The following is a 57,671-nucleotide window of genomic DNA, read 5'->3' as shown; positions in this document are numbered from 1 at the left end:
AGCGCCCGTCATTTCCGAGCCCATGGCAGACAATGACAACCTGCCCGAAAAGAAATCGCTCAAGGTTTTCCTCCACGCCTATGTGGTCACGGCGCTCAATCCGAAGAGCATCGTGTTTTTCGTCGCATTCGTTCCGCAGTTCCTGAATCCGGCTCAACCGTTTTTCGGCCAGATGCTGATCATGGAAGCCACCTTCCTGGTTCTTGCAACCATCAACGCTTCCATCTATGCGCTCGCCGCAAACGCAGCGCGCGGCCTCATTCGCAAGGCAAGCGTCCAGCGCGCAGTCAACCGCACCGGCGGCACTTTGCTCATTGCTGCGGGCGCCGTCACAGCCGGCTATCGGCGCATCGCTGCGTAAACATTTCCGGCGGGTTGCAGCAAAGCAACGAATACGTTAATTGCGAAATCCGGGCTTAAGGCTTTTGGTAACTTCTAACGCTGCCGGGGCGGCGCATTCACGAAAGTGAGAGTATGGTAGCGATCGGTTTTTCCGGCCTGAAACGCAGTCTCATCGTTTCCACGATGCTCTGCGGCGTTGTCGCCGGATGCACGAGCGTCGAATACACGTCGCAGGCCGAATTGACCGCAATCCAGACCGTTGTTCCGACGCCGAAGCCGGGCGAAGACGCTACGCTTGCAGCCGTGCCCGCCGGCGAAGGAACGACAGAAACGGCGATGATCACCGCCGCTGACCAGACGGCAACCGCCCTCGCGGCGCCCGCCATGCCGGCAACCGATGCCCCTCAGTTAAACGGTCAAATCCAGACAGCGACGGCAACGGGTTATGCGCAGATCCCGCTGACGCCTGAGATGACGGCGATTCAGTCCGTCGTACCGACCCCGCGCCCGGGAACCCCCTCCCCGGCGACGCAGCTTGCTTTTGCGGCAACGCCTCAGAACGGCGGCGGTGCCATCGCCGCGCTTTCCGCGATCGACACCACACCGCATCCGATGATGGACTACGGCTTCGACACCTCGGGCCCTTCCGACCCGCCGGCTGCTCCACCCATGTTCAGCGACAGCGACGACGATGGCGCACCGACCGTCGAGAAAAGCGCGATCACCAAGATCATTGACAAGTACTCGAAGCTTTACCGGGTGCCCGCCTCGCTGCTTCACCGCGTCGTGCATCGCGAAAGCCGCTACAATGCCAAGGCCTATAACAAGCGCGGTTATTTTGGCCTGATGCAGATCAAATACAATACGGCCAAGTCGATGGGCTACGATGGTGAACCTGCCGGCCTGTTTGATGCCGAGACCAACATCAAATACGCCGCCAAGTATCTCCGCGGCGCCTGGCTTGTCTCCGACAGCAGTGAAGACGATGCTGTCCGCCTCTATGCCCGTGGCTACTATTACGACGCCAAGCGCAAGGGCATGGACGACGTCGCCCACGGCAACTACTGACTACTGCCGAGGAAGCGCCGCTAGAATCTCCTTCACGAGGATCTGCGGTCTATAGCCAAGCCAGCTTGGCGTCAGCCCGAGCCTGACGACGACAAGCTTCGCAGACGGCACGATCGCGACACTCTGTCCATCATGCCCTTCCATCCAGAACGTATCTTCAGGAAGACCGGCAGTGGCGCTGCTATCGCCGCCCGGCGCGGCGAGCCAGGCTTGCGCCTGCGTATATTTGCCGCCAGAGGCGGCAGTCGGCGTCCTCATTGCCGCCATGAACCGTTCCGGCAACAGCCTCTGTCCATTCCAGACGCCGTCCTGAAGAAGAAACTGGCCGAAACGAGCCCAATCCCGCGCTGTGGCGTAGAGATAAGAACTGCCGGCAAAGGTGCCGCGGGCATCGACCTCCAGAACGGCGCTCGACATGCCGAGCGGATCGAACAGCGCCTTCTTGGGATAGGCAAGCGCTGCCTGCATGTTGCCGATCCGATCCATCCATATCTTCGAGATCAAAACCGATGTGCCGCTCGAATAGTTGAACCGCTCGCCCGGGCTCGCCTCCAGGGGGAGGCTCGCCGGCAGTGCCGTCATATCCGCATCGAGATAGAGCATTCGTGTGACATCGGCGACCGTGCCATAACTCTCGTTGAAGGCCAGGCCGCTCTCCATGCCCAGAAGATCGCTGAGCTTGATTGCTGAATGATCGCCGCCCTGCCACTGCGGCAGGAGGGCTGCGTCACCAAACGCGATCCTGTTGTCGAGCATTAGCCGTCCGACGATCGCCGCATTGACGGTCTTCGTCATCGACCAGCCCGTCAGCGGCGTTGTTGGATTGAAGCCGCCACCGTAGCGCTCGGCGATGATACGGCCGTTGTGAACGACGACAACCCCGCGCGCTGCAGGACCGGTCAAATCGCTGTCTGAAAGCAGCGCGTCGACACGGCTGTCATCGACCTTTGCGACGGCATTGCCCTGTGGCCATATCTCATCATTTTGCGGCTCTGGAGCGACAGGACGATCGGGCACTGCGCTCGCGGCCGCTTTAAAATCCCCGTCCGGTACGCTGCTGCAGCCGAGTGCGCCGCGATAGATCGCATAGCCCGGTGCGAAGACCCCGAGGATGCGCGCTGTAACTCGCTTCTCCTGCCTGTCGACAGCCACACGCACCAGCCGCAGCAACGGATTTCCGGGCGCCTGAACGTCCTCGTAGAGCACCTGTTCAGGATCCCGCCCTGCGAGGAAGACGTTCGAGCAAACGATCTTGGCTGCATAGCCATCACCCACTCGCAGCAATTCCGGTGGGCTGACGTAAAGCCAAGTCGCGCCCATAGCGACGATCACGACCATCAGAAGGGCAAGTGACTTCACGAAACGCACCACAAATCCCATGTACGGTCCTCCATGCCTGCAAGAAAAGCAGGAAAGCCCGCGGCGCGAAAGACCCGAACGCCCGGATGCGTTTCTATTTGCAGCCGCCCAAAGCTCTGCCCACAGCCTGCGTCATCAAACTGTAGTGACGGCGCGCTAAACGCCCTGAACGCTAAAAGGGTGAAAGATTCATATGACGGAATTTGCACCGGATGCCGGCTTCCGCAAGAACCGGAAACTCAAGGCAGCCCTTCTCCGCCACAATGCCTTCTCCAAGGCAGGCTTTTCGGAACGGCTTTTCGGCCTATTGTTTTCCGGCTTGGTCTATCCGCAAATTTGGGAAGATCCCGACCTCGACATGCTGGCGATGGAGCTTCAGCCGCATCACCGCATCGTGACGATCGGCTCCGGCGGCTGCAACATGCTCGCCTATCTCTCCAGAAGCCCGGCGTCGATTGATGTGGTGGACCTTAATCCGCATCACATCGCCCTCAATCGGCTGAAACTCGCGGCGTTCCGTCACCTTCCCGGACACGCCGACCTCGTTCGCTTCCTTGCCACACCGCGCGAAGCGTCGAACAGCCACGCCTTCGACCAGTTCCTCGCAGCAAATCTCGACGAGACAACTCGGAACTACTGGAATGGCCGTAAGTTCGGCCGTCGGCGCGTGACGGTTTTCGACCGCAACATCTACGAAACGGGCCTCCTCGGTCGGTTCATCGGTGCAGCCCACCTGCTTGCCCGCCTGCACGGCGTCGAGCTGACGGAGATGACAAAGGCGCGCTCGCTGCGCGAGCAGCGCCAGTTCTTCGACGAGAGGATCGCACCGCTCTTCGACAAGCCGGTCGTACGCTGGATCACCGGCCGCAAGAGCTCGCTGTTCGGCCTCGGCATTCCGCCGCAGCAGTATGACGAACTGGCAAGCCTCGCAGCCGACCAGTCGATCGCTCCCGTTCTGCGCCACCGTCTTGAAAAGCTCGCCTGCCACTTCCCCATGCAGGAAAACTATTTTGCCTGGCAGGCTTTCGCTCGCCGCTACGCGCCGAAGGGTGAAGGCCCGCTTCCGACCTATCTCGAACCGGCGAACTACGAGGCGATCCGTGCCAATGTGGATCGCGTCAACGTTCATCATGCAAGCTTCACCGAGCTGCTCGCCGGCGAGGCGGCCGCCTCGCGTGATCGTTATATCCTTCTGGATGCACAGGATTGGATGACGGACCAGCAACTGAATGATCTATGGGCCGAGATCAGCCGCACCGCGCGTGAAGGCGCTCGGGTGATTTTCCGCACCGCGGCCGAAAAGAGCATCATCGAAGGACGCCTGTCGCCTGCGATCGGCGATCAGTGGACCTACATGGAGGAACGCTCGATCGAACTGACGGCGCTCGATCGCTCGGCGATCTATGGCGGCTTTCATATCTACAGGAAGACCGCGTGAGAGGCGTCGACACCAACCCGGTCGTCAAGGACGACCGCCATGCCGCCCTGATGGATGGCATGTATCGTTATCAACGCCACATCTATGACCTGACGCGTAAGTATTACCTGCTCGGTCGCGATCAGACGATCCGCAATCTGAATGTGCCGGCAGGCGGCACCCTGCTGGAGGTCGGTTGCGGAACCGGCCGCAACCTCGCGCTTGCCCATAGGTATTATCCGCAGGCTAAGCTCTACGGCCTCGATATTTCGGCGGAGATGCTGATCTCCGCGCGCAAGACATTCGAGACCAAAGCCACGCTCCCGGATTTGCGTGTCGCGGACGCGACGGCCTTCACGCCGCGCGAATTCGGTGTCGGCGGCTTCGACCGCATCCTCATTTCCTACGCGCTTTCCATGATCCCGGACTGGGAGTGCGCGATCGACTCGGCCTTGGCCGCCCTAGCCCACGGCGGCGAGTTGCACATCGTCGATTTTGGTCAGCAGGAACGCCTGCCGGGCTGGTTTGCGCGACTTCTCAAGGCATGGCTGGAAAAATTTCACGTGTCGCCGCGGGCCAATCTGCGGCAGGTTCTGGAGTCTCAAGCCTCTGAAAACCAAGCACGACTGACGTTCGAGACCATTGGCGGCGGCTATGCCTGGCGGGCCGTCATTGTGACCAAACCTTGACATTTCGCTTGAAACTAACCGAATTTTTACGTTGATATGGCAAATAGAGGGGACATTCCTCTGCTGGACGCGTTTATCACGAAGGTCGAGCTGTGGGGCAAAAATTCCATTCGTTTCGCGACGGAACATCTATGCGCCGGCTTCTGTTTTGCGTTTTGCCGTTGGCTGTCATGCTCGCTGGATGCACGTCATCGGGCTATGACTATCTCGAAACAGCGTCCGTAAAGCCAAAAACGCGCTTCAAGGACACCGATCCTCAGGACTTCGGAACAAAGCATCCGGAGAAGCAGCCGATCCACGGCATCGACGTGTCGAAGTGGCAGGGCGATATCGACTGGCAGACGGTCAGGAACTCCGGCGTCGCCTTCGCATTCATTAAAGCGACCGAAGGCAAAGACCGCATCGATTCGCGTTTCAATGAGTACTGGCAGCGTGCCCGCTCCGTTGGCATTCCCCACGCGCCCTATCATTTCTACTATTTCTGCTCGACGCCTGACGAACAGGCCGACTGGTTCATCAGCAATGTGCCGAAGGATTCGATGCGCCTGCCGCCCGTCCTCGACGTCGAATGGAACTCGGAATCGAAGACCTGCCGCTATCGCCCTGATCCGGCAACGGTCCGCGCCCAACTGCAACGCTTCATGGACCGTCTCGAGGCCTATTACGGCAAGCGTCCGATCATCTACACGTCGGTCGACTTCCATCGCGACAATCTCGTCGGATACTTCCAGAATTATCACTTCTGGGTCCGCTCCGTCGCCAAGCATCCCGAAGTTACCTATGCCGACCGCCGTTGGGCCTTCTGGCAGTACACGTCGACGGGCGTCATCCCTGGTATCAAGGGCCCGACGGACATCAATGTTTTCGCCGGATCGAGCCAGAACTGGCACAACTGGGTAGCCGCTGTCTCCAAGGACACAAATTCTTAGTAACGTCCCCTGGTCTTTCTTGCTTCCGTCACAATCATCTGGGAAATCGACGGAATTCCATTGACGACGAGGATCGAAACCATGCACCGCTCGCCCGCAAGCCGCACGGCACTTGCACTCCTTTTTGCTGCCGGCCTCGCCACCGGCGCTGCCGCGCAGACCCCGGCAGCGAGTGCACCGGCTTCGCAGGCGGCCGCCCCCGCGTGTGACGGCGATCTCTCTGAATTTCTGGCCGGCGTGAAGGCCGATGCGATTGCATCAGGCGCATCTGCTGAAGCCGCCGACAAGTCGCTGGAAGGCGCACAGATCGACCCGAAGGTTTTAAGCCGCGACCGCGCTCAGGGCGTGTTCAAGCAGACCTTCCTGGAGTTCTCGCAGCGCACCGTTAGCCAGGCCCGTCTCGACATCGGCCGCCAGAAGATGAAGCAATATGCAGATGTGTTCGCCCGTGCCGAACAGGAGTTTGGTGTGCCCGCTGGCGTCATCACCGCCTTCTGGGCCATGGAGACAGATTTCGGCGCCGTGCAGGGCGATTTCAACACCCGCAACGCCCTCGTGACGCTCGCTCATGATTGCCGGCGGCCCGAGTTGTTCCGGCCGCAGTTGATTGCCCTCATCGAAATGGTCCAGCACGGCGATCTCGACCCAGCGACCAACACCGGTGCCTGGGCCGGCGAGATCGGTCAGGTTCAGATGCTGCCTCGCGATATCATCGCCTACGGTATGGACGGCGACGGCGACGGCCATGTGCGCCTCAAGCAGAGCGCCCCCGATGCGATCCTGACGGCCGCCAAGTTCATCCAGCATCTCGGCTTCCAGAAGGGACAGCCGTGGATCCAGGAGGTTACTCTTCCAGACAACCTCCCTTGGGAAAAATCCGGCATCGGCGGTCCGCTGACGGCCGGCGAGTGGTTTGCCCTTGGCGTCAAGCCGCGGGATGGCAACACGAGCTTCGGCAATCTGCACGGCGACCTGATACTGCCGCAGGGTCGCCTTGGCCCGACCTTCATCGCTTACCCGAACTTCCAGATCTACCTCGAGTGGAACAAGTCGTTCATCTACACGACCTCGGCCGCTTATTTTGGGACCCGCCTTGCCAATGCCGAGCCCTATCTCAGGGGCACGCCTGAACAGGGCCTTTCCAATGATCAGATGAAGGAATTGCAGACGAAGCTCGGAACCCTCGGCCATGACGTCGGCAAGGTCGACGGCATCCTGGGTTCGGGCACGCGCGTAGCCATCCAGAAGGAGCAGCAGCGCCTCGGCATGCCGGCCGACGGCTGGGCAACACCGACGCTCCTTAACTCCCTTTGATCGCGCATCTTGAGCGCAGGCTTCGGGCCGGGTTTCAGACCCGGCCTTTTCATTTCCGGATTATTCCATCGTTTCAGACGCTTCAGGCAAAGCCTTCATCTTGCCGCAAGTCTGAAGGACCGATCGCTGACTTTAACGCCAGGTTAAAATCTGTGAATATTTTTCTCCGGCGATTTCTTTCGTAATTTCAGCGTGTTGATCGAAGGCTCGTGTCTGCGATGTGACATTTTCGCCGCAGTGCAGTATAAAATCCGCTTTCCAAGCGACACATTCACGACATATTATCGCACCGTTAACGCGAGGAGACAGACATGGGACTTACACAATCCTTGAATGTCCTTTTGGTCAGCGCGGCGTTTGCATTTGTATTGACAATGCTTTTCATCTGAACGTCGTGCCAATCGAACAGTGCCGAGACTCCTGAGTAGCGAAACAGTTCAATGAATCGGAAAAGCGCATCCCACGAGGAGATGCGCTTTTCTTTTTGTCTTTTGACGGGAGCAGCCTATGCGGCGGCACCGGCCTTCCTGGCGCCTTCCCGTGTGAAGCCGAGATTGCTCAGCACGGCCGAGACGAGCGGCGCACGGTTCATGGTGTACAGATGGAAGTCGGTGAGCCCGCGACGGGCCAGATCTTCGATCTGTTCGGCTGCAACGTCAGCCGCAACCTTGGCTCTCTCTTCCGGCTTGTCGTCGAAGCCCGCGAAGCGCTCATCCAGAAACGCCGGTATGATGGTGCCGCAGGCGCCGGCGAAGCGCTTCAGCTGCGTCAGGTTCTGGATCGGCATGATGCCCGGCACAACGGGAATATTGATACCGGCGGCCCGCACTTTCTCCAGGTAGCGCTCGAAACTGTCGTTGTCGAAGAAGAACTGCGTCAGCGCCCGCGTCGCGCCGTTGTCCGCCTTCTGCTTCAGCATGTCGATGTCGGCAGCGGTATCGCGGCTCTCCGGATGCTTTTCGGGATAGGCAGACACCGAGATCTCGAAATCGCCAATCTCGCGCAGTCCGGCAACCAATGCCGCCGCATTTGCATAGCCGCCGGGATGCGGCTGGTAGGGTGCGCCGACGCCGCCCGGAGCATCGCCGCGAAGCGCTACAAAATGTTTGACGCCAACCTTGCGGAAGGTCTCGATGACGCTGTGCGTCTCATCCTTCGTCGCCCCGACGCAGGTGAGATGCGACGCGGTGGCAAGGGGAGTCTCGGCGAGAAAGCGCGAGACGGTCGCCAGCGTCGGTGCCTTGGTGGTGCCACCGGCGCCATAGGTTACCGATACGAAGTCGGGATCCCAGTCCTGCAGCTCGCTGACCGCGTTCCACAGCTGACCTTCCATCTCTTCCGACTTCGGCGGAAAGAACTCGAAGGAAATACCGATCTTGCGGCGCGCGTCGCTGTTCAAAGCCATATCATTATCTCCCGGCAAATATGGGTTCGGCGCCTTCGCTCGCTAAGGAGGCCATGAGACGCCGGGGATCGCGCGCAAGCCAGACGGTGACGGTGAGCCCCTGCCCGCTTTGATGACCCGGATGAAGGTCGACGACCTGCTCGACATCCAGCCCCGCCTTGCGCAGCCAGTCCGATATCGACTGATGCGAGAAGCCGAGGCGAACATGCGCATGTTCGTCACGAAGGTATTCCAGCCCATGCGGCGCCAGATCGATGATGACCAACCGCCCGCCCGGCCTCAGCATACGCGCTGCCTCGCCGATCGCGATCTCGGGCTGATCGAAAAAATGCAGCACCTGATGGATGGTCACCACGTCGAAATCCTGCGCCTCGAACGGCAGGTTCAGGATATCGGCGTGGCGAACGGATGCCTTGGTGATCCCTGATTTGTCGAGATTGGCGCGCGCCACGCTCAGCATATCGCGGCTGGCGTCCACGCCAATCGCACGGCGATAGAGGCCGGACAGGAGTTCAAGGATGCGCCCCGTGCCGGTGCCGAGATCGAGAAGCGAGTCAATCGGCTGGCTGCCAAGCAGCCGAATGACCGCGGCATCGACTTCTTCGTCCGCGGCATGCAGCCGGCGAAGCTCATCCCATTCGGCAGCGTTACGACTGAAATAGGCCTGTGCGCGCTCGGCGCGCTGGCGCTTGACCGCAGCCAACCGTTCGCTGTCGCGAAGGACGACAGGATCATTCTCGGACGCATGCGCCAGCAGGCTGCGTGCGAAAATGGCTGCCCTGCCATCCTGTCGCAGCCGGAAATAGGCCCACGCGCCCTCCTGGTAGCGGTCGATGAGATCCGCCTCGCCGAGCAGCTTCAGGTGACGAGAGATGCGCGGTTGGGATTGGCCGAGGATTTCAGTAAGATCGGTGACCGTCAGATCCCCTGCCGCCAGCAGAGCCAGCAAGCGCAGACGCGTCGGCTCGCCGGCCGCCCTGAGGACGTCCACCAACGCATCCAATCCTAGTCTGATAGGCTCACTCATACCCGATCCAATCAACATATAAAGATATCTTTATGTGAATCGAGCGAGTGTGGCAAGCCGCAATTCCATCCGTTCACGAAATTAGCTGCTCGGATCGCGACATCAATGCGCGCAAAAAAGCCCCGGCGCGAACCGGGGCCTCCATATCCCTAAACCCGGCTTCTGGCGGTCAACGCGTCAGGCGCTTATAGGTCACGCGGCTCGGATTGATGGAATCGACGCCGAGACGACGCATCTTGTCCTGTTCGTATTCCTCGAAGTTGCCCTCGAACCACTCGACATGGCTGTCGCCCTCGAAAGCAAGGATGTGTGTCGCCAGACGGTCGAGGAACATGCGATCGTGGCTGATGATAACAGCGCAGCCTGCAAAGCTTTCAAGCGCATCTTCAAGTGCCGCCAGCGTTTCCGTATCGAGGTCGTTGGTCGGTTCGTCCAGCAGGATGACGTTGCCGCCGGCCTTCAGCATCTTGGCGAGATGCACGCGGTTGCGCTGACCGCCCGACAGCGTCCCGACCTTCTGCTGCTGATCGCCCCCCTTGAAGTTGAAGGCGCCGCAATAGGCGCGCGAATTCACTTCATGCTTGCCGAGTTTGATAATGTCGCTGCCACCGGAGATTTCCTCCCAGACGGTCTTGTTGCCGGCGAGCGCATCGCGGCTCTGATCGACATAACCGAGATCGACAGTCTCGCCGATGCGGATGGAGCCGCTGTCCGGCTTTTCCTGACCCGTGATCATACGAAACAGCGTCGTCTTGCCGGCGCCGTTCGGACCGATAACGCCGACGATGCCGCCAGGCGGCAGCTTGAAGGTGAGGTTCTCGATCAGAACAGTGTCGCCGTAGCCCTTGGTTAGGTTCTCCGCCTCGATGACCACCTGGCCGAGACGCTCGCCGACCGGGATGACGATCTGCGCATCGCCAGGACGACGGGCATCCGCTGCTGCGACCAGGTCGTCATAGGCACGGATACGCGCCTTGGACTTTGCCTGACGTGCCTTCGGGCTGGAGGCGATCCATTCCTGCTCGCGGCTGATCGCCTTCTGGCGGGAGGCCTCTTCGCGGCCCTCCTGTTGCATGCGCTTGGCCTTCGCCTGCAGATAAGCGGAGTAGTTGCCTTCGTATGGGATACCGCGACCGCGGTCGAGTTCGAGGATCCAGCCCGTGACGTTGTCGAGGAAGTAGCGGTCGTGGGTGATCATCAGCACGGCACCGGGATATTGGCGCAGGTGCTTTTCAAGCCAGGCGATCGTCTCCGCGTCGAGGTGGTTGGTCGGTTCGTCGAGCAGTAGCAGGTCCGGCTGCGCGAGCAGCAGGCGGCAGAGTGCCACGCGGCGCTTCTCACCACCAGAGAGGTTTTCGACCGTGGAGTCGCCCGGCGGGCACCGCAGCGCATCCATTGCCATTTCCACCTGACTCTCGAGGTCCCAGAGGTTCTGGCTGTCGATGACGTCCTGGAGCTTGGCGCCCTCTTCCGCCGTCTCGTCGGAATAGTTCATCATCAGCTCGTTGTAGCGATCGAGGATCGCCTTTTTCGGCGCAACGCCTTCCATGACGTTCTCGAGAACGGTCTTGGAAGCATCGAGCTGCGGCTCCTGTGCGAGGTAGCCGAGTGTTGCGCCTTCGGCAAGCCACGCCTCGCCGGTAAATTCCTTGTCAAGACCGGCCATGATGCGCAGCACCGTCGACTTACCAGCACCGTTCGGGCCGAGGATACCGATCTTGGCATCCGGATAGAAAGAAAGGTGGATGTTTTCCAGCACCTTCTTGTTGCCGTACGCCTTGTTGAGGCCGGCCATATGGTAGATGAACTGACGTGCCATTGATAATTCGCTCCGCGGGGGATTTTAAGTTTTGCCGCTATGTAGGCGAATTGGGACCAAGGAGCAACGCGCGACGGCCAAAAACCGGAGGCTTTTGTGAGCATCGCGGAGAATGGAACTCGGTGTGCTCGTCCATATCAGCTTCGTACGCTCTAGAGATCGGCGGGAACTCGTGCCGATCGAGGAGTGTCGACCGGCCGGCCTCAGTTCTCGGTGAGCGGCGGTTCAAAACCCTGCAGCATCCACGACCCCCTCATCGCAGCCGAACGACGTCCGCCCTGCCCCTTGAATGAGGTCGCGCAGGCTTGCTTCGTCATCCGATGTCGCGTTCTCCGACAGGCCGATCGTGAGCTCGCTGATGAGGCGGTCCCCTCCGCTGGCGCGCCGGCAACTCATCTTGACGCGATCGCCGGCGCCAGGGCCGAAGCTCTTGTCGAATGCAGCCTTGACCACCTCCACCGTCAGCGCCTTGCCGATACTGGCCGCGAACAAATCGCGGACCGCCGAGGCGTTCAGCTCATCGATCAGACGGACCGACGTGACAAAATAGTCGTCGGCACTCATCTTGGTGCAGGAGCCGTGCTTGATCCACTCGTGTCGCTCAAGGCCGGATTGCGTTCCAGGCATTATTTTCTCGAGCGCAGCCCTGGTCACAGGAGACAGCTCCACCTCGGGCAGCTTATGCCAATCGCCGTCCTTGTCCGCGGTCCGCAGATTGCCGGAGACGCCGCAATAGTCCTTGCGCATCGACCAGAGCCCGTGCAGCGAGAAATTGGTCGCATCGAATCTGTCCTTGGTCTGAGTGCGGCATTCCGGCTTGCGCTGGTTGGTTTCACAGAAGGCCGGCTGCCAGCTGGCCGCCAGAATCATGCGCGTCTTTGCGCCCGCATCCTGGGCCTGCGCAACACCGGCAGCCGCGATTGCAATCAAGAATACAGCCGTGCGCAGAAATGGATTGCTCATCCTCATCCCCACAGAACATTTCATGAACAAGAGATCATGGCGCGTTCATTTTCGCAACCCTCAATTCGCAGGGTGCGAAAATCCTGTGGCATAAATATTTGGATGTGTTGCATTTCACGGCCGATCTGGTCTCCTCCCGGCAATGGGAGACTAAGATGTTCGCACAAACCCAACGCCTAGAAACGGCGAATGCCTCGCTTGGCTTTCATCACGAGCCGGCACGATCGCAGGCACGCGGAATTGTCCTTGTGTGTCATGGACTGGCCGAGCATTCCAAGCGTTATTCCCGTTTCGCAGCAGCCATGGCGGCCCGTGGCTACCACGTCTTCGCGTTCGATCACCGAGGGCATGGCGAAACGACTGCACCCGATGCGCCAATCGGACGGTTCGCCCGTCGCGATGGCGTTCGGCAGGTAATCGACGACGTCACGTCGGTCCGCGAGCATGCTGTGAGGCAATATCCCGGCTTGCCGGTCATCCTTTTCGGACATTCGATGGGAGGCCTCATTGCGCTCAATGCGGCAGTCACGCATCCAGACAAATACGATGCCGTCGCAGTCTGGAACTCGAACTTCAACCCCGGTATCGCCGGGCGGGCTGCGCAGGCGATCCTGCTCGCCGAACGTGCGCTGAAGGGCTCCGATGTTCCAAGCGGCATCCTGCCGAAACTCACCTTCGCCACCTGGGGCAAGTCCGTCTCCGGCCGTCGAACAGACTTTGATTGGTTAAGCCGCGATCCTGCCGAAGTCGACAAGTATATCGCGGACCCGCTGTGCGGCTTCGATGCCTCGGTGTCACTCTGGCTCGATGTTTTCGAACTGACGTTTCGCGCCCCGCAAATGACGCATCTGAAACGGCTGCCGAAGCAGATACCGATCCACCTTGTCGGCGGCGGGCAGGACCCGGCGACAGATGGCGGAAAAGCGGTGATCTGGCTATCAAATCATTTGAAAGCCCGTGGCTTCTCCCTTATCACGACCCAGATATATCAGGACATGCGCCACGAAACGCTGAATGAAATTGGAGCGGACGCGGCCATCGCTGCATTCGCCGACTGGTGCGACGAAGCGGTCGCAAGATCCTGAACTGAAGGATTTCGCGATGAGTAACGGTATTTATTTTCGCCCCGCCGCCGCTTCGGAGGTGCCGACCGGTATTCTGCTGATGTTTCTGTCGGTGCTTGTCTCGCCGATCATCGACATCTTTTCCAAGCTCGCGATAGCCACGATTCCCGCGGCTGAAATCACGGCCGCGCGCTTTGTCGTGCAGGCCCTCTGCATGCTTCCGATCGTCATCTGGCGCGGAAGCTGGAAGACCTTCTCCTGGCGCGCCAACATCTTTCATGCCATCCGCGGCGCCATCATAACCATCTCCATGGTCTCCTTTGTCACGACGCTGAAGTACATGCCGGTTGCCGATGCCATCGCGATTTTCTTCGTCGAGCCCATCATTTTGACGATCCTGAGCAGCATCTTCCTCAAGGAGACAATCGGTTGGCGCCGCTACACCGCCTGCGGCGTCGGCTTTTTCGGCGCGATGCTGATCATCCAGCCGAGCTTCCAAGAGGTCGGCTACGTCGCGCTCCTGCCTGTCGTCAGCGCCCTCTGCATTGCCATCTTCGCCTTGATGACCCGCGTGCTATCGCACCGGGAAGACCCGTGGGCGATGCAGCTTCAGATGGGCATCTGGGGTCTGCTGTTCTGCGCCATTGTGCTTGCGTTCGGCAGCGGCACGGGTTCTGACGTCTTTGACGCGGTGATGCCGGATGGCCTTGGCTATCTCTACCTGCTCGGCGTCGGTGTCACGGCAGCCATTGCCGGCATCTTCGGCGTCTATGCCTACCGCGCAGCGCCCGCCTCGACATTGGCACCGCTGCAGTATTTCGAGATCGTGTCGGCAACCTTTTTCGCTTGGCTCGTGTTCGGCGACTTTCCAGATGCGGTCAAGTGGCTTGGTATCCTGGTCATCATCGCATCGGGCTTGTACATCATCTGGCGAGAGCGGCGCTTTGCATCGAAGCCGGTATCCGATACACCTCAATCGGCGCTGGCGCCCTGATCTGCTCGTGGGAGGAACATGACGGACCATCAGCCCAAGAAACCACCGCTGTCCGGCATACGCGTCATCGAGCTCGCACGCGTGCTCGCCGGCCCATGGGCGGGCCAGATGCTGGCCGATCTCGGCGCCGATGTGATCAAGATCGAAAACCCGGATGGAGGCGATGACACACGCCACTGGGGACCACCCTTCGTCGAGGACGCCGACGGTGAAAACCTGTCCGCCGCCTACTACCACGCTGCCAACCGAGGCAAGCGCTCGATCACCGCCGACCTGAAGCGCGAAGAAGATCAGGCGCTCGTCCGCCGTCTTGTCGCTACGGCCGACGTCGTCATCGAGAACTTCAAGCTCGGCGGGCTGGTGAAATACGGTCTCGATTACGAAAGCCTGAAGAAGATCAATCCGAAGCTCGTCTATTGCTCGATCACGGGTTTCGGTCAGAACGGCCCGTATGCCAGCCTCGCTGGCTACGACTATATCGTGCAAGGCATGTCCGGCTTCATGTCGATCACCGGCGAGCCGGACGGACAGCCGATGAAGGCAGGCGTCGCGATCGCCGACATTTTTACCGGAATCTATGCGGTCGCAGCCATCGAGGCGGCGCTCATTCACGCGCAGAAAACCGGCGAAGGGCAGCTGGTCGACATGGCGCTGCTCGACGTTCAATCGGCGGTGCTTGCGAACCAGAACATGAATTATCTTGTATCCGGCCGTGCCCCGACCCGGCTTGGAAACGCACATCCGAATATCTCACCCTATGAAGTTGTTCCGACCGTTGATGGCTATCTGATCCTGGCCGTGGGGAACGACGGCCAATTCCGCCGTTTGTGCACGATCCTCAGCCTCGAGGGTATTGCCGACGATCCACGCTTTTCGACGAACAAGGCGCGCGTTGCAAACCGCGACGAAGTTCGCAGGCTGGTTTCGACGGAAACGCTGCAATGGCAGAAGGCCGACCTGCTCAGGGCTTGCGAGGCGGACGCCGTTCCGGCCGGTGCGATCAACACGATCGAGGAAATGTTCGACGATCCACAAGTCCAGGCGCGCGGGCTGCGGGTCGATCTGGCCGACGCAAAGGGTACCGTCATTCCCGGCGTGAGGACGCCGGTCGTGCTGTCGCAAACCCCCTTGCGTTACGAGAGGCCGAGTCCGCGGCTGGGAGAGCATCAGGAGGAGGTTCTGGCGGAACTCGCCGAACTGGAGTGGAAGAGACCATCATGAAGAAAACCGGCGGGGAACTAATCGTCGAGGCCTTGAAAGCAAATGGGGTGAAACGCCTCTCCTGCGTTCCCGGCGAGAGTTTCCTTGCCGTTCTCGATGCGCTCTACGACAGCGATATCGACGTCGTGGTCTGCCGTCAGGAGGGTGGCGCGGCCATGATGGCCGATGCATGGGGCAGGCTCACCGGCGAGCCTGGCATCTGCATGGTTACCCGCGGCCCGGGCGCCACAAACGCCACGGCGGGGCTGCACATCGCCAGGCAGGATTCCATTCCGATGATCCTCTTCATTGGACAGGTGCAGCGCGACGCCCGCGAGCGGGAGGCCTTCCAGGAGGTCGAGTTCCGCCGCGCCTTGACCGAATTCAGCAAATGGGTTGGGGAGATCGACGATGCTGCTCGCATTCCGGAGTTCGTCACCCGCGCCTTTGCGATCGCCACATCCGGTCGTCCCGGTCCCGTAGTATTGTCACTGCCCGAAGACATGCTGCGTGATGAAGTGGAAGCGCCCCGCGCCAAGCGCTACTCGCGCGTCGAAGCGCATCCCGGTCGTCGCCAAATCGACGACTTTTACCTGCGATTGCTGAAGGCGGAGCGGCCGATCGTCATCGTCGGCGGCACGCGCTGGGATGGGGATGCAGTGGCCGACCTGAAAACCTTCTCGGAACGCTTCGCCCTGCCTGTCGGCTGCTCATTCCGTCGGCAGATGCTGTTCGACCATCTCCACCCGAACTATGCCGGGGATGTCGGCATCGGCATCAATCCTGCGCTCTCCAATGAGATCAAGGAGAGCGACCTGCTGATCCTACTAGGCGGCCGGATGTCGGAAATGCCCTCCTCCGGCTACACGCTGATCGACATCCCCTATCCGCAGCAGTCGCTCGTCCACATTCATCCCGATCCTTCGGAGCTCGGCCGTGTATACAGGCCCGACCTCGCAATCTGCGCGAGCCCGAGTGACTTCGTTGCAGATCTTATTGATCTCGAGGCACCAAGCGAACTCAGATGGGCAGAGCGCACCGAACGAATGCACCAGGCCTATATTGCGTGGTCGACGCCGCCGCAGAGCGGTCCCGGTCCAGTGCACATGGGGCCGATCATGGAGTGGATCGAGGCAAACACGCGCCCGGATGCGATATTTACCAACGGCGCGGGAAACTATGCCACCTGGCTGCATCGGTTCCATCGTTTCCGTCAATTCAACACCCAGGCCGCCCCGACATCAGGCTCCATGGGCTACGGCCTACCGGCTGCGGTTGCGGCCAAGCGGCTCTTTCCCGAACGCGAGGTCATCTGCTTTGCCGGAGACGGCTGTTTCCTGATGCACGGCCAGGAATTTGCGACTGCCGTTCGCTATAGCCTGCCGATCATCGCCATCGTCATCAACAACGGCATCTACGGCACCATCCGCATGCATCAGGAGCGGGAGTATCCGGGTCGCGTCAGCGGCACTGACCTCACCAACCCGGACTTTGCCTCGCTTGCGCGCGCCTACGGCGGCCACGGCGAAACGGTCGAGGCGACCGAGAGCTTCGCAGCCGCCTTCGAGCGCGCCCGCGCAAGCGGCAAGCCGTCGATCATCGAAGTAAAACTCGATCCGGAGGCGATTACGCCAACGCGCACGCTTTCGGAAATTGCCCAAACAAAAAGCCGGTGAGCGAAACCCACCGGCCTTGGAAATCGCGATGCTGTCGACCTTAGTCGATGGCGGCCGTAACCGTGAACTCGACCTTGTACTTCGGCGCAGCGAGCTTGGCTTCGCTCGTGGCGCGAGCCGGCGTGTTTGCCGGATCGACCCAGGCTTCCCAGGCAGCGTTCATTTCCCCGAAGTAGGACATGTCGGAGAGATAGATCAGCGTCTGCAGGATCTTGGACTTGTTCGAGCCGGCAGCGGCGAGCAGGCGATCAACTTCGGCCAGTGCCGACTTGCACTGTTCGGTGACGCTTTCGCCTTCGCCGACCTGGCCAGCGAGGTAGACGGTGTTGCCGTGGATGACTGCGCCGCTCATGCGGGCGCCGGCGTCGATGCGCTTGATGCTCATGGTGTTCTCCTGTTTGCGAAACGAAAGACGCCGCTGAGATCAAGCGGCGCCGGACTTGGTTCTGTGACCGACACTAGGCGCGAATATGATGCGTCTTTTGGTAGATCGCGGTGGAGCGGGCGCCGGAGCGGCAGTAGCCGAGCATCGGGCGCGGGAATTCATCGAGCGCGTCGACCATACCGGCAATTGCCTCTTCGGTGACCCCCATAGAGCCGACCGGCACATGCGCGATATCGAGGCCGAGTTCCTTGGCGCGCGCTTCGACCAGGGCATACGGCGTCTGATCCGGGCTCTCATCGTCCGGGCGATGGCAAACGATCGATTTGAAGCCCATGGCCTTGATCTGATCGAGATCCTCGACCGCAATCTGCCCGGAAACCGAATATTCGTCGTCGATCTGGCGAATGTCCATCGCTAATCCTCCTGAAATCGTGGGCTGAATGACTACGCCGCCCCATGCCCAGCGTCAACCACAGATCACTCAAACGAAGACGAAGCTGAGCGCATAATTTCGGCTCTCGCCGGGCTTCAGCATGATGAATTCGCCGGCGGTCTCCAACTCAAAACGCGATAGCCAACGATGCGACACCGGCTCGATGCCGAGCACGTCGGCAGGCGCCTTTTGATTGCGCCAGACCTGAAGGTGCGGCAACGTCTCGGCAAGGACACGCACTCGCAGGACCTTGCCGCCGATCGCGGCAATCGGACCAAGGCGCACCTCGGCAAAACCGCCTTCCGTTGCCGGTGCCTCAACGCAGAAGATACCGCCCGGTTCCTCGCCGAAATGCCAGGGAAAGCCGCCGCCATCGAGCATCTTGCCTTCAAGACGCGTGCCGGCATCGAACCATTTGCCGCCGATATTCATATGATACATGAGGAAGGCAGGCACGATCTCGTCGCTCGTATTGACGATCTTGTCCTTGAGGCTCACCTCGCCCGTGCCGCCGTCGATGAGCCAATGACGCTCGATGCGGGCCGGCAATCCCTCGACCGTCACGACGTCGATATCCGCCCGGCACTCCGCATTCCCATTCTCGAACTTCGCCCAGAGGATTTTGGCTGCGTGGCCGGGCGCGGACCCATGCAGAGGATAGACCTTGCCGTCAGCACGGCCCGGAATCGGTTCGCGGTGCCTGATATGGTCCGGCCCGCACGTAAAGAGGAAGCCTTGGACGGAATGCGAGATGCGTGCATCACCATCATCGGGAACCGCCTCCTTGGGAGCGATGTCGACGCCGTTGATGACACATCCGCCGATGTCCATCAGTGAGGTTTCGTCGAGCATCAATTTCGGCCCTGCGGCGGCTGCAAACTCGATCATCGTCCAATTTCCTCCCGGTTCTGACCACTCATGCAGCGTTATGTCTGGCGGCCAAATTCGTCAATCGCGACCACGTGCGCAGCGCGCCGGAACCGGTTCGCGGCCCCAAATGTTTACGACCAAAGGAAAAATCACGGAGTTTTTATCTTTTGTTCAGCACGATTTCATAAATTCCACACTAGCGTCAAAATTCGCAGGTGTGTGTCGGCCAGTCACTAAAGGGTATGAAGACGTGAATCGCTTTGTAATATCGGGATTATCCGCCGCCGCTGCCCTGGTCGCCATTGCTACCGCAGCGCCCTCGGCCGATGCGCAGCAGTTTTTCAACGGACGCCAGGGCGACGTCGTCTTCGTCGCGCCGAACGGCGATATCCTCGACTATGTCCCGTCGGGCGCTGCCTACGCGCGCGACCGAAGGGGCAATCGCGTGCTGGTCGATCCCTATGGCAATGTGATCGCGACTGAAATGCGTGCCCGGGGCTACTACCCACGCCCACCGGTACGCGATGCCTACAATAACGATGTCTATAGCGGCGATGATCCCTACGGCGATGCTCGCTATTCCGAGCGCGGCGCCGTGACTGGCTCCATCCCACGCAACGCGCCGATCGACCGCCAGCCGCTCGACGACCAACCCTACCCACAAAGCGACGACTATGCGTCTATCGAACCGGACCAGCAAACGCCTGATGTGATGCAGCCGAAGCCCTCCCAAGAGCCGGTCATCACGCTGAAGAACAAGTCGAAGTCCGAGATCGTCGCCCTGCAGGTGTTTCTCGACCGCGCTGGCGTGTCGCCGGGCGCGATCGACGGCCACATGGGCGCAAACGTCACCAAGGCGATCTACGCCTACCAGCAGATGACGGGCGAGACGCTCGATCCGAACAACACCGACGCCATTCTCGAGCAGTTGCGCATGTCCGGCGGTCTGCCGCTCGTCGGCTACACCATTACGCCTGCCGACGCTGCCGGCCCGTACGTTGCGGAAATCCCGGAGGACTACGCGCATAAGGCTGCCCTGTCATCGCTCGGCTACACCTCGACGACGGAAATGCTCGCGGAGCGTTTCCACATGGACGAAGGCTTCCTGAAGGAAATCAACCCGGGTGTGGATTTCACGGTCCCCGGCACGATCATAAAGGTCGTCAATCCCGGTGAAGTGAAGGCCGGTTCGGTCGCGCGCATCATTGCCGACAAGGGCCGCAAGCAGGTATTTGCCTATGACAATGCCGGCAATCTGATTGCCGCCTATCCCGCCTCGATCGGCTCCACCGATACGCCCTCGCCGACCGGCACGGTGACCGTCGAGCGCGTCGCGTTCAATCCGGGCTACACCTACAATCCGAAGATCAACTTCCAGCAGGGCGCCAACGACAGGATCCTGAACATTCCGCCGGGTCCGAACGGCCCGGTCGGTACGGTCTGGATGGCGCTTTCCAAGCCGACTTACGGCATCCACGGAACGCCAGAGCCATCGAAGATCGGCCGCACCCAGAGCCACGGCTGCATCCGCCTGACAAACTGGGATGCCACCGAACTGGCGAAGATGGTCAAGCCGGGCGTGACAGTCGAATTCGTCGACTGATCCATCCTGCCTGTCCCTAAAAAAATGCGCCTCAACGGGCGCATTTTTTCTCTTGGCAGTTTCGTCTAGGCCGCTGAGCGGATCAGTGGACCGGTGCTGCGCGTTGGCTCAACAAGCTTCACCGGCAGCTTGCCCATGATCTCTTCAGCAAAACAGCGAGCGTTCTCACGTGCCTTGTCGAGGTTGCTGACACGGGCCGGATCCAGCGAGTGCAACGTGCCGCCACAGTCAAAAATATCGCGGAAGGCCGAGCGTTCGATGATCGCGGTGTCGAGAACCGGGACCTGGCGCTCACTCAGCAACGACTTGACGAGACAGAGTGCCCGCGTCGTCACCATCGAGTTCACGCGCGTCAACACGACCGAGTGCCCGATACGAATGCCCGCCTTCTCGTCCAAATATTGCAGCAGCTCGAGGACCTGTGCACCACCACGGGCGTCCATAGCGCATCCCTGGATCGGGATCAGCACGTGGTCGGAGAGCCCGATTGCCGTCGCGAGCAGCGGATTGCGCGCTCCCGGAAGGTCGATGATGAAGTAGTCTGTGTTGTGCTTGTTTTCGGCTATGTGCAGCGGCAAGGAAGCCGACGTGACGAAATCGATGACCGAGATGTTCCTCACATGCCCGGAGACTTCATGCCATCGCGTGATCCAATGTTGTGGATCGGCGTCGAGGATCGTCACCCGATAGCCCTTCTGGGCGAGCTCGGTGGCGAGGAGAAGTACGGCTGTGGTCTTACCAGCGCCGCCCTTGGTGTTTGCGAAAGTGATGACTGGCATATTCGGTCCTCGAAGGGAAAATGCGAGCCCCTCTATGGCTCTGCCGCGCACTCTTGGAAGCATCGTGCGGTTAATGCATCCTTTCTAATTATGGTTAACAACTTCTAAACGCGACACCTGAAATTGCGGTCGGCATTTCTTGCACCCGCGAAAACACACGATCAAGAACAAGAAAGCCCGGAAAGCCTAGGCTTTCCGGGCTAGCTCAGGTCCGCCGTCTCTATGTTCAGAAGCAATCTTTAAAGAGCACCTTGGTATTTTCGAGCGTCATCTTGACTGGATTGCCGCCAGCGCTTGGATCTTCGATCGCCATCTGCGAAAGTTCGTCGATTCGATCCGGCTTGATTCCCATCGCAGACAGGCTGTCGGGAACGCCGAGCTCCGAGCGAAGCTGCAGCACGTAGCTATAAAAACCGTCGAAGCCGCCGGAGATGCCGAGATAGGCCGCGGCGCGCGCAATCTTCTCCTCAATCGCCGAACGATTGAAGCGCAACACCGCCGGCATCACGACAGCATTCGTCATGCCGTGATGCGTGTTGTAGACAGCCCCGATCGGATGCGACAGCGCGTGGATGGCGCCGAGCCCCTTCTGGAATGCGACTGCGCCCATCGCAGCCGCCGACATCATGTTGGCGCGGGCTTCGAGGTCTGTGCCTTCCTTGTAGGCGCGCGGCAGGAACTCCTTGACGAGCCGCATGCCCTCCAGCGCGATGCCGGCCGACATCGGGTGGTAAAAGGGCGAGGAATAGGCTTCCAAGCAGTGCGCGAAAGCATCCATGCCGGTACCGGCAGTAATGATCTTCGGCATGCCGACCGTCAGTTCCGGATCGGCGATGACGACGCCCGGCAGGAACTTTGGATGGAAGATGATCTTCTTCACATGCGTTTTGGAATTGGTGATGACGCTGGCGCGGCCGACTTCCGAACCGGTGCCGGCCGTCGTCGGGACGGCCACGATCGGAGCGATGCCTTCGACGCTCGCACGCGTCCACCAGTCGCCAATATCCTCGAAGTCCCAGACCGGCAGTGTCTGACCGGCCATGAACGCGACGCACTTGCCGAGGTCAAGGCCCGAGCCTCCACCAAAGGCGACGACGCCGTCATGGCCACCGTCCTTGAACGCCTTGACGCCAGCGTCGAGGTTCTTGTCGTTCGGGTTTGGATCGACATCGGCAAAGATCGCCCGGCCGAGGCCGGCATCTTCAAGAATGTCGAGCGCGGTCCCGGTGATCGCCATCGAGGCCAGGCCGCGATCGGTGATCAGCAGCGGCTTCTTCATCCCGAGGCTCTTGCAAGCGTCCGCCAGTTCCTTGATGCGGCCCCGGCCAAGCTTGAATGCGGTCGGGTAGCTCCAATTGGCTGTGATGTTGCTGCTCATGCTGTGACTTTCTTCAGATGGAAGGATTTCGGACGCGTCAGGTTGTGGAAGCCGATGATCGACAGCGAGCCACCTCGGCCGGTCTCCTTGACGCCGGTCCAGCACAGAGCCGGATCGAGATAGTCGGCGCGGTTCATGAAGACGGTACCGGTCTCGATCTCGCGGCCGAGCCGCCCTGCCCGCTCAGGATCCTTTGTCCAGAGCGAAGCCGTCAGGCCGTACTGGCTGTCGTTCATCAGGGCAACGGCTTCGTCGTCGCTCTTCACCTTCATGATGCCGACGGCAGGACCAAAGGTCTCCTCGCGCATGAAGGCCATCGAATGATCGACATTGACGAGGATCTGCGGTGCCAGATAGGCGCCGCCGTCGTCGGCCGGGAAAAGCTTCGGATCGACCAGTGCCTTGGCGCCCTTGGAAACGGCATCGGCGATCTGCTCGCGCACGACCCTGGCGAAGCGCTTGTTGGCCATCGGGCCAAGCGAGGTTTCAGGATCGAGCGGATTGCCGAGCTTGTAATTCGAGACCCAGGCGACCGACTTCTCGACAAAGCTGTCATAGAGCGATTGATGCACATAGATACGCTCGATGCCGCAGCAGCACTGGCCGGAATTGTAAGTCGCGCCGTCCATCAGCGTGTCGACGGCCGCGTCGAGGTCGGCATCGTCCATGACATAGCCCGGATCCTTGCCGCCGAGCTCAAGCCCGAGGCCCGTGAATGTTCCGGCTGCTGCCCGCTCCATCGAGCGACCGCCTTCGACCGAACCGGTGAAGTTGACGAAGTTGAAGCTGCCCGCAGCAATCAGCGCCGAGGTCGTTTCGTGATCAAGGAACACGTTCTGGAACACCTCCTCAGGAACACCGGCCTCGACGAAAGCCTGCACCAGCCGCTCTCCAACCAGCAGCGTCTGTGACGCATGCTTGAGGACGACCGTGTTGCCCGCCATCAGCGCCGGCGCGATGGTGTTGATCGCCGTCATGTAGGGGTAGTTCCACGGCGCCACCACGAATACGACGCCATGCGCCTCGCGCTCGATGCGGCGCTCGAACTTGTCGCTTTCCTCGACGACCAAAGGCGCGAGCGCATCGGCGGCGATCGAAGCGACATAGTTGGAGCGCTCGTTGAAGCCCTTGTACTCGCCGCCGTAGCGGATCGGGCGGCCCATCTGCCAGGCAAGCTCGGGCACGACGACGTCGGACATTTCATTGAGCCGTGCGACACCCTTCAGCACCAGCTGAACGCGCTCCTCCAACGGCCGCTTCGCCCATGCCTTCTGCGCCTTGCGCGCACGCGCAACAGCCTCCTTCGCCGCCTCCAGCGAAAGCGCCGGGCGCTCGGCGTAAACCGATCCGTCGACCGGTGAAATGCATTGGATCATTCCCATGATCTTCATCCTTTGTTTTCACGTGCCAAACCGGCAAACCCCAACAATCTCCTCAGCTATGGAGATCATATGACAGGGCGCCGTGCGGCCTTGGCCACGCCTATTATGCTCTTTCGAAACCGCGCGCCACTTCCCAGTCGGTGATGCGACGATCGTATTCTTCCTGCTCCCACTCGGCAGCACGGGTGTAGTGGTCGACGACATCATCGCCGAAGGCATTGCGCAGCATCTTCGATTCCGTCATGGCGACTGTTGCCGCACGCAGCGTACGCGGGATCTCGCGGACGCTGCGAGCTCCATAGGCGTCGCCGACGAACGGCGCCTCGAGCACCATCTTCTTCTCTATCCCATCGATGCCGGCGGCAAGCAACGCGGCAAAGGCGAGGTAGGGATTGAGGTCGGAGCCGCCGACACGGCACTCGATGCGGATCGCTTTGGTGTCGTCGCCGCAGAGGCGATAGCCGGCCGTGCGGTTGTCCTTGCTCCAGATTGCCTTCGTCGGCGCAAAGGTGCCCGCCATGAAGCGCTTGTACGAGTTGATGTAAGGTGCGAGGAAGTAGGTGATCTCGCTCGCGTGGGCGAGAAGACCGGCCACGTAGTTGTTCATCAGCGGCGACATGCCGTACTTGCCACCCTCATCGTAAAAGAGCGGCGTCTTGCCGTCAGCGCTCCAGAGCGACTGATGAATATGCGACGAACTGCCGGCGGCATTGTAGTGCCACTTCGCCAGGAAGGTGATTGCCTTGCCCTTTGACCAGGCGATTTCCTTGCAGCCGTTCTTGATAATCGAGTGGCGATCGGCCATCGTCAGCGCGTCGGCATAGCGGACGTTGATTTCTTCCTGGCCCGCGGACGCCTCGCCCTTGGAATTTTCGACCGGAATGCCGGCCCCCTGAAGGCCGGTGCGGATTGCCCGCATGACCTCTTCTTCCTTGGTCGTCTGGAAGATGTGGTAGTCCTCGTTGTAGGCGCTGGCGAGCTTCAGATTGCGATAGCCGGACGCGTGCGCGGACTCATAGGTCTGGTCGAACAGGAAGAATTCGAGCTCCGAGGCCATGAACGCCTTCATGCCCATGTCTTCCAACCGCTTGACCTGTTTCTTCAGGATCGCGCGCGGTGAGTGCGACACCTCTTCATGCGTGTGGTGGTCGAGGAGATCGCAGAGCACGAGCGCCGTGCCTTCGAGCCACGGAATACGGCGCAGCGTCGAAAGATCAGGCTTCATCGTGTAGTCGCCATAGCCCTTTTCCCAGCTCGTCGCCTTGTAGCCGGAGACGGTTTCCATCTCCATGTCGGTGGCAACGAGATAGTTGCAGCTATGCGTTTCCTTCCATGCGCTTTCGAGGAAGTATTCAGCCTGAAAGCGCTTGCCCATCAAGCGGCCCTGCATGTCCACCTGGCACGCCAGAACGGTGTCGATGCGCCCGTCGGCAACATCCTGCTTGAGATCGTCGAGGGTATAGATGCTCATATTGAATCCGCCTGACCTTGAACTGAAATCGGGACAACGAAAGAGCATACCGTGAAGTGGGCCTGCCGCCTCTGATGCCTTTTCGTTGATCCGGCAAGCGGGGCCGCCATCGCGGCCCCGCCGTTGGAGAGGGAAGCCGAAACCTCAGGCTTCGCCGACAGCCTTTTCGGCAGCCGCGATTTCCACCTGACGGCGCGCAACCTCGTCGCCGATCGGTGGGCCTTTGAAGCGGCGGCTTTCGAAACCGAACCAGACGATGCCGGTAAGGACCAGGAAGCCGACCGTGATGTAAAGCGCCCATTGGTTCGGCGGCTGGATCCCGAGGACGAAGATCAGTATCATCGCAAGGATCGAAAGGACTGCGAACAGCTTGAATACGCCTTCGCCGAGGTTCCATGGACCCATCTTGTCCCACTTCGACGTGCCCCACGCGAAGAGACCGAGGGTGATCGGGATCGCAAAGGAGAAGAACAGGAAGATGACCGTGCACGAGACGACGATCGTGTAAACCGGCGTCTCGCCGATCGAAACAAGCGACGAGCCCCAGACGAACAGTACGGAGAGGATCGAACCGGTCCAGATGGCGGCAACCGGCGTGCGGTGCTGCGGGCTGACCTTGGCGAGAGCCTTGGATGCCGGCAGGCCGCCGTCACGCGAGAAGGCGAAGATCATCCGGGAGACCGAGGTCACCGTCGCCAGACCGCACAGCCACTGGCTGACGAAGATGGCGAGATAGAGCAGATCCTTGACGACAGGGTTGACTTGGCTGTCCATGGCCCAGAAGAAGACGTTCCAGCCCTGCTTGGCCGCGTCGTCCATGTTCGGGAGCATCAGCACGAATGCGCAAAGCATGATGTAGCCGAAGAGAGCCGACCAAAGAACGGAGGCAACCATGCCACGCGGAACGGAGTGGGCAGCCTTCACCGTTTCCTCCGAGGTATGCGCCGAAGCGTCATAGCCGGTGATCGTATAGATCGGCAGCAGCAGACCAAGCAGGAATACCCAGGCACCAGAAGTCGACGGCCATACGTTGCCACCCGCTTCGCCGGAATAGTTTGCGAAGGTAAACAGGCGGGCAATGTCGTAGGATGGCGCCGCCAGCAAGCAAACTGCAGCCAGGGCAATTGCCGTTGCGAAGATCAGGTAGCCCGAAAAATCGGTGAGCTTCGCCGTCAGCCCGATCCCCATGTGGTTCACGAGCGCCTGCGCGCCGGTGATAACAACCAGGAACAGGATACGCACGACAGTGGTATCAGTCAGGCCGAAGTAGCTCGTTCCAAACGATCCCATGAAGAAGTAGTAGGTGCCGACGTTGATCGCGCCGAGCACCGTAACGAGGCCGAGGAGGTTGAACCAGGCGGTTAACCAGCCGGTGAAGCGGTTGCCGAGGATCGAACCCCAGTGGTAGAGACCGCCCGCGGTCGGATAGGCCGAGCTGATCTGCGCCATCGCCACAGCGAACACCAGCGAAACGAAGCAACCGAGCGGCCAGCCGATGCCGATGGCCGCACCGCCGGCGCCCGCCGTCGCTTGCGCCAGCGAGTTGATGCCGCCGGAAAGGATGCAGATGATAGAAAATGAGACCGCAAAGTTCGAGAACGAGCTCATTCGCCGTTCCAGCTCCTGAGCATAGCCCATGGAATGCAGGACATGCATATCCTGTTTCTTGTCGTGATCCGTGTAGTCGGACATGACTTCCCCCTGTTTAGCGATCAGCCGCGGGATTGCGGGTGATCATCCAGTGCCAAAGTGCCCGTGACGTTTTCGCCTACGGGCGGACCGCAGTTAGACTGCTCCCCGGGGTCTTTTCTTCGTTGTCAGGCGTCCAGGCTTTGCTGGAGAAGCCCCGTCAGATAGTCGGCCATGACCCCTTGACCGTCTTCGTCTGAGATGAGGTCGTTGCGGACCTCGATCATTACATTACGGAACCCGTTGGACAGCCCATGCAAGATCAGCGTGTGGGTCACGCCATCCGCAGGGCCGTAGGGTTCGTTGCGTTCGATTTTGTAGAGAGGCGAGCCGGTCGATGCGGCGTTCAAAACGCTGTCGGCAAAGCGGCTGTCTTCGTCGTGCAATATACCAATTTCCACGGCGCGGGTTTTGTCGTGGTACACCGGAGTGAAGCTGTGGACAGTCGCAATCACCGTCTCCTGCCCCCTCGCCTTGCGATTTCGAATCATTGCGCGAATGGCGTCGTGGAAAGGAATATACAATGCTTCGGCGCGCGCGCGGCGTTCTTCCGCGCTGAGATGGGCATTGCCGGGAATCTCGTAAATTTCGCTTCTCGCCGGCATCGCCCCCGGAGACTCCGGCGGCCTGTTGCAATCGTAGATCAATCGCGAAAATCGCTGGTAAATGAGCGTGGCATCGAGCGCTTCGGAAATCCCGCGGGCAACTGCCAATGCGCCGGGATCCCATGCGATATGACTTTCCAGGGCCTCGCCGGAGAGACCAAGTGTGCCGTACCGTTCAGGCAGCAATCGGGATGCATGCTCGCAGATCACCAGCAACGGGCTCTTGCCATTCGGCCGCTCGACCGAAACGCATGCGCCTTCCGCTTCGCTTAGAACCTTGAACTGAGCAGGCACCACAGCCGCATCCCGATCATTAATAAAGAATGTATAAGAAAAGAATTCTTCAGCTTTCGACGACTGTCAAGCGCGCTCTGAAAATTTCTTTTCATGACAGCAGTTGACATGGATTGTGACAGCGTTGTTAACTTTCAGTGGGAAAGTGGCACAAGACCAATCCCGGGGAGCAAGTCGCGTGACCGCTGCGTCGAAGACAGTTTCGGACGTAATCCATTCGCATTTTGGCACGCTCACGCGGGCTGAAAAGCAATTGGCTGAGAGCCTGTTGGACAACTACCCTGTCTCCGGACTGGGGAGCATAACGACGATTGCGGAAAACGCAGGCGTATCGACGCCGACGGTCGTACGCATGGTTCAGAAGCTGGGCTTCAAAGGCTATCCCGACTTCCAGGCGCACCTCCATCAAGAGGTAGAAGCGACGATTTCAAATCCCATCGCCAAGCATGACCGATGGGCCTCCAACGCGCCGGGCACGCACATTCTGAACCGGTTTGCCGACGCAATCATGGGCAACCTGCGCCAGACACTGAGCGCTCTCGACACGGCGACCTTCAACGATGTCGCCTCGCTGTTGTCCGATCGTAAGCGCGGCCTTTATTTCGTCGGCGGGCGCATCACCGGCGCCCTGGCCGAGTACTTCTTCACGCATATGCAGGTCATTCGCCCGAACACCGCGCTGTTGTCGTCGAATTCGAGCAGCTGGCCGCAATATGTTCTCAATATGAATCCCGGCGACCTCTTGGTGATTTTCGATATCCGCCGCTACGAGCAGGAAATGGTTAGCCTTGCGACCGCTGCCCGCAAGAGTGGCGCCGAGATTGTCGTCTTCACCGATCAATGGGTCTCGCCGGCCGCCAAGCTCGCGCGTCATACCTTTCGCGTGCAGATCGAGGCGCCGTCGGCATGGGACTCGTCCGTCGTCACTCTCTTCATCGTCGAAGCGCTGATCGAGGCTGTCCAGAGCTCGACATGGGACGAGACGAAAGAACGCATGAAAACCTTGGAGGGTCTGTTCGAACAAACCAGACTCTTCCGCAAACTCGGCTAGGAGGAAAAATACAACGCAGAGATGACGCAAGTCGTGCATGCAAGCAACGTGTCGTAAATAAAACATCGCGGCCAACTGTCTGCTATACAAAGAAAAAAGAACGTCATCGAGCTGTCACGATAGCTTCACGTAACGTCAGTAACAGCATCGTCAGACACTGAACCCTGAAGGAGAACAACAGTGATCTCTAATATCTCAAAAATGCTTTCGCTTTCTACTGCTCTTGTTGTTGCTTCGACGGCAATCGCAGCTGCCGAACCAAGCGCTGAACTTATCGCCGCTGCCAAGAAGGAAGGCACGCTGACGACGATCGCGCTTCCGCACGACTGGTGCGGCTACGGCGACGTCATTGCCGGTTTCAAGGCCAAGTACGGCCTCGAAGTCAACGAACTGAACCCGGATGCAGGTTCGGGCGACGAAATCGAAGCCATCAAGGCCAACAAGGGCAACAGCGGCCCGCAGGCGCCCGACGTGATCGACGTTGGTCTCTCCTTCGGTCCGTCGGCAAAGGCCGAAGGCCTGATCCAGCCCTACAAGGTTTCGACCTGGGATTCCATTCCTGACAGCGCCAAGGATGCCGATGGCTTCTGGTATGGCGATTACTACGGCGTTCTCTCCTTCGTCGTGAACACCGATATCGTCAAGGACGTTCCCAAGGACTGGGCCGACCTGAAGAAGTCGGACTACGCCAACAGCATCGCTCTCGCTGGCGACCCGCGCGCTTCCAACCAGGCTGTTCAGGCCGTCTACGCTGCCGGCGTCGCTGCTGGTGAAAAGGATGCGACCAAGGCTGGTGAAGCCGGTCTCGCTTACTTTGCCGAACTCAACAAGGCGGGTAATCTCGTTCCTGTCATCGGCAAGTCCGCCTCGCTCGCTCAGGGCTCGACCCCGATCGTCGTCGCTTGGGACTACAACGGCTTGTCCTGGCGCGATACGCTGAAGGGCAACCCGCCGGCTGAAGTCGTCGTTCCGGCATCGGGCGTTGTCGCCGGCGTGTACGTCCAGGCGATCTCCGCCTTTGCTCCGCATCCGAACGCTGCCAAGCTCTGGATGGAATACCTCTATTCGGACGAAGGTCAGCTTGGCTGGCTGAAGGGCTATTGCCACCCGATCCGCTTCAACGATCTGGCGAAGAACAAGAAGGTCCCGCAGGCACTTCTCGACAAGCTGCCGCCAGCCGCTGCCTATGAAAAGGCCGTATTCCCGACCCTCGACGAGCAGGCTGCTGGCAAGACCGCCATCACCACCAAGTGGGACAGCGTCGTCGGCGCCAACGTCAAGTAATCTCTGACGCAGGACCTCTCCGCCCTCCTGGCGGAGAGGTTTCGTTCTTCATTGCCCCGATAAGGCTGTCGTCTATGACCACTGTTTCAACATCCGCGGCCCCAGCCACGCCCATGATAAACCGCGACAGGATCGTAGACTGGCTCGGCATCGCGCCGTTCATGATCTTCGCTGCGATGTTCCTTATCATACCGACGCTTTATCTGGTCGCAGGTGCATTTCTGACGCCGGAAGGCGACCTGACCCTCAAGAACATTGCCGACCTGTTCACGCCGTCGATTCTCAGCGCCTACTGGATCAGTATCAAGGTGTCCGTGGCATCTGCCCTCGGTGGCGCACTGATCGGCTTCTTCCTCGCCTGGGCAGTCGTGCTAGGCGGCCTGCCGAACTGGGTTCGTTCGGGCCTGCTGACCTTCTCCGGTGTTGCCTCCAATTTCGCAGGCGTACCGCTTGCCTTCGCCTTCCTCGCCACCCTCGGACGCACCGGTCTCGTGACCGTTTTGATGCGCGACTGGTTTGGCTTCAATCTCTATTCCACCGGTTTCAACCTGCTGAGCTTCTTCGGGCTCACCCTCACCTACATGTACTTCCAGATCCCGCTGATGGTCCTGATCCTGACGCCGGCGCTTGACGGTATGAAGAAGGAGTGGAAGGAAGCCGCGCTGATCCTCGGCGCCACCAATGGCCAGTACTGGCGCATGGTCGCCTTCCCGATTCTCTGGCCCAGCCTGATGGGCACGACGCTGCTCCTCTTTGCGAACGCCTTCGGCGCCATCGCCACGGCCTACGCGCTGACCGGCAGCTCCCTCAACATCGTGCCGATCCTGCTCTATGCGCAGATCCGCGGCGACGTGCTTCACAACGCCAACCTCGGCTACGCGCTGGCGCTTGGCATGATCGTCATCACCGGCCTGTCCAACCTTGTTTACATCCTGCTGCGCATGCGCGCTGAACGGTGGCAAAAATGAAGACATCACGCCTTGGAGCCTGGATATCCATCGCATTCGGCGCGATCTACTTCGTCCTGCCGCTCATCGCCACAATCGAATTTTCGCTGCGTATGCGCCGTGGCGCCTACAGTTTTGATGCCTACGCCTCGGTTTTTTCCGAAGCGCAGTTCCGCGAGACCTTCGGTTATTCGATGCTGATGGCGCTGCTGACGATCGTCTTCGGTATGCTGCTTGTGGTGCCGACAGCCTATTGGGTGCGCCTGCGCTTGCCGCAGATCCGCCCGATCGTCGAGTTCATCACGCTGCTGCCGCTCGTCATCCCGGCAATCGTGATCGTCTTCGGCTACCTCAGAATGTACAACTCATCGTCGATCCTGCCGCTGACGGGTTCGACGACGGGCACGAACATCCTGCTGGTCCTCTCCTACATGACGCTCTCGCTGCCCTACATGTACCGCGCCGTCGACACCGCCATGCGGGCAATCGACGTCCGCACCCTGACGGAAGCGGCCGAAAGCCTCGGCGCAAGCTGGACGACGATCTTGTTCAAGTGCATTTTCCCGAACGTCATGAGCGGCGTGCTTTCCGGCGCCTTCATCACGCTTGCGATCGTTATGGGCGAATTCACCATGGCCGCGCTGCTCAACCGTCCGGCCTTTGGCCCCTACCTGCAGCTGGTGGGCGCCAACCGCGCCTACGAGCCGTCGGCACTGGCCGTCATTGCCTTCTCGATCACCTGGCTCAGCATGGGCCTGCTGCAACTCGTCTCCCGCTTCCACAAAGCCGCCCCGGCTAAGTCGTAAGGTATCTGGTTTCATGGCTTTTCTCGAACTCGCAAACCTCAAGAAATCCTTCGGCAACACGCAGGTCGTGCATGACTTCAACATGCAGATAGAGAAGGGTGAATTCATTTCCTTCCTTGGCCCTTCAGGCTGTGGCAAGACGACCGTCCTGCGCATGATCGCCGGTTTCGAAACGCCTTCCGCCGGTCGCATCGCCATCGGCGGCAAGGAGCAGAACAGCCTGAAGCCCAACAAGCGCAATATCGGCATGGTTTTCCAGGCTTATGCGCTGTTTCCCAACATGACCGTTCACGACAACGTCGCCTTTGGCCTGAAGGTTGCCGGTGCGCAGACGACGGAGATCGATCAGCGCGTCAAGGAAATGCTCGCGCTGATCAAGCTCGACCACCTTGCCGACCGCTATCCCTATCAGCTCTCCGGCGGCCAGCAGCAGCGCGTGGCGCTTGCCCGTGCGCTTGCAGTACGCCCGCAGGTACTGCTGCTCGACGAGCCGCTGTCTGCCCTCGACGCCAAAATCCGCGTGTCGCTGCGCGAGGAAATCCGCGCGATCCAGCAGAAGCTCGGTATCACCACCGTCTTCGTGACGCACGACCAGGAAGAAGCCCTTTCAATCTCCGACCGCATCGTCGTGATGAACGCCGGCCGCGCCGATCAGATCGGCACGCCGTTCGAAATCTACAACACCCCGGCGACGCGCTTCGTCGCCTCCTTCGTCGGCACACTCAACATGATCGAAGCGACGGTCGTCGATCCCGCTGCCAACCGTATCCAGATCGGCGACCAGGGCGTGACGCTGAAGCAATCCGTTGCCGCCTTCAAAGCGGGCGATACTGTCTCGCTGGCGCTGCGTCCGGAAGCCGGATCGCTGACCGAAGGCACGCCAAGCGACACGAAACTGACGGGGCAGGTCGTATCGGCCCACTTCCTTGGCTCGGTCATCCGCACGCGTATGAACGTCGGCGGCAACGTCATTTCATTCGACATGTTCAACAGCCCCGGCGTGACCCCGCCGGCCGCCGGCGAGACCGTCACGCTCCGCTTCATGGCAGCTGACCTTCTCGTCATCCGCGACTGACCGCCGAAGCGCTCCCTTTGCGGCTTTGCCACACCCGCTTACGCATTTTCCGGCGCCGTATTGCGCGGCGCCGGAAATTGCTTGAAATGGCGATTTTGATGCGCAACGACGGCTGAAACGTTTTCGTTAGGCAAGATCAGCATCATGTCCCCTACCACGACCACCGCAGCGCCCCGTCGCCTCACTTCGCAGGACTTCCGCACACTAGGCCTCTCGGCCCTCGGAGGTGCGCTTGAGTTCTACGACTTCATCATCTTCGTCTTCTTTGCGGCGGTCATCGGCAAGCTGTTCTTTCCGGCCGACATGCCGGAATGGCTCGTGACGATCCAGACCTTCGGGATCTTTGCCGCCGGCTACCTCGTGCGCCCACTCGGCGGCATCATCCTGGCGCATTTCGGCGATCTTTTCGGCCGCAAGCGTGTCTTCGCCCTCTCGATCCTGCTGATGGCGCTTTCGACGCTCGGCATGGCGGCGATGCCGACCTATGCCACGATCGGGGTTGCCGCTCCGGTTCTGCTGGTCCTCATGCGCATCCTGCAGGGTGCGGCAATCGGCGGCGAAGTGCCTGGCGCCTGGACCTTCGTGGCGGAGCACGTCCCCTTCCGTCGCGTCGGCTTTGCCTGCGGCTTCCTCTGCTCCGGCCTGACGCTCGGTATCCTGCTCGGATCATTCATCGCAACGATCATCAACTCCGTCTTCACGCCGGCGGACGTCGAAGCCTATGCCTGGCGCATCCCATTCTTCCTCGGCGGCATCTTCGGCCTCGTTGCCGTCTATCTGCGCCGCTGGCTGCAGGAAACGCCTGTCTTCTCGGAGATGAAACAGGCCCGCTCGCTCGCTCCCGAGTTGCCGTTGAAGGCGGTGCTGCGCGACTACCTGCGCGGCGTGATCATCTCGATGCTGCTGACCTGGATCCTGTCGGCTGGCATCGTCGTGACGACCCTCATGACGGCGACCTTGCTGCAGAAACTTTACGGCTACACCGCGCAGCAATCGCTTGCAGCCACCAGCTTCGGCACCCTCTTCCTGATATTCGGCACCGCCGCCGCCGGCGCGATCGTCGACCGGGTTGGCTCGGGCCGCTTCTTCGTTGTGTCGAGCATCTTCTTCGGCGCAGCGACCTTCGCCTTCTATACCTACGCGGCCGTTTCACTGACCGTCCTCTTCGTTCTCTACGCAATCATGGGACTCTCGGTCGGCATGGTGGGTGCCGTGCCTTACGTTATGGTCCGCGCCTTCCCGGCTCGTGTCCGCTTCAGCGGCCTCTCCTTCTCCTATAACGTCTCCTACGCCATCTTCGGCGGCCTGACGCCTCTGGTGGTGGCATCGCTGCTGCCGCTGAACGCGATGGCGCATGCCTACTACCTTCTCTTCATCGCAGTATTGGCATTCGTCCTCGGCCTCTATCTGATTGCCAAAGGCGACAGCATCGAATCCGAAGTCGGTATCGAAGAGCCAACGGATCGCGTTGCCGCCTAGTTTAAATACAAGCCTTCGGCCGCGCGGCTAACCCTCGCGGCGTTTTCCCTAAGACGAGATTTTCAATGATCACTTGCTATTTGCGTTATACAATCGACCCATACAAGATCGTCGAATTCGAGCAGTATGCGCGCCTCTGGATCCCGATCGTCAATCGGATGGGCGGCACACATCACGGCTATTTCCTACCATCCGAGGGCGCCAACAATATTGCCATCGCGCTGTTTTCCTTCCCGAGCCTTGCGGCTTACGAGGACTACCGAACCCGCATGGCAAGTGATCCGGAATGCCAGGCCGCATTCGACCTTGATAAGCGTAACCGCAGCATCATCAGCTACGAGCGCAGTTTCATGCGGCCCGTACTTGGCTGATCGGTAGAAATGGAAAGCCCCGCTCAATGTCGGGGCTTACGTTTTGTGGCGGGCGTCTAGCGGATTGCCTGGTCATTTGCATCGAAGCGATGCATGTGGCCCGTATCCGGCGTCGCGTAGACGATGTCATCCGGCTCGTACTTGTGCTCGCCGAAAAGGCGCGCGGTGATAAGACCACACTGCTCGGATTCCAGATAGATGATGGTGTCCGCCCCGAGATGCTCGACGTGGACGACCTTCGCCCGCCAAGTGCCCTGCTCGCGCGAAAGGGTCAGATGCTCCGGGCGGACGCCGACGGTCTTTGCGCCGGCATCGGCGACCTTGTCGCCGGGAATGAAGTTCATCATCGGCGAACCGATGAAGCCCGCGACGAAGACGTTTGCGGGGCGGTTGTAGAGCTCCATCGGTGAGCCGACTTGCTCGATCGCACCGGCATTCAACACCACGATCTTGTCGGCAAGCGTCATCGCCTCGACCTGGTCGTGGGTGACGTAGATCATCGTCGCCTTGAGGCTTCGGTGAAGGCGGGCGATCTCGAGACGAGTCTGAACACGAAGCGCAGCATCGAGGTTTGACAGTGGCTCGTCGAAGAGAAAGAGCGCCGGCTCGCGCACGATCGCACGGCCAATAGCGACACGCTGGCGCTGACCACCGGAAAGCTCTGCCGGGCGCCGCGCGAGGTAGGGTCCCAGCGACAGCATCGAGGATGCCTTGCTCACCCGCTTGTCGATCTCGTCCTTTTGCGTGCCGGCCTGCTTGAGGCCGAGGCCCATGTTGTCCTTGACCGTCAGGTGCGGATAAAGCGCGTAGGACTGGAACACCATCGCGATACCGCGCTTGGCGGGAGGCGTCAGCGTCTCATCCTTGCCGTTGATGAGAACGGCGCCCGAGGTGACATCCTCCAACCCCGCAATGCTGCGCAGAAGCGTCGATTTCCCGCACCCCGAAGGCCCGACGAAAATGACGAACTCGCCGTCCTTGACCTCGAGGTCTATACCCTTCAGCACCTCGTGGATGCCGTAGGTCTTGCGGATGGATTTGAGTTGAAGCGATCCCACTAGTCGTATTCCTTACAGTTTGACCGGCGCTTGGAGCTTGACGGCTTGGCCGGTACGCACGCTTTCGTCGGCGGCGAGGCAGATGCGCAACGAAGCGACGGCGTCTGCCATGTGACGGTTAAGGTCGATGTCCTCGCGAATGGTCTTCAGCATGAAGGCCTGCTCGCGGTCGCAGAGTTCCTGATGGCCAGGTTCTCCCGCCATCGTCATGTCCTGGTCCGGCCTGATGAACCTGCCGTCGGGTCCCGTCTCTGCCGTGTGCAGACGAATGACCGAGGTCTTGGTGTGAGCGTCGATGTCGTCAGACTTGGCGTTCGGGTCCATGACGATCGAGACGGACCCCTTCGGCGACATGATGTCCTTCACGAAGAACGCTGTTTCCGAGATCATGGGGCCCCAGCCAGCCTCGTACCAGCCGACGGAACCATCCTCGAAAAGCACCTGAAGCTGGCCGTAATTGTACATATCGGGCGCGATTTCGTCCGAAAGGCGCAGTCCCATGCCGCGCACTTCCAGCGGCTTGGCGTCGGTGATCTGGCACATGACGTCGACATAATGCACGCCGCAATCGACGATCGGCGACGTCGTCTGCATCAGTGACTTATGGGTCTGCCAGGTCGGACCGCTGGACTGCTGATTGAGATTCATGCGGAAGACATACGGCCCGCCGAGCTTGCGCGCCTCCTCGATCAGCCGCATCCAGGACGGGTGGTGGCGAAGGATATAGCCGATCACCAGCTTCCGCCCGGCCTCCTTTGCCGCCGCCACGACGCGCTGCGCATCGGCAACCGTTGTCGCCAGCGGCTTCTCGACGAAGACGTCGCAACCGGCTTCGAAAGCCGCGACGGCATAGTCGGCGTGAGTGTCCGAATAGGTGCAGACGGCGCAGAGATCGGGCTTCAGCTCAGCAAGCGCCGCCTCGAAATCCGAATGGATCTTGTAGCCCCGCAGTTCCTCCGGCAGATCAGGCGTCGAGCGATTGACCAACCCGACAATCTCGAAGCCGGGATTGTTGTGATAGGCCAGCGCATGGCTACGTCCCATGTTGCCGAGGCCGGCGACCAGAACGCGGATTGGCTTTTCGGACGCACTCACTTGACCGCTCCCGAGGTGATGCCGCGGATCAACTGCCGCGAGAAGATGACATAGAGGACGAGGATCGGCAGGATCGCCAGCGACAGCGCGGCAAGCACGGCATTCCAGTTGGTCACGAACTGCCCGATGAAGATCTGCGAGCCGAGAGTAACAGTCTTCGTTGCTTCGGATGGCGCCAGGATCAGCGGGAACCAGAGATCGTTCCATATCGGGATCATGGTGAAGACGGCAACCGTCGCCATGGCCGGGCGCACCAACGGCAGCACGAGCCGGAAGAAGATCGAATACTCCGAGAGCCCGTCGATGCGACCGGCGTTCTTCAGGTCATCGGAAACCGTGCGCATGAATTCCGACAGGATGAAGATCGCAAGCGGAATGCCCTGAGCCGTATAGACGAGGATCAGCGCTGTCAGCGTGTTGACGAGGCCTGCTGCCACCATCCCCTGCAGGATGGCGACCGTGCCGAGGCGAATCGGGATCATGATGCCGATCGCCATGTAGAGACCGGTCAGCGTGTTGCCCTTGAACTTGTACTCCGAGAGCGCAAAGGCGGCCATCGCGCCGAACAACAGCACGAAGAAGATCGAAACGACCGTGACGATGAAGCTGTTCTGGAAATAGGCGGCGAAGTCCCCCTGCCCCAGCACGGTCTGATAGCCGACAAGGCTGAAGGTCGAGGGTGTCGGGACCTGCATTGGCGAACGGAAGATCGCGTTGCGGTCCTTGAACGAGTTGATGATCGTCAGAAACACCGGGAAAATGGCAACCAACGTATAGCCGATGAGTGCCAGGTGAACGAGGCCGGCGCGGATGGGGGATGTGCGTGCTCTGTTGGACATGACACACTCCTCAGAACTGGTACCGGCGCATGCGCCGCTGGATGGCAAAAAGATAGAACGACACGCCGGCGAGGATGATCAGGAACATGACCGTCGCGATCGTGGCGCCCATCGAGCGGTCGCCGAGCTGCAGCTGGAACCCGAAGAAAGTGCGGTAGAGCAGCGTACCCAGAATGTCCGTCGACATGTCAGGCCCGGCAAGCGCACCCTGCACTGTATAAATCAGGTCGAACGCGTTGAAATTGCCGACGAAAGTCAGGATCGAAATGATACCGATCGCGGGGAGGATCAAGGGCAGCTTGATCTTCCAGAACTGCGCCCAGCCGGTGATGCCGTCGCACTCGGCGGCCTCGATCACCTCCTCAGGGATGCTGAGTAGCGCAGCGTAGATCAGCATCATCGGAATGCCGATATATTGCCAGTTGGAGATCAGCGACACGGCGATGAGCGCCGGCCCGGACTGCCCGAGCCATGGGGCAAAGAACGACTTCATGCCGACGAGACTCATCAGCCACGGAGCAACGCCCCAGATCGGCGACAGGATGAGCTTCCAGATGAAACCGACGATCACGAAGGAAAGCAGCGTCGGCAGGAAGATGGCCGTGCGGTAGAACGCCACGAAGCGAAGTCGTGGCGTCGAAAGCAGCGCCGCCAACGCGACGCCGATCGGGTTTTGCACGCACATATGAATGACGAAGAAAATGAAGTTGTTGACCAGCGCGTTCCAGAAATCGTGCGCCCAGCGCGCATCGCCCAACAACACCTTGTAGTTCGCGAGCCCGACGAAGGCAGGCGCGCCATCGACGGTGTTGTAGAACGAAAGCCTGAGCGTTTCGATCAGCGGCAGGACCATGATCGCCGAGTAGACGACAAATGCCGGGAAAAGAAAGACACCGATGTGCCAACGCACGGGGCGCCTGATGGGAACGACATCGATAGCGGATGCGGCTTCGCTCATGGCTTTTGCCTGTTCTTCTTGGCTGCGCCGGTGGTGCAGCGCGTCTGACACGGCGGGCAGAACGCCCTTCCCTCCAATCATCTCCCCGTCTCTTCGGGTTTCGAAGGCGGCGGGGAGAGGAAAAGCGGACACGAAATGGCTTAAGGTCGAATGAGGGACGACGTCACGCCGTCCCTCACCTTTCATCACTTGGCCGGCTTGTACCAGCCGTCGAGGCCCTTCTGGAGCTTCTCGGCAGCAACCTGCGGCGTGTCGGTACCGTTGACCACGTTAGCCGATTCAACCCAGGTCTCGTTTTCGAGGTTCGGCGTGCCACGCGACAGGACCTGGTAGGTAGAGCGGACGGTCGACTTGTACGGGCCGCGCCAGGAAACGAATTCCTGAGCCAGGGGATCGGTCATCTTCACCGGGTTGGAGTTCAGGCTGAAGAAGCCCGGGAGCGAGTTCGCGTAGATGTCGGCGAATTCGTTTGAGGCAACCCAGCTCAGAAACTTCTTGGCTTCTTCGGGATGCGTGCTCTTGGCGTTCAGGCCGACGCCGATATCCGGATGGTCGGAGATGTAGCCGGTGTCACCAGCCTTCGGAACCGGCGGCGGGAATGCGCCCATCTTGAACTGAGCCTGGCTGTTGAACAGCGAGATTTCCCAGGAACCGGCCGGGTAGATGGCGGCACGGCCGAGCGTGAAGAGGTTCTGGCTGTCCGAGTAGGTCTGAGCTTCGAAGCCGTCGCCGAGGTACGGCTTCCACTTGGCAAGCTCTTCGTATGGCTTGACCCAATCGGCATCCGTCAGCTTCTGCTTGCCGGAGATCAGCGCAGCCCGGCCTTCCTCGCCCTTCCAGTAGTTCGGACCAATGTTCTGGTAGCCCATGGTTGCGGCCTCCCAAAGATCCTTCGTGCCCATGGCGAGCGGGATGTAGGTGCCGTCAGCCTTGATCTTGTCCAGCGCTGCATAGAACTCATCCTGCGTCTTCGGAACAGCGATGCCGAGCTTCTCGAAGGCATCCTTGTTGTAGATGAAGCCGTGGATGACCGAAGCCATCGGCACGCAGAACGTTGACTTGCCGTCGTCGGTCGACCAGGCAGCCTTGGCGACAGGCGTGAAGTTCTCCATACCAGCCAGGCTGGTGAGATCGACTAAGTGTTTCTTGTTGAACAGTTCGAGCGATGGATCGAATGGACGGCAGGTGATGATGTCGCCTGCGGAGCCGGCATCGAGTTTGGCGTTCAGCGAAGCGTTGTATTCGGTTGGCGCGGTCGGCGAGAAGACGACCTTGATGCCCGGGTTCTTCGCTTCGAAGACCGGGATGATCTTTTCCTGCCAGATCTGCAGGTCGTCGTTACGCCAGCTTTCGATCGTCAGCGTGACGTCGGCAGCGTGAGCAAGGCCCACGGATGTCAGCAGGCTGGAGGCCAGCAGGAAGCCCTTCAGTGCAGTGTTCTTCATTTCCCTCTCCTGTTTTGAGCGCCGATGGGCGCCGTTCTTGACCTGAAACGAGCGGTTGCGTGCATGAGATGGCACCCAACGCCCCTTGGGGCCGTCAGCAATTGCCGGCCCGAAAGCTCAAATCGGTTCGACAGGTACGACACCCGTCGACCAGACGGCGTGCCCGAACAAGAAACCGATCCGGCACAGCCGTGAAAGGGAAACCCGATGGCGAGAAACGGCTGAAGAGCGACAAAGCCGCCACGGCCGGATCCGCATTTCATCGAGTGGCCCGGCTTATCTCTGTCCTGCCGGTTTGTTGCTGCCCGATGCGCTGTTCCCTTTGATGGAATTAAGTCCAAAAAAATACCAATTGTCCAGCCAATTTTAACATCTGAGCGACAGAAAAGTCTCGTCGAAATTTTTATGATGTAAAATCAAATAGATAAAAAGACAAATTTTTGCAGCGCTTTGCACTTGGTAAATGGTATTTTTTTGGTATGGTAGTGGAAACAAGGGGGCAAGCGGATTTTGGTGGCTCAATGACAGACCTTGCGATCGGCATTGATGGCGGCGGTTCTAGCTGCCGCGCCGCAGTCACGGATACGACGGGACGCATCCTGGGCCGTGGCACGGCCGGCCCGTCGAACATTCTGTCCGACCTCGACGCCTCTCTGCTCAACATCGTTGCGTCGGCCAGAAACGCATTGAGCGACGCTGGCCTTTCGCCCGAAGCCGTTTCCAGCGTCGCGGCGGTCGTCGGCGTCGCCGGCGCAAATGTGGGCGACTATGCGGAGCGCATCGAGCGCGCCCTGCCCTTTGCCAGACGTCGCGTTGTCACTGATGCGACGACCGCGCTTCAAGGAGCGCTGGGCAATTCCGACGGCGTGATCGGCGCGTTCGGAACCGGCTCCGTCTACAATGCGCGCCGCAAAGGAAAGCTCTACGGCATCGGCGGCTGGGGGTTCGTTGTCGGCGATCAGGCAAGTGGCGCCCGCCTCGGTCGCGATCTGCTGGAGCAGTCTCTGCTTGCCCATGACGGCGTGCGCCCCTCCTCGCCAGTCACCCGGACGTTGATGGCCGAGTATGGCGACGATCCGGAACGCGTCGTCGAGTTTGCCCACGTGTCCCGTCCCAATGACTTCGCGCGCTATGCACCCGTCGTCTTTGAGGCTGCCGCTAAAGGCGATCCGGTTGCGACGGCGATCGTGCAGAACGCGGCAGCCTCGATCGGCGAGAGCCTGGATGCACTGCTCTGGCCGGAATGCCAGGCCATCTGCCTGCTCGGCGGCCTGGCGAAGGCTTATCGTCCGTGGCTTGCCGAGCGTCACATCGCCCTGCTGCGCGAGCCGAAGGGGGACGTTCTGCAAGGTGCCATCGAGCTCGCGGTGAAATTTCTGCGGGAAGAAGGAAGAGGCGCGGCATGACGTATGATTTTGCAAGCCTCCTTTCCCCCGAGCGCCTCCAATCTGGCGGCACGGGCCCGCTCTACGTCAAACTGCGGCGCACGCTGGAAGATGCGATCCGCACCGGTACGCTCAGCCATGGCGACGCCTTGCCGCCCGAGCGCGATATCGCCGAATTTGCGACGGTAAGCCGCGTCACGGTGCGCAAGGCGATCGATGAACTCGTTGCAGACGGCCTGCTTGTCCGCCGCCACGGCTCCGGGACCTTCGTGACGAAACCGGTATCGAAGGTCGAGCAGCGCCTCTCGCAGCTGACCTCCTTCACCGAGGACATGGCCCGACGCGGCATGACCTCGCGTTCCGAATGGCTGCACAAGGGCATCCACACCCCCTCACCCGATGAAATGATGATCCTTGGTCTCGCTACCGACGTCAGGGTCTCGCGCCTTAGCCGTCTGCGCATCGCCGACGACCAGCCACTGGCAATCGAAAACGCCAGCGTCTCCGGCGAATTCCTTCCGGATCCTTTCGTCGTGACGACGTCGCTCTATGCCGAGCTCGAGCGTCGCCAGGTACGCCCGGTACGCGCCGTGCAGAGGATTTCGGCGACCAACATGAAGGAGGCCGACGCCCATCTGCTCGGCGTTGCCGTCGGCGCTGCCGGGCTGTCGATCGAGCGTATCTCCTATCTTGGCTCCGGACGTGCGGTCGAGTTCACCCGCTCGCTCTACCGCGGCGACGCCTATGATTTTGTCGCCGAACTGACGATCGGTGCGCCGTGATGCCTGGTCGCATTGAATGGGCGGCAATGCGCGTCTATTGAATGCACCCATGACATCTCGCATCAAGATCCTCGACACCATCTCCGATCCCGGAGATCCCGCAAAGCCGAACGACGACAGCTTCGGCCATAACCAAGCCTGCGCCTTCGTCATCGACGGCGCGACGGGCCTCGGTGATCGCCAGTACATGGACAAGGCAGGCAGCGACGCCGCCTGGATCGCCCGGCATTTCGCCCGCGGCTTTCAAGATCAAATCACCCGCGACACCGGCGTCTCGGAGGTTGCGCGCAGCGTATCACTGGCAGCCCGCACGGAATTTCTACGCCGCAACGAGAATGTTCCGCGCTACGCCTGGCCGCTGACCGCCTTTGCCATGCTGCGTCAAACACGCGGTGGATTCCACTTCGTCGGCCTCGGCGACTCCTGCCTCTTTCTGCTGCAAGAAGACGGCTCAGCCGCGATGCACATGGCGATCCCCGGTGCCTATGAGTATGAGCAGAGCCAGGCGCGAAAGCACATTGCCCGCACAGGCGGCATTACGAAGGAAGGTGGCGCACTCGGCAATTTGGAAACGCTCGCCTTGCTGCGTCAGCACCGCGAGCGCCAGAATACGCCGGAAAGCGGCGTGTGGACCCTTGGCCTTGTGCCGGAGGCGGCCGATCATCTGGTTTCCGAGCCGCTCGATATCAAAGGCCAGGCACACGCCATCGTCTGCAGCGACGGATTTTCGGATCTGGCGGTACTGTACGCAGCCTACGATTCGGCAAGCCTCGTACGTACCGCACGCGAGAGGGGTCTGCGGCCAATGCTGGACGAACTCAGACGCTTCGAACGCGAGGTCGATCCGGAAGGGCTCCGCTATCCGCGTTTCAAACAGAGCGACGACACCACGGCGCTGCTCGTTGAGTTGACGCCCGCTACTTGAGGCGATTTTCTATTCAGATTCAGTGCGTTGCCGCCGAAACCTGATTCGATCTATCGGCTCTTTGAATCAAATACTGAAGACGCAGCCGATCAGGCCGCGTCTTCAATCTCCTCGTCGCGCTTGCGCGGCACGTAGTTGAGAACCGGTCCAAGCCAGCGCTCGACGTCAGCAACATCCATGCCCTTGCGAACGGCATAATCCTCGACCTGGTCCCGCTCCACCTTGGCGACGCCGAAGTAGTACGACTCGGGATGACCGATATAGATGCCGGAGACGGATGAACCTGGCCACATCGCATAGCTCTCGGTGAGCGTCACGCCGGCTGCATTCTCGGCATCGAGCAAGCCGAACAGTGTCTTCTTCTCGGTGTGGTCGGGCTGCGCCGGATAGCCCGGAGCCGGGCGGATACCGGCATATTCCTCGGTGATGAGCTGCTCGTTGGAGAGATGCTCATCCTGCGCATAGCCCCAGTACTCACGACGTACCTGCTCGTGCATGCGTTCGGCAAAGGCTTCCGCGAAGCGGTCGGCCAGCGCCTTCACGAGAATTGACGAATAGTCGTCATTGGCGCGCTCGAAGCGTTCCGCAATTGCGACCTCCTCGATACCAGCCGTGACGACGAAACCGCCGACATAATCCTGAACGCCGCTTTCGACCGGAGCAACGAAGTCCGACAGCGCGACATTTCGCCGGCCATCGCGCTTCGAAAGCTGCTGGCGTAGCGTGAAGAAGGTGGCAAGCTCTTCCTTGCGGCCGTCGTCCTTGAACAGGCGGATATCGTCGCCGACCGCGTTCGCCGGCCAGAAGCCGATGACGGCACGCGGATGGAACCACTTCTCGTCGATGATCTTCTTGAGCATCGCCTGCGCATCAGCCCACAGCTGGCGAGCCGCCTCGCCCTGCTTCTCGTCCTCGAGAATTGCCGGGAAACGGCCGCGCAGTTCCCAAGTCTGGAAGAACGGCGTCCAGTCGATGTACTTGGCGATCTCGGCAAGATCGTACCCGTCGAAGACCTTGGTGCCAAGGAAGCTCGGCTTGGTGGGCTTGTAGGCGGTCCAATCGACCTCGTGCGCGTTTTCGCGGGCACGCACCAGCGGCAGGCGAACCTTCTCTGCCTCGCTGCGGGCATGCGCAGCCGCCACTTTGGCATACTCTGCGCGGATATCGGCCACATAGCCATCGCGGCTCTCGGGCGACAGCAGCGATGAAACGACGCCGACCGCACGGCTGGCATCCGTCACGTAGACCGTCTGGCCCTTGCTGTAGCCCGGATGGATCTTGACTGCCGTGTGGACACGGCTCGTCGTCGCACCGCCGATCAGCAGCGGCAGATCCAGCCCCTGGCGCTCCATTTCAGCGGCGACATGCACCATCTCGTCGAGCGACGGCGTGATCAGGCCGGAGAGACCGATGACATCCACCTGCTCGGCAACGGCGGTCTCGAGGATCTTCGTTGCCGGCACCATGACGCCGAGATCGATGATCTCGTAATTGTTGCAGGCGAGAACGACACCGACGATGTTCTTGCCGATATCGTGGACGTCGCCCTTCACGGTGGCCATGAGAATCTTGCCGGCAGCCTTACGCTCGTCGCCGCCGTTGAGCCGCTTCTCTTCTTCCATGTAGGGAAGGAGCACGGCAACCGCCTGCTTCATCACGCGGGCAGACTTGACGACCTGCGGCAGGAACATCCTGCCGGAGCCGAAGAGATCGCCGACCACGTTCATGCCGGCCATCAGCGGGCCTTCGATGACATGCAGCGGCCGCGCGGCCTGCTGACGGGCTTCCTCGGTGTCGGCCTCGATATATTCGGTGATGCCGTTGACCAGCGCATGCTCAAGGCGCTTGGCGACCGACCATTCGCGCCAGGAAAGATCCTGCACCTTCGCTTCCCTGGTGCCCGCGCCGCGGAACCGCTCTGCAACCTCAAGCAGACGCTCGGTCGCATCCGAACGGCGGTTCAGCACCACATCTTCGCAGGCTTCGCGCAACTTCGGATCGATGTTGTCGTAGACCGCCAACTGCCCGGCGTTGACGATACCCATGTCCATCCCCGCCTGGATGGCGTGGTAGAGGAACACGGCATGCATCGCCTCGCGCACCGGCTCGTTGCCGCGGAACGAGAAGGACAGGTTCGAGACGCCGCCCGAAATATGCACCAGCGGCATGCGCTCGCGGATCGTCCGCGTCGCCTCGATGAAGTCGACGCCATAGTTGTTGTGTTCTTCGATGCCGGTCGCGACCGCAAAGACGTTCGGGTCGAAGATGATGTCCTCGGGCGGGAAGCCGGCCTTTTCGGTGAGGATCTTGTAGGCTCGCGTGCAGATCTCAACCTTGCGCTCGTAGCTGTCCGCCTGCCCCGTCTCATCGAAGGCCATGACCACGACGGCGGCGCCATAAGCATGCAGCAACTTTGCCTGGGCAAGGAAGTTCTCCTCGCCTTCCTTGAGCGAGATCGAGTTGACGATCGGTTTGCCCTGAACGCGCTTCAGGCCGGATTCGATGATCGAGAACTTCGACGAGTCGATCATCACAGGCACGCGGGCGATATCGGGCTCGGCGGCGATCAAGTTCAGGAACTCGATCATCGCCTTTTCGGAATCGATCAGGCCCTCGTCCATGTTGATGTCGATGATCTGCGCGCCGTTCTCGACCTGGTCGCGCGCAACATCGAGCGCTGCCGTGTAGTCGGCATTGGTGATCAGTTTGCGGAACTTCGCAGAACCCGTGACGTTGGTGCGCTCGCCAACGTTGACGAAGGGAATGTCCTTGGTCAGCTCGAAGGGCTCGAGGCCCGACAGCGACATGAACGGGCGATGCTCGGGGATTTCCCGCGGCTTGTACTTGGCAACGACGTCGGCAATCGCCTGGATATGTTCCGGCGTCGAACCACAGCAGCCGCCAACGATGTTGACGAGGCCTTCGCGCGCAAAGCTCTCGATCTGCGCCGCCATCAGTTCCGGCGTCTCGTCATACTGGCCGAACTCGTTCGGCAGGCCGGCATTCGGATAGGCGCAGATGAAGGTATCCGCAGCGCCCGAGAGCTCCTGCAGGTGCGGACGCATGGCGTTGGCGCCGAGTGCGCAGTTGAGGCCGATCGTGAACGGATTGGCGTGACGCACCGAGTTCCAGAAGGCGGACGGCGTCTGGCCGGATAGCGTGCGGCCTGAAAGGTCCGTTATCGTGCCGGAGATCATGACGGGGAGGCGGATGCCCTTCGCCTCGAAGCGCTCTTCACAGGCAAAGATCGCAGCCTTGGCGTTCAGCGTGTCGAAGATCGTCTCGATCAGGATGATGTCGGCGCCACCGTCGATCAGGCCGTCGATCTGTTCGCCATAAGCGATGCGCAGATCGTCGAAGCTGACGGCACGGAAGCCCGGATTGTTGACATCGGGCGAGATCGAAGCCGTACGGTTCGTTGGGCCGATGGCACCGGCGACGAAACGGCGGCGACCATCTTCGCGCTCGGCACGGATGGCCGCACGGCGCACGATCTCGGCACCCTCCTTGTTGAGCGCATAGACTTCGCTTTCCATCGCGTAGTCGGCCTGGGCGATGCGCGTCGAGGAGAACGTGTTGGTCTCGAGGATATCGGCGCCAGCCTTGGCGTACTTATAATGGATCTCTTCGATCGCATCCGGCTGCGTCAGGATCAAAAGGTCGTTGTTGCCCTTCTGATGGCAAGCACAGCCAATGAAGCGGTCGCCGCGGAAATGGTCTTCATCGTAGCCCAGCCCTTGGATCTGCGTACCCATGGCGCCGTCAAGAACGAGGATGCGCTCGCTGGCGGCTTTCTTAAGCGCCGCAAACACTTCACTGCCGTCGCGCTTTGCCCCTTCGGGACCAAAGAGAGTATCAAACACGGGCGGACTCCTTGACGTCGTTACTGGCCAGTTGACCAAATCACATAAAGATATCTTTATGTCAATATATGCCCTTCATGTGGCGCCTTTGCGGCGCTTGACACATGACAGACTCGGGCGGTCCCTATATAGGCAGTTGCAAGGACTTTGTGCACGAAATCGGAGGAGTATCATGGCATTTGCAATCGGCGACGCCACGCTCGGAAACTGGACCACCCGCACCTACCACCGCAATTGGCTTCTCGCACAGGCAAACGGCCTTTTCGATTTCTTCCAGCACAATTCGGTCAATCCCGAGGGCGGTTTTTTCGATCTCGACGATAGCGGCAAGCCCCTCGATGCCGCAGGCCAGGTCCGTCCGATCCACATTGCAGCGCGCGCCGTTCACTGCTTTGCCATTGGCGCCCTGCTTGGCCGCCCCGGTGCTGCCGACATCGTCGATCACGGCATGCAGTATATCTGGAAGCATCACCGCGACAGCAAGAACGGCGGCTACTTCTGGTCGCTCAACAGCGATGGTCCGGTCGATTCTACCAAGCAAGGCTACGGCCATGCCTTCGTGCTGCTTGCCGGTTCCTCGGCGAAGGCCATCGCACACCCGCTTGCCGACGGCATGATCGCCGATGTGACCGAGGTCTTGAACACCCGGTTCTGGGAAGCACGCCACGGCGCGATTGCCGAGGAATTCAACGCCGACTGGTCGCCGATCGACGGGGGCACCTATCGCGGCCAGAACTCCAACATGCACCTGACCGAGGCGCTGATGGCGGCCTTCGAAGCGACAGGCGACAAGGCCTATCTCGACAAGGCCGAAAGCATTGCCGATCTCGTTATCCGCCGCACTGCCGGTTCGGTGGATTGGCGCGTGGCCGAGCACTTCACGTCCGAATGGGTTCTCGACAAGGACTATCGCGGCAACGAGATGTTCCGCCCCTCAGGCACCACGCCGGGCCATTGGCTGGAGTGGGCGCGCCTCGTGCTGCAGCTCTGGGCGCTCGGCGGCAAGAAGCACGACTGGATGCCGGAGGCAGCCAAAGCTCTCTTCGCTCAATCGATGCTGCTCGGCTGGGATGCGGACAAGGGCGGCTTCTTCTACACGCTCGACTGGCAAGATGCGCCCGCCAAGCGCGAAAAGCTCTGGTGGCCGGCTTGCGAAGGTGCTGGCGCGGCACACTTCCTCAACGAGCACCTGCCGAGCGACTTCCACGAGGAAAGCTACCGCAAGATCTGGAACGTCATCGAGCGCTGCTTCATCGACCACAGGAACGGCGGTTGGCACGAGGAACTCACCGAAGACCTGGCTCCCGCCCACACCATCTTCCCCGGCAAGGGCGATATCTACCATGCCCTCCAGGCCTGCCTGATCCCTCTCTTCCCGGCAACCGGCAGCCTGACCAAGGTTATTCCGGAAGCCGGCGGCAAGACCTGATCCGGAGCGAGCGCCACCCCAATGGCGCTCGGCCATCATTTCAAGTGATATCGCGGCGGCACCGTAACTCGAGCGGAGGACACGACGCGGCGCACTGGCGCAAACGACAAGACGTCGTCGAAATGGCCGTGCGATAGAAAAACAAATCGGGGCGAGGTTTTGGTTTATGACGCGAGTTCCAACGACCAATTGGGCGGCAAGCTTTCACTATGGCTTTCGAGATTGTCTTTACCCGACTTCTGTGGAGGCGGTTTGCGAGATCGTGGCGCGATCGCCAAAGATAAAAACCGTGGGGTCAGGCCACTCATTCAATGCGATCGCCGATGGCGACGTTGCCCTGTCGCTTAGCGAACTTCCGATCAACCCGATTATCGAAGGCGATGGAACACAGGTTTCAATAGGCGGTCATTGCACCTATGGAGAGCTTGCGCTTTTCCTCCATCGGCATCATCTCGCCGTTCACAATCTGGCATCGTTGCCCCACATTTCGATTGCCGGAGCAATTGCCACGGCAACGCATGGCTCAGGCAACCGGAACGGTAACCTGGCGACAGCGGTTTCGGGACTCGAGATGGTTTCAGGCGACGGCCGCCTTATAAAGGTGGGACGCGGCCATGCCGATTTCTTGGGACTGGTGGTGCATCTGGGTGCCCTTGGCGTCATCACGCGCGTGACGCTTGACGTTCAGCCGGAGTTTCAGATTACACAGTCTGTCTACGAAGGATTGGCCTGGGACAAGCTGTTGGCCAACCTCGACGAGATCATGGCTGCGGGCTACAGCGTCAGTGTGTTCACGCAATGGGGTCAACAAGCGGGATCAATTTGGGTCAAGAGAACCGCATCAGCCGATGAATGGCCCGCCGCCATCCATGGCGCAACGCGCGCGATGGTCAACAGGCATCCCATAAGCGGATTGGATTCGCAAAATTGCACGGAACAGTTGGGGCAGTACGGGCGATGGTCTGACAGGCTCCCGCACTTCAAGATGGGCTTCACACCCAGCAGTGGCGAGGAGATACAGTCCGAATTCCACGTTTCCAAGGAGTATGGGGCGACGGCGATCGAAGCCCTGCTGTCAATCCGTGAAAAGTTCGCGCATCTGGTGCAAGCAGCGGAATTCCGGACAGTCGCAGCAGATGAGTTGTGGCTCAGTCCCCAGTATCACCGCGACACGCTATCGATCCATTTTACCTGGGTTCGGGATCAGGAGGCAGTGAACGCGGCTGTGGAGCATATTGAGCAGATGCTATCGCGGTTCACGGCCCTGCCACACTGGGGCAAGGTCTTCACCGGGCGCCATATCGGGGCAAAATACGAAAGGCTCCCTGATTTTGCCCAGCTCCGAGACAGGATGGATCCCCAACGGGCGTTTTCTAACCCGTGGTTGGAAGACGTCATATTTGGTACGAGCGAAAACTAGGCGCCTGTCGCCGACGACGTTGCCTCTCCCTCGACCCGCGCGAATTGCAGCCGTACCACCGTCCAGGAAGATCGATTGCAGCATAGACCTGGCGTGTCATAAGCACGCCAGGTAAGGACGGATCTATGCCAAGCGCAGCGCGTCGAGGTCCTTCGCCAGCATCAGTGCCAGCGCCTCGACGGCGAGATTGTGGTCGTCACGTTGCGGCAGGCCGGACACGGTGACCGCGCCAATGCAGCCCGTGCCCTTTACATTGATCGGGAAGCTGCCGCCGTGTGGCGCATAATCGGCATCCGCGAGGCCGTTGTCGGCAACCGTCTTGCCTCTCTGCTTGAGATCGAGACCGATCGCGTAGCTGCTCCTGAAGTAGCGCAGCACCAGATTGCGCTTGCGCCGCACCCACTGCACATTGTCGGGGGTGACGCCGGGGAGTGCAGCGTAGAAGACGGGCATCGAATGCAGTGTGATGTCGATGGCGATACCGAGGCTGCGTTCGGTTCCGAGCTCCTGCAGAAGCTTGCCGAGCTGCCACGCCGTCGTGAGATCAAAGGTGTCGAAACTCAACGCCCTTTCCTGTTCTGCGATCCGCGCGAGGTCATCGTCTGGCGTGGTCATGTCTGCTTCCTCTCCTGCAATGCTTTTTTCTGAACAAATGCAAGCGGAGCGTAAAAGTAAAGCAGAATCGTGATGATACCGGCGCCCTTAAATCTCGATGGGAGCATCTCGAAGCGATCGCGGTTCGTGGATTGGCTGTCGCAGCCGAGGGGCGCAAGGGCATCGACCTCGGCGGCATCGACGCGCAGGCGACGGAGCGAGGCAATCGGGACGAGGCTTTCCGATTGATGCTTCACCACATCGCACATATTGAGGCCGACCTCGATCTGCGCGAACGCAGGCGCGTCGGCCTCAAGAAACCTTTGAACTATAGCAATTTTTAGCTTGGGAGGCGCGATTGCGGCCGAGTGACCGCAATCCACCAGTTCAACTATCCGAGTGGTGTTCGGCTGGCCGTTCTGCAACGGCGACGATCTCAGGCATGCCGTTTGCAAGCAGGCGCTTGCGAACGAGGACGCCCATGACGCGAGCGGCGGTCGAGAAGCTCATCTGGTCAAGCGGTCCTTCGCCTTCCCAGGGTTTGGTAAGCCGTTCGGTGACGGCCCCGACGATGTTCATCGGAACGATATCGTCGCATTGGCGCATCGCTTCGAAGACCTGGCTGATGGGAACAACGCGTCCTTCGAAGGTGACGATTGGTTCTGTGAGTTCCGTATCCCACTCTTCGAAGGCATAGAGTGCTTCGCGGAAGAGTTCCTGAAGGGTGAACGGGGCGTGTCCATCGTGAAGCGGCGGCAAGGCATTCGTCATGTCTGTCTCCTCTTTAGGGCTATTTGCCATTCCTCCTCTTCGGCCGGGCAGCAATGTGGGAAGCAGAACTCAGGGTTCCCCTGCGCGGCCGAATAACACGATCGATGTTATAGTGTAATATATGCGTGATAAAGCGTTTTATCCGCCTCGCGGTTTCCTGTCGCCGGACAAAAACAAATAGGCCATTGATATTGCAGAGAATATCAATGGCCGTTCGGTATCAAATTAAAGGCAGCCGAGGCGCCGGGCGATTACTGCGCGATCGAAAACGTCACGTTGACGGTGATGTTGTAGCTGGTTTCACCGCCCTGGACCGGTACGGCTGAGTCTGCCGCTTCCTTCATCATGGCTGCCCGATAGACCGGCACCGGCTGCGGGCGCGGCCATGTCTCGCTAATCTCGATCACACGCCCGAGCTTGACATCGGCCGCTTCGGCCAGCGTCTTCGCCTTCGCAATCGCATTGGCGACAGCATTCTTGCGCGCCTCTTCCATTGCCTTCTCGGGCTTGTCATTGGTGAACTGAATGTCGCCGCCCTGGTTGACGCCGAGTGTCACGGCCTCGTCGAGGATGACGCCGAGCTTGGAGAGGTCGCGGACCCGAACGCTCAGCGAATTGGACACCTGGTAGGCGATCAACTGTGGCGACTGAGGCTGACCATCGTTGGACTGCGGGTAGCTGTACTGCGGCTGCACCGAAAAGCCCGAGGTTTGGAGATCCCGCTCGGCGATACCCGCCTTTTTGAGCGCGGCCAGCACATCGTTCATCGACTTGTTGTTCTCGTCGAGCGCCGAGCGTGCGGTCTTTGCCTGCTTCACGACGGAAAGGTTGAGCACCGCCATGTCGGGTGCCACGCTCGCCTGGCCCTCGCCGCTAACGGAAATCACAGCCTCGCGCGGCTGCGAATCGGCGCCCAGCGCCGGCAGCGCCGTGACAGCCGCGATCGGAAGTCCAAGCAGAAGGCTGAAGGCGATTGTTCTGGTGTTCGGCAGCACGATGTTTCACTCCGTGATTGTGAGGTCTCGATTGTCGTCTTGCCGATTGATTGTGAAGCTATTGCGGCAGTCCCTTGTGACCGCTGAAGAATTGCGTTAGAGCGAAACCCGTTCCGGGGAACCATTGCGCCGGACACGGCAGCCACGCTGCCGCAGGGCCTGTAGCTCAATGGTTAGAGCCGGCGGCTCATAACCGCTTGGTTGGGGGTTCGAGTCCCTCCGGGCCCACCACTTTTTTCAGGGTTTTCGCCGTGCCTGCCCGTTTCACCGGCGCTTGTGGGCGACGGATCTGAATCTTTGCGCTCACCGTTCGTTGTCATTGAATCTGCCAGAAATGCGATAATTTTCAACGTTTATCAGAGGCGTAGCCGGCAAGTTGCCAGGCGGCGGAACGAGCAAGCGGGCCTTCCCGCTTGGCGGATGGTTCGGATCAACCGCCGGGTAGCATGCACCGAGGAAGCGAGATCCCGACTCAACGCTCGCGAAACTGGGCAGCAATTTGGGCGATGAAGCCGCCTGCATCGCGGAACCCGCATTGCGGCCGATCGGCGCCGGAGCATCGGCATCATCTTCAACCTCGAGGCCTGGCCCCAGGACGGCTCGACCCGTGACAGTGTCTACGACGGCTTCATGGGCGAATTCGAGACGCGCATCCAGAAGGTCGTTTCGGTCGGGTCGAAACTCGGTTCCGTGCAGAAGCCACTCGACATGGCCCACGAGTTCAACAAGAACCTCAGGGACTCATACACGTCGGGGATCGGCCGCCTTATCGACGCCGACATGGAAGAGTCCTCGAAGCTGACGGCGCACATCAAGATCGCAGGTTCCTGAATGCGGCTCTGATCTCCTGGCTAAACAGTTCCGGTTCCTCCCAAGCCGCGAAGTGCCCTCCCCTAGAGGCGCGATTGTAGTAAACCAGCTTCGGATACGCCCTCGACAGCCATTCCTTCGGCGGCTTGTAGACTTCCCCGGGAAAAACTGTCACGCCAACGGGCACCTTGATAGGCGTAAGCTTTGCACCTGAGACCGTGTTCTCCCAGTAGATGCGCCCACTGGACGGCCCGGTGTTGGTCAGCCAGTAGAGGGTGATATTGTCGAGGATCGCGTCCCTTGACAGCGCCTTTTCTGGCTCGCCACGGGTGAACACCCAGTCGGCAATCTTGTCATAGAGCCAGGCAGCAAGTCCGACTGGCGAGTCCGCTATCCCGTAGCCAATTGTCTCCGGACGGGTATTCATGATCGCGGCGTACCCGAAGCCATTGTTCAGGAAGTCCCTTGCCTCGTCGAAAACCTTCTTCTCGTCGGGAGAGAGCGTCTCGGGGGCGGGAGCGCCGTTTTTCAATGCCTGGGCGGCGTCCGGTGGGAACGTTGCGGCCCGTTCGATGCGATTGACGTGAATGCCAAGGAGGCCTTCCGGAGCCTGCCGACCAAGGGCATCGGAGATAATCGCACCCCAGTCACCACCTTGCGAAACATAGCTGTTGTAGCCGAGACGCTTCATGAGCACGTCCCATGCGTTTGCGATTCGCTGTGGGTTCCAGCCAGTTGTGCTTGGTTTCTCGGAAAAGCCAAAACCAGGGATGGACGGCAGCACGAGATGGAAGGCGTCTTCGGCCTTGCCTCCATGAGCTGTCGGATCGGTTAGAGGACCAATCACATTGAGGAGTTCGAACACCGAGCCTGGCCAACCGTGAGTCATGATCAACGGCAAGGCGTTCTCATGTTTGGACCGGACGTGAACGAAATGAATATTTAGCCCGTCGATTTCCGTCAGAAACTGCGGAAATGTATTCAGCCTACCCTCGGCCTCCCGCCAGTCATAGTCGGTCTGCCAATATTCGACGAGTTCCCGCAGCTTGGTCGGCTGAACGCCTTGGGATCGGTCGGTGACGGTTTCCCCATCCGGCCAGCGCGTTGCCGCGAGCCGCCGCCGCAAGTCAATCAGGGCCGATTCTGGAACCTCTGCCTTGAAAGCGCTAATTCCACCGTTCCACCCTGGTTTCGCCATTCTGGTTTCCGCCGCTTTTGCAAACGGTGGCAACATCACCGTGGACACAGCGATCACGGTCCCTCCGAGCAACAGGCTCCGACGAGACAGGTCGACAAGTTCTGCCTTTGCACTGACCGTCATTTTCCTTCCCCCTCTGTTACTTCACCGGTTCAACGAGCTTCGCGTTCTTGGTGACGATATACGTCGCCAGCTCCGACGCCTTGCCGTCGCCGACGTTGCGTGCGGAATGAGTAACGCCGTCCGGGATAAACAATGATTCGCCGGCCTTCAGCGTGACAGCCTCCTTGCCCTCCAGCTTGTACTCAAGGGTACCTTCGAGGACGTAGGCGATCTCCTCGCCCGGATGCCTGTGGTTCACTGCGAATGCGCCGGAATTGAAGTCGACGCGAACCTGGACGACTTCCTTGCCGGAAACACTGACGTCCTCCTTTACCAAGTCCGTCCGCCGAATTTCGGGCTGCTCGGCTTGTGCCGTCTGGAAAGTGACAACGGCCGCGACCAGAGCCGCGGGAACGATAAATCGTGCGTTCATTGAATGCTCCTCTGTTGACGAGAGCGGGCGCGACTGCACCGTGCTTACCATCCAAAATCGGCTCGTTCGGTATCCCCTATGTTTTTCAAGGGGGCTAAAAATGTAACGAAGCGTCGCCACCCGCGTTCAGATACAATGCAATACAAAATCGTCCGCCGCGGGGGTTCTCTCCAAGTTGACCGAATGTTGCATATGCATCATATCAGACCCATTCGAAATTGGCTTGGCGTGCATCGCGCCCAAACAAGAAGGAGTCTTGAGATGTTGAAACGCTCTATACCACTCGTTTTCTCAGTCGCACTGAGCGCCCCTGCTGCCGTCGAAGCCGGCGCTGCTCCCGAAAATACCCGCACCGAGATCGGTTACATAGACGTTGCCCCGGACATTTCGCTTCGCCGCATGGTCACCCATAGCGCAAACCAGAAGGGCACCGTTCTCTTTCTGCACGGGTTTCCAGAGACTTTGCTTGTCTGGAAGGATATCGCCACCGAGCTGGCAAAGGACTACGAAGTCCACGCCATCGACTGGCCGGGCTATGGGCTGTCTTCTCGTCCCGAACCGATCAAATTCTCATATTCGCCAAGAGACTACGCAGATGTCTTGGCCGCCTACATCAAGGCTGCCCGCATCGATCGCTCAAAGCTGACAATCTACGCGACTGATATCGGATCGCTTCCTGCGCTTCTGGCTGCCATCGCGGAACCGGATATAGCCGAAACCATAGTCGTCGGAGACTTCGCCCCGTTCAACAGACCTGAGTACATGTACGAGAGCCTCCAGAACCTCAAGAGCGAGCCGGCAGCATCGAAAACACGCATGCACATGAACGAAACAAGCGCGGAGATTCTGGCGAACACCTATCGTCGCGGCTTGCCGCGTGAAAAACAGTTCGATCTTCCGGCGGAGGTCCTCAAGGACATGACGAAGGGATGGGGACACGGCGGCATCACGTCCGCCGACGCGTTCTACCACTACTACTTGCACTTCACCCGAGACCAGGACTACCTAGAGGCTCACCTTGCCGAACTCAAAACACCTGTGAAGGTCGTCTGGGGTGAGAATGACCTGTACATCAAGAAAGCCATGGGCGAGGAATTCTCGCGACGAACCGGCGCTCCTCTGAATGTTCTGCCGGGTATCGGTCATTATCCGCACCTCCAGACGCCGCAGGATACCGTGGCCGAAATCCGGGCTGCGAATTAGCGCGCAGTCACAGGAGCTGTTTCATGCTGGGTCGTCCTCCCTCGGGAGATTTTCGGCTATGTCAATAATTGCTTTTGCACCAGCGCTGCCAACGAGCCTGCTGGCTTTACGCTGCGCCTCGCGCCAGGCAGGAGCGGCCTCGCTGAGAAGGCTTTCCCCGGCGACGGAAATGACGACCGGGCGGCTGCGACCGCCCTCCGTCGGAAGCTCTTCGATCCAGCCTTCCTTGAGGAGCGGTGCGAGGCTGCGGGTCAATGTCGTCCGGTCCTGGAAATTTGCACGGCCGATTTCGGCACGGCTCGCACCACCCAGTTTTGCAATCACGATGAGCATCGAGAACTGGGATGCGCTCAGGCCATGGCAACGCAATTCCTGGTCATAGATACTTGTGATCACCCGGGAGATGCGTCTGGCCCTCGTCATCAGGCATCCGGATACGACTTCGCCAACGATATCGGGCTTGGGATCAATTCGATCCATCCTTCAACCTCCACAACTTTCGAAAGTCCGAGTTAAATAGTGTGTATGCAACATCCAGTCAAATCCTGGGCATAGCACCGAAAACCTTCAAGGCAGGCAAAACGGTCCGGCACCCTTTGGTTTAGAGCGCCGCCGACGCCTTGGAGCCATAGGCCGCCCGAAAAGGCGGCCGTCAAACCAAGAGTGAAAGGAAGAATTGGAATGAACGACACTGCCATCAGTAAATCGGCCGCCGAAACGCAGAGTGTTCGCGGCTTGCCCAGCCATTCGACGGTGGGAACGAATGACCTGGACGCCGCTGCGGCGTTCTACGACAAACTGCTTTCCGTGTTCGGCATCGGGCGCGTTCTCGTCCAGCCTGGTCGTGCCGTCTACTTCGGACGCAAGACCCTTGCAGACCGTCTGAAAACCCCGTCGGGGATTCCTCACGTTAGACTGCCGTGGTAGCTTTTGCCATGGCGCATCTTTCAGGAACAGACCGCTCTCAATTGCTGCTTCTGCCGGAAGCGGTTGATGATTATGTGGGGCCGGACAATCCGGTTCGCTTCATCGAGGCTTTCGTTGACGGCCTCGATCTCCAAGCCGCCGGGTTCGTGCGGGTGGCGGCGAAGGAGACCGGCCGTCCGGGTTACGACCCAGCCGACCTTTTGAAGCTTTACGTGTACGGGTATATCAACCGTGTGCGTTCCAGCCGGCGACTGGAAGCGGAAACGCGCCG

General features: G+C 60.1%; 53 protein-coding genes, 1 tRNA gene and 1 pseudogene (1 of these 55 running past the window's edge). 28 read left to right on the top strand and 27 right to left on the bottom strand.

The genetic code is table 11. The annotated features are described in order from the left end of the window. A protein-coding gene (locus BSG20_RS24055) for a LysE family translocator (RefSeq protein ID WP_072379289.1) crosses the window boundary here: on the top strand, positions 1-361 show its 3' portion. 275 nt of this gene lie to the left of the window's left edge; 361 of the gene's 636 nt are visible here — the last part of the coding sequence; its start codon lies beyond the left edge, outside the window; it ends in the stop codon at positions 359-361. A gap of 113 nt (positions 362-474) precedes the next feature. Beyond that, on the top strand, positions 475-1,410 hold the full coding sequence (locus tag BSG20_RS24050; RefSeq protein WP_072379291.1) for a lytic transglycosylase domain-containing protein: 936 nt from the start codon (positions 475-477) through the stop codon (positions 1,408-1,410). On the opposite strand, the gene BSG20_RS24045 is transcribed toward BSG20_RS24050, so the two are convergent. Further along, positions 1,411-2,790: a serine hydrolase domain-containing protein gene (locus BSG20_RS24045; RefSeq protein ID WP_072379293.1), complete on the bottom strand. Its 1,380-nt coding sequence runs from the start codon at positions 2,788-2,790 to the stop codon at positions 1,411-1,413. 172 nt (positions 2,791-2,962) lie between these two features. Here BSG20_RS24045 and BSG20_RS24040 point away from each other — a divergent pair, with 172 nt between their 5' ends. The 4 genes from BSG20_RS24040 to BSG20_RS24025 all read left to right on the top strand — a co-directional run bounded on the left by BSG20_RS24040 (position 2,963) and on the right by BSG20_RS24025 (position 7,118). Next, complete coding sequence (locus tag BSG20_RS24040) at positions 2,963-4,207, top strand: BtaA family protein (protein ID WP_072379295.1); 1,245 nt, start codon at positions 2,963-2,965, stop codon at positions 4,205-4,207. A gap of 50 nt (positions 4,208-4,257) precedes the next feature. Beyond that, on the top strand, positions 4,258-4,875 hold the full coding sequence (locus BSG20_RS24035; RefSeq protein ID WP_072379385.1) for a class I SAM-dependent methyltransferase: 618 nt from the start codon (positions 4,258-4,260) through the stop codon (positions 4,873-4,875). A gap of 131 nt (positions 4,876-5,006) precedes the next feature. Beyond that, entirely contained in the window at positions 5,007-5,804 is a 798-nt protein-coding gene (locus BSG20_RS24030; protein WP_072379297.1) for a glycoside hydrolase family 25 protein, read from the top strand. A gap of 81 nt (positions 5,805-5,885) precedes the next feature. Then, on the top strand, positions 5,886-7,118 hold the full coding sequence (locus BSG20_RS24025) for a lytic murein transglycosylase (RefSeq protein WP_072379299.1): 1,233 nt from the start codon (positions 5,886-5,888) through the stop codon (positions 7,116-7,118). Between the two features lie 505 nt (positions 7,119-7,623). Here BSG20_RS24025 and metF read toward each other — a convergent pair. The 4 genes from metF to BSG20_RS24005 all read right to left on the bottom strand — a co-directional run bounded on the left by metF (position 7,624) and on the right by BSG20_RS24005 (position 12,332). Next, complete coding sequence (gene metF, locus BSG20_RS24020) at positions 7,624-8,523, bottom strand: methylenetetrahydrofolate reductase [NAD(P)H] (protein ID WP_072379301.1); 900 nt, start codon at positions 8,521-8,523, stop codon at positions 7,624-7,626. Between the two features lie 4 nt (positions 8,524-8,527). Then, entirely contained in the window at positions 8,528-9,550 is a 1,023-nt protein-coding gene (locus BSG20_RS24015; protein WP_072379303.1) for an ArsR/SmtB family transcription factor, read from the bottom strand. Positions 9,551-9,719: 169 nt separating this feature from the next. After that, complete coding sequence (gene ettA / locus BSG20_RS24010) at positions 9,720-11,369, bottom strand: energy-dependent translational throttle protein EttA (protein ID WP_072379305.1); 1,650 nt, start codon at positions 11,367-11,369, stop codon at positions 9,720-9,722. 225 nt (positions 11,370-11,594) lie between these two features. After that, the gene (locus BSG20_RS24005; RefSeq protein ID WP_072379306.1) at positions 11,595-12,332 is read right to left on the bottom strand and encodes a ribonuclease T2 family protein; all 738 of its coding nucleotides are present in this window, start codon (positions 12,330-12,332) and stop codon (positions 11,595-11,597) included. A gap of 155 nt (positions 12,333-12,487) precedes the next feature. On the opposite strand from BSG20_RS24005, the gene BSG20_RS24000 reads away from it, so the two are divergent. The 4 genes from BSG20_RS24000 to BSG20_RS23985 are packed head-to-tail and all read left to right on the top strand — an operon-like array spanning position 12,488 to position 17,266. After that, positions 12,488-13,417, top strand: a complete 930-nt coding sequence (locus BSG20_RS24000; protein ID WP_072379307.1) for an alpha/beta hydrolase — start codon at positions 12,488-12,490, stop codon at positions 13,415-13,417. A 16-nt stretch (positions 13,418-13,433) separates the two neighbouring features. Next, a complete protein-coding gene (locus BSG20_RS23995) occupies positions 13,434-14,390 on the top strand; it encodes a DMT family transporter (protein ID WP_072379309.1) in 957 nt (318 codons plus the stop codon). An 18-nt stretch (positions 14,391-14,408) separates the two neighbouring features. After that, entirely contained in the window at positions 14,409-15,611 is a 1,203-nt protein-coding gene (gene caiB, locus BSG20_RS23990; protein WP_072379311.1) for a succinate--glutarate CoA-transferase, read from the top strand. Further along, on the top strand, positions 15,608-17,266 hold the full coding sequence (locus tag BSG20_RS23985; protein ID WP_072379313.1) for a thiamine pyrophosphate-binding protein: 1,659 nt from the start codon (positions 15,608-15,610) through the stop codon (positions 17,264-17,266). The genes caiB and BSG20_RS23985 overlap by 4 nt, the downstream gene beginning before the upstream one ends. 40 nt (positions 17,267-17,306) lie before the next feature. Here the strand turns inward: BSG20_RS23985 and BSG20_RS23980 are convergent, their stop codons facing one another. From BSG20_RS23980 to BSG20_RS23970, 3 genes are all read right to left on the bottom strand, one after another. Next, positions 17,307-17,651 (bottom strand): RidA family protein, encoded by a 345-nt coding sequence (locus BSG20_RS23980; protein WP_072379315.1) that lies wholly within the window; start codon positions 17,649-17,651, stop codon positions 17,307-17,309. A 73-nt stretch (positions 17,652-17,724) separates the two neighbouring features. Further along, positions 17,725-18,063, bottom strand: coding sequence for a protein tyrosine phosphatase family protein (locus tag BSG20_RS23975; RefSeq protein WP_072379317.1), 339 nt, complete (start codon positions 18,061-18,063; stop codon positions 17,725-17,727). Between the two features lie 69 nt (positions 18,064-18,132). Beyond that, positions 18,133-18,972, bottom strand: a complete 840-nt coding sequence (locus BSG20_RS23970; RefSeq protein ID WP_072379319.1) for a DUF4432 family protein — start codon at positions 18,970-18,972, stop codon at positions 18,133-18,135. 232 nt (positions 18,973-19,204) lie between these two features. Between BSG20_RS23970 and BSG20_RS23965 the strand changes: the two genes are divergently transcribed. Beyond that, on the top strand, positions 19,205-20,557 hold the full coding sequence (locus BSG20_RS23965; protein WP_072379321.1) for a L,D-transpeptidase family protein: 1,353 nt from the start codon (positions 19,205-19,207) through the stop codon (positions 20,555-20,557). Between the two features lie 65 nt (positions 20,558-20,622). Here BSG20_RS23965 and BSG20_RS23960 read toward each other — a convergent pair whose 3' ends face one another. The 6 genes from BSG20_RS23960 to BSG20_RS23935 form a co-directional block, all read right to left on the bottom strand. Beyond that, positions 20,623-21,336, bottom strand: coding sequence for a ParA family protein (locus BSG20_RS23960; protein WP_072379323.1), 714 nt, complete (start codon positions 21,334-21,336; stop codon positions 20,623-20,625). Positions 21,337-21,562: 226 nt separating this feature from the next. After that, positions 21,563-22,714 (bottom strand): iron-containing alcohol dehydrogenase, encoded by a 1,152-nt coding sequence (locus BSG20_RS23955; RefSeq protein ID WP_072379325.1) that lies wholly within the window; start codon positions 22,712-22,714, stop codon positions 21,563-21,565. After that, on the bottom strand, positions 22,711-24,096 hold the full coding sequence (locus BSG20_RS23950) for an aldehyde dehydrogenase family protein (RefSeq protein ID WP_072379387.1): 1,386 nt from the start codon (positions 24,094-24,096) through the stop codon (positions 22,711-22,713). The genes BSG20_RS23955 and BSG20_RS23950 overlap by 4 nt, the downstream gene beginning before the upstream one ends. Before the next feature lie 103 nt (positions 24,097-24,199). Beyond that, positions 24,200-25,567, bottom strand: a complete 1,368-nt coding sequence (locus BSG20_RS23945; RefSeq protein ID WP_072379327.1) for a glutamine synthetase family protein — start codon at positions 25,565-25,567, stop codon at positions 24,200-24,202. A gap of 144 nt (positions 25,568-25,711) precedes the next feature. Next, positions 25,712-27,259, bottom strand: a complete 1,548-nt coding sequence (locus BSG20_RS23940; protein ID WP_072379329.1) for an amino acid permease — start codon at positions 27,257-27,259, stop codon at positions 25,712-25,714. A 125-nt stretch (positions 27,260-27,384) separates the two neighbouring features. After that, on the bottom strand, positions 27,385-28,158 hold the full coding sequence (locus BSG20_RS23935; protein WP_072379331.1) for an N-formylglutamate amidohydrolase: 774 nt from the start codon (positions 28,156-28,158) through the stop codon (positions 27,385-27,387). Between the two features lie 175 nt (positions 28,159-28,333). Between BSG20_RS23935 and BSG20_RS23930 the strand changes: the two genes are divergently transcribed. From BSG20_RS23930 to BSG20_RS23900, 7 genes are all read left to right on the top strand, one after another. Then, positions 28,334-29,206 (top strand): MurR/RpiR family transcriptional regulator, encoded by an 873-nt coding sequence (locus BSG20_RS23930; RefSeq protein ID WP_024313660.1) that lies wholly within the window; start codon positions 28,334-28,336, stop codon positions 29,204-29,206. A gap of 201 nt (positions 29,207-29,407) precedes the next feature. Next, a complete protein-coding gene (locus BSG20_RS23925; protein ID WP_370874211.1) occupies positions 29,408-30,490 on the top strand; it encodes an ABC transporter substrate-binding protein in 1,083 nt (360 codons plus the stop codon). A gap of 74 nt (positions 30,491-30,564) precedes the next feature. Then, positions 30,565-31,458 carry an ABC transporter permease gene (locus BSG20_RS23920; RefSeq protein ID WP_072379335.1) on the top strand — a complete coding sequence of 298 codons (894 nt, stop codon included), beginning with the start codon at positions 30,565-30,567 and terminating at the stop codon, positions 31,456-31,458. Next, the gene (locus tag BSG20_RS23915) at positions 31,455-32,243 is read left to right on the top strand and encodes an ABC transporter permease (RefSeq protein WP_024313663.1); all 789 of its coding nucleotides are present in this window, start codon (positions 31,455-31,457) and stop codon (positions 32,241-32,243) included. Before BSG20_RS23920 ends, BSG20_RS23915 begins: the two co-directional genes overlap by 4 nt. Before the next feature lie 13 nt (positions 32,244-32,256). Then, the gene (locus BSG20_RS23910; RefSeq protein WP_072379337.1) at positions 32,257-33,318 is read left to right on the top strand and encodes an ABC transporter ATP-binding protein; all 1,062 of its coding nucleotides are present in this window, start codon (positions 32,257-32,259) and stop codon (positions 33,316-33,318) included. Positions 33,319-33,462: 144 nt separating this feature from the next. Next, entirely contained in the window at positions 33,463-34,797 is a 1,335-nt protein-coding gene (locus tag BSG20_RS23905; protein ID WP_072379338.1) for an MFS transporter, read from the top strand. Between the two features lie 65 nt (positions 34,798-34,862). Beyond that, complete coding sequence (locus BSG20_RS23900; protein WP_072379340.1) at positions 34,863-35,168, top strand: NIPSNAP family protein; 306 nt, start codon at positions 34,863-34,865, stop codon at positions 35,166-35,168. Positions 35,169-35,224: 56 nt separating this feature from the next. Here the strand turns inward: BSG20_RS23900 and BSG20_RS23895 are convergent, their stop codons facing one another. The 5 genes from BSG20_RS23895 to BSG20_RS23875 form a co-directional block, all read right to left on the bottom strand. Next, complete coding sequence (locus BSG20_RS23895; RefSeq protein WP_072379342.1) at positions 35,225-36,226, bottom strand: ABC transporter ATP-binding protein; 1,002 nt, start codon at positions 36,224-36,226, stop codon at positions 35,225-35,227. Between the two features lie 12 nt (positions 36,227-36,238). Next, positions 36,239-37,321, bottom strand: coding sequence for a Gfo/Idh/MocA family protein (locus BSG20_RS23890; protein WP_072379344.1), 1,083 nt, complete (start codon positions 37,319-37,321; stop codon positions 36,239-36,241). Next, positions 37,318-38,160 carry a carbohydrate ABC transporter permease gene (locus tag BSG20_RS23885; RefSeq protein WP_072379346.1) on the bottom strand — a complete coding sequence of 281 codons (843 nt, stop codon included), beginning with the start codon at positions 38,158-38,160 and terminating at the stop codon, positions 37,318-37,320. The genes BSG20_RS23890 and BSG20_RS23885 overlap by 4 nt, the downstream gene beginning before the upstream one ends. Before the next feature lie 10 nt (positions 38,161-38,170). Next, positions 38,171-39,118 carry a carbohydrate ABC transporter permease gene (locus BSG20_RS23880; RefSeq protein WP_072379389.1) on the bottom strand — a complete coding sequence of 316 codons (948 nt, stop codon included), beginning with the start codon at positions 39,116-39,118 and terminating at the stop codon, positions 38,171-38,173. A gap of 185 nt (positions 39,119-39,303) precedes the next feature. Continuing rightward, complete coding sequence (locus BSG20_RS23875; RefSeq protein WP_072379348.1) at positions 39,304-40,563, bottom strand: ABC transporter substrate-binding protein; 1,260 nt, start codon at positions 40,561-40,563, stop codon at positions 39,304-39,306. A gap of 521 nt (positions 40,564-41,084) precedes the next feature. Between BSG20_RS23875 and BSG20_RS23870 the strand changes: the two genes are divergently transcribed. The 3 genes from BSG20_RS23870 to BSG20_RS23860 are packed head-to-tail and all read left to right on the top strand — an operon-like array spanning position 41,085 to position 43,655. Further along, positions 41,085-41,969: a glucosamine kinase nucleotide-binding domain-containing protein gene (locus BSG20_RS23870; RefSeq protein ID WP_072379350.1), complete on the top strand. Its 885-nt coding sequence runs from the start codon at positions 41,085-41,087 to the stop codon at positions 41,967-41,969. Further along, complete coding sequence (locus BSG20_RS23865) at positions 41,966-42,730, top strand: GntR family transcriptional regulator (RefSeq protein ID WP_072379352.1); 765 nt, start codon at positions 41,966-41,968, stop codon at positions 42,728-42,730. The genes BSG20_RS23870 and BSG20_RS23865 overlap by 4 nt, the downstream gene beginning before the upstream one ends. 49 nt (positions 42,731-42,779) lie before the next feature. After that, positions 42,780-43,655, top strand: a complete 876-nt coding sequence (locus tag BSG20_RS23860; protein ID WP_072379354.1) for a hypothetical protein — start codon at positions 42,780-42,782, stop codon at positions 43,653-43,655. A gap of 89 nt (positions 43,656-43,744) precedes the next feature. Here the strand turns inward: BSG20_RS23860 and metH are convergent, their stop codons facing one another. Beyond that, positions 43,745-47,518, bottom strand: coding sequence for a methionine synthase (metH, locus tag BSG20_RS23855; protein ID WP_072379356.1), 3,774 nt, complete (start codon positions 47,516-47,518; stop codon positions 43,745-43,747). Between the two features lie 172 nt (positions 47,519-47,690). Between metH and BSG20_RS23850 the strand changes: the two genes are divergently transcribed. Continuing rightward, positions 47,691-48,947 (top strand): AGE family epimerase/isomerase, encoded by a 1,257-nt coding sequence (locus tag BSG20_RS23850; RefSeq protein ID WP_072379358.1) that lies wholly within the window; start codon positions 47,691-47,693, stop codon positions 48,945-48,947. A gap of 166 nt (positions 48,948-49,113) precedes the next feature. Then, the gene (locus tag BSG20_RS23845) at positions 49,114-50,367 is read left to right on the top strand and encodes a D-arabinono-1,4-lactone oxidase (RefSeq protein WP_072379360.1); all 1,254 of its coding nucleotides are present in this window, start codon (positions 49,114-49,116) and stop codon (positions 50,365-50,367) included. A gap of 123 nt (positions 50,368-50,490) precedes the next feature. Here the strand turns inward: BSG20_RS23845 and BSG20_RS23840 are convergent, their stop codons facing one another. From BSG20_RS23840 to BSG20_RS23825, 4 genes are all read right to left on the bottom strand, one after another. Continuing rightward, positions 50,491-50,982 (bottom strand): heme-degrading domain-containing protein, encoded by a 492-nt coding sequence (locus BSG20_RS23840; RefSeq protein WP_072379361.1) that lies wholly within the window; start codon positions 50,980-50,982, stop codon positions 50,491-50,493. After that, the gene (locus tag BSG20_RS38915) at positions 50,979-51,386 is read right to left on the bottom strand and encodes a hypothetical protein (protein WP_420884126.1); all 408 of its coding nucleotides are present in this window, start codon (positions 51,384-51,386) and stop codon (positions 50,979-50,981) included. The genes BSG20_RS23840 and BSG20_RS38915 overlap by 4 nt, the downstream gene beginning before the upstream one ends. Then, entirely contained in the window at positions 51,349-51,732 is a 384-nt protein-coding gene (locus BSG20_RS23830; protein ID WP_072379365.1) for a BRA0787 family protein, read from the bottom strand. The genes BSG20_RS38915 and BSG20_RS23830 overlap by 38 nt, the downstream gene beginning before the upstream one ends. A gap of 251 nt (positions 51,733-51,983) precedes the next feature. After that, entirely contained in the window at positions 51,984-52,727 is a 744-nt protein-coding gene (locus BSG20_RS23825) for an SIMPL domain-containing protein (protein ID WP_072379367.1), read from the bottom strand. Between the two features lie 155 nt (positions 52,728-52,882). Here BSG20_RS23825 and BSG20_RS23820 point away from each other — a divergent pair. Continuing rightward, positions 52,883-52,958, top strand: a tRNA-Ile gene (locus BSG20_RS23820). Positions 52,959-53,357: 399 nt separating this feature from the next. After that, positions 53,358-53,558 (top strand): flagellin, encoded by a 201-nt coding sequence (locus tag BSG20_RS35785; RefSeq protein WP_072379371.1) that lies wholly within the window; start codon positions 53,358-53,360, stop codon positions 53,556-53,558. On the opposite strand, the gene BSG20_RS23810 is transcribed toward BSG20_RS35785, so the two are convergent. Together BSG20_RS23810 and BSG20_RS23805 are read right to left on the bottom strand one after the other, a co-directional pair. Then, on the bottom strand, positions 53,539-54,858 hold the full coding sequence (locus BSG20_RS23810; RefSeq protein WP_072379373.1) for an epoxide hydrolase family protein: 1,320 nt from the start codon (positions 54,856-54,858) through the stop codon (positions 53,539-53,541). The genes BSG20_RS35785 and BSG20_RS23810 overlap by 20 nt on opposite strands. Before the next feature lie 16 nt (positions 54,859-54,874). After that, positions 54,875-55,270 (bottom strand): cupin domain-containing protein, encoded by a 396-nt coding sequence (locus BSG20_RS23805; RefSeq protein WP_072379375.1) that lies wholly within the window; start codon positions 55,268-55,270, stop codon positions 54,875-54,877. Between the two features lie 261 nt (positions 55,271-55,531). On the opposite strand from BSG20_RS23805, the gene BSG20_RS23800 reads away from it, so the two are divergent. After that, a complete protein-coding gene (locus BSG20_RS23800; protein WP_072379377.1) occupies positions 55,532-56,473 on the top strand; it encodes an alpha/beta fold hydrolase in 942 nt (313 codons plus the stop codon). A gap of 21 nt (positions 56,474-56,494) precedes the next feature. Here BSG20_RS23800 and BSG20_RS23795 read toward each other — a convergent pair whose 3' ends face one another. Then, the gene (locus BSG20_RS23795) at positions 56,495-56,953 is read right to left on the bottom strand and encodes a MarR family winged helix-turn-helix transcriptional regulator (protein WP_072379379.1); all 459 of its coding nucleotides are present in this window, start codon (positions 56,951-56,953) and stop codon (positions 56,495-56,497) included. A gap of 201 nt (positions 56,954-57,154) precedes the next feature. Between BSG20_RS23795 and BSG20_RS23790 the strand changes: the two are divergent. Together BSG20_RS23790 and BSG20_RS23785 are read left to right on the top strand one after the other, a co-directional pair. Continuing rightward, positions 57,155-57,346: pseudogene (locus BSG20_RS23790) on the top strand (VOC family protein); the annotation flags it as partial. 62 nt (positions 57,347-57,408) lie between these two features. Further along, positions 57,409-57,671: transposase (locus BSG20_RS23785; protein ID WP_143147522.1), on the top strand; the 263-nt coding region annotated here is incomplete at its 3' end.

The organism is Rhizobium tibeticum (genome assembly GCF_900110205.1).
Taxonomy (GTDB): domain Bacteria; phylum Pseudomonadota; class Alphaproteobacteria; order Rhizobiales; family Rhizobiaceae; genus Rhizobium; species Rhizobium tibeticum.
Note: the sequence above shows the minus strand (reverse complement) of the source record. Positions and strands in the feature narration are given on the sequence as shown.

Bases quoted from the DNA above. Each gene is read 5' to 3' on its own strand.
- BSG20_RS24050 (WP_072379291.1), top strand. From the start codon at position 475: ATGGTAGCGATCGGTTTTTCCGGCCTGAAACGCAGTCTCATCGTTTCC.
- BSG20_RS24045 (WP_072379293.1), bottom strand. From the start codon at position 2,790: ATGGGATTTGTGGTGCGTTTCGTGAAGTCACTTGCCCTTCTGATGGTC.
- BSG20_RS24040 (WP_072379295.1), top strand. From the start codon at position 2,963: ATGACGGAATTTGCACCGGATGCCGGCTTCCGCAAGAACCGGAAACTC.
- BSG20_RS24035 (WP_072379385.1), top strand. From the start codon at position 4,258: ATGGATGGCATGTATCGTTATCAACGCCACATCTATGACCTGACGCGT.
- BSG20_RS24030 (WP_072379297.1), top strand. From the start codon at position 5,007: ATGCGCCGGCTTCTGTTTTGCGTTTTGCCGTTGGCTGTCATGCTCGCT.
- BSG20_RS24025 (WP_072379299.1), top strand. From the start codon at position 5,886: ATGCACCGCTCGCCCGCAAGCCGCACGGCACTTGCACTCCTTTTTGCT.
- metF (WP_072379301.1), bottom strand. From the start codon at position 8,523: ATGGCTTTGAACAGCGACGCGCGCCGCAAGATCGGTATTTCCTTCGAG.
- BSG20_RS24015 (WP_072379303.1), bottom strand. From the start codon at position 9,550: ATGAGTGAGCCTATCAGACTAGGATTGGATGCGTTGGTGGACGTCCTC.
- ettA (WP_072379305.1), bottom strand. From the start codon at position 11,369: ATGGCACGTCAGTTCATCTACCATATGGCCGGCCTCAACAAGGCGTAC.
- BSG20_RS24005 (WP_072379306.1), bottom strand. From the start codon at position 12,332: ATGAGCAATCCATTTCTGCGCACGGCTGTATTCTTGATTGCAATCGCG.
- BSG20_RS24000 (WP_072379307.1), top strand. From the start codon at position 12,488: ATGTTCGCACAAACCCAACGCCTAGAAACGGCGAATGCCTCGCTTGGC.
- BSG20_RS23995 (WP_072379309.1), top strand. From the start codon at position 13,434: ATGAGTAACGGTATTTATTTTCGCCCCGCCGCCGCTTCGGAGGTGCCG.
- caiB (WP_072379311.1), top strand. From the start codon at position 14,409: ATGACGGACCATCAGCCCAAGAAACCACCGCTGTCCGGCATACGCGTC.
- BSG20_RS23985 (WP_072379313.1), top strand. From the start codon at position 15,608: ATGAAGAAAACCGGCGGGGAACTAATCGTCGAGGCCTTGAAAGCAAAT.
- BSG20_RS23980 (WP_072379315.1), bottom strand. From the start codon at position 17,651: ATGAGCATCAAGCGCATCGACGCCGGCGCCCGCATGAGCGGCGCAGTC.
- BSG20_RS23975 (WP_072379317.1), bottom strand. From the start codon at position 18,063: ATGGACATTCGCCAGATCGACGACGAATATTCGGTTTCCGGGCAGATT.
- BSG20_RS23970 (WP_072379319.1), bottom strand. From the start codon at position 18,972: ATGATCGAGTTTGCAGCCGCCGCAGGGCCGAAATTGATGCTCGACGAA.
- BSG20_RS23960 (WP_072379323.1), bottom strand. From the start codon at position 21,336: ATGCCAGTCATCACTTTCGCAAACACCAAGGGCGGCGCTGGTAAGACC.
- BSG20_RS23955 (WP_072379325.1), bottom strand. From the start codon at position 22,714: ATGAGCAGCAACATCACAGCCAATTGGAGCTACCCGACCGCATTCAAG.
- BSG20_RS23950 (WP_072379387.1), bottom strand. From the start codon at position 24,096: ATGGGAATGATCCAATGCATTTCACCGGTCGACGGATCGGTTTACGCC.
- BSG20_RS23945 (WP_072379327.1), bottom strand. From the start codon at position 25,567: ATGAGCATCTATACCCTCGACGATCTCAAGCAGGATGTTGCCGACGGG.
- BSG20_RS23940 (WP_072379329.1), bottom strand. From the start codon at position 27,259: ATGTCCGACTACACGGATCACGACAAGAAACAGGATATGCATGTCCTG.
- BSG20_RS23925 (WP_370874211.1), top strand. From the start codon at position 29,408: ATGCTTTCGCTTTCTACTGCTCTTGTTGTTGCTTCGACGGCAATCGCA.
- BSG20_RS23920 (WP_072379335.1), top strand. From the start codon at position 30,565: ATGACCACTGTTTCAACATCCGCGGCCCCAGCCACGCCCATGATAAAC.
- BSG20_RS23915 (WP_024313663.1), top strand. From the start codon at position 31,455: ATGAAGACATCACGCCTTGGAGCCTGGATATCCATCGCATTCGGCGCG.
- BSG20_RS23910 (WP_072379337.1), top strand. From the start codon at position 32,257: ATGGCTTTTCTCGAACTCGCAAACCTCAAGAAATCCTTCGGCAACACG.
- BSG20_RS23905 (WP_072379338.1), top strand. From the start codon at position 33,463: ATGTCCCCTACCACGACCACCGCAGCGCCCCGTCGCCTCACTTCGCAG.
- BSG20_RS23900 (WP_072379340.1), top strand. From the start codon at position 34,863: ATGATCACTTGCTATTTGCGTTATACAATCGACCCATACAAGATCGTC.
- BSG20_RS23885 (WP_072379346.1), bottom strand. From the start codon at position 38,160: ATGTCCAACAGAGCACGCACATCCCCCATCCGCGCCGGCCTCGTTCAC.
- BSG20_RS23880 (WP_072379389.1), bottom strand. From the start codon at position 39,118: ATGAGCGAAGCCGCATCCGCTATCGATGTCGTTCCCATCAGGCGCCCC.
- BSG20_RS23875 (WP_072379348.1), bottom strand. From the start codon at position 40,563: ATGAAGAACACTGCACTGAAGGGCTTCCTGCTGGCCTCCAGCCTGCTG.
- BSG20_RS23870 (WP_072379350.1), top strand. From the start codon at position 41,085: ATGACAGACCTTGCGATCGGCATTGATGGCGGCGGTTCTAGCTGCCGC.
- BSG20_RS23865 (WP_072379352.1), top strand. From the start codon at position 41,966: ATGACGTATGATTTTGCAAGCCTCCTTTCCCCCGAGCGCCTCCAATCT.
- BSG20_RS23860 (WP_072379354.1), top strand. From the start codon at position 42,780: ATGACATCTCGCATCAAGATCCTCGACACCATCTCCGATCCCGGAGAT.
- BSG20_RS23850 (WP_072379358.1), top strand. From the start codon at position 47,691: ATGGCATTTGCAATCGGCGACGCCACGCTCGGAAACTGGACCACCCGC.
- BSG20_RS23845 (WP_072379360.1), top strand. From the start codon at position 49,114: ATGACGCGAGTTCCAACGACCAATTGGGCGGCAAGCTTTCACTATGGC.
- BSG20_RS23840 (WP_072379361.1), bottom strand. From the start codon at position 50,982: ATGACCACGCCAGACGATGACCTCGCGCGGATCGCAGAACAGGAAAGG.
- BSG20_RS23830 (WP_072379365.1), bottom strand. From the start codon at position 51,732: ATGACGAATGCCTTGCCGCCGCTTCACGATGGACACGCCCCGTTCACC.
- BSG20_RS35785 (WP_072379371.1), top strand. From the start codon at position 53,358: ATGGGCGAATTCGAGACGCGCATCCAGAAGGTCGTTTCGGTCGGGTCG.
- BSG20_RS23810 (WP_072379373.1), bottom strand. From the start codon at position 54,858: ATGACGGTCAGTGCAAAGGCAGAACTTGTCGACCTGTCTCGTCGGAGC.
- BSG20_RS23805 (WP_072379375.1), bottom strand. From the start codon at position 55,270: ATGAACGCACGATTTATCGTTCCCGCGGCTCTGGTCGCGGCCGTTGTC.
- BSG20_RS23800 (WP_072379377.1), top strand. From the start codon at position 55,532: ATGTTGAAACGCTCTATACCACTCGTTTTCTCAGTCGCACTGAGCGCC.
- BSG20_RS23795 (WP_072379379.1), bottom strand. From the start codon at position 56,953: ATGGATCGAATTGATCCCAAGCCCGATATCGTTGGCGAAGTCGTATCC.